At 59.5% G+C, this 47,230-nt stretch carries 43 protein-coding genes; 29 read left to right on the plus strand and 14 right to left on the minus strand.

Going from position 1 to position 47,230, the window contains the following annotated elements; genetic code table 11:
- The first annotated feature begins 146 nt into the window (after positions 1-146).
- On the plus strand, positions 147-800 hold the full coding sequence (locus A7D21_RS26865) for a hypothetical protein (protein WP_069553108.1): 654 nt from the start codon (positions 147-149) through the stop codon (positions 798-800).
- A gap of 291 nt (positions 801-1,091) precedes the next feature.
- Here the strand turns inward: A7D21_RS26865 and A7D21_RS26870 are convergent, their stop codons facing one another.
- On the minus strand, positions 1,092-2,024 hold the full coding sequence (locus tag A7D21_RS26870; protein WP_069553109.1) for a hypothetical protein: 933 nt from the start codon (positions 2,022-2,024) through the stop codon (positions 1,092-1,094).
- 222 nt (positions 2,025-2,246) lie between these two features.
- Between A7D21_RS26870 and A7D21_RS26875 the strand changes: the two genes are divergently transcribed.
- Positions 2,247-3,293: a hypothetical protein gene (locus A7D21_RS26875; RefSeq protein WP_069553110.1), complete on the plus strand. Its 1,047-nt coding sequence runs from the start codon at positions 2,247-2,249 to the stop codon at positions 3,291-3,293.
- 65 nt (positions 3,294-3,358) lie between these two features.
- Here the strand turns inward: A7D21_RS26875 and A7D21_RS26880 are convergent, their stop codons facing one another.
- Positions 3,359-4,147, minus strand: a complete 789-nt coding sequence (locus A7D21_RS26880) for a hypothetical protein (RefSeq protein WP_256556464.1) — start codon at positions 4,145-4,147, stop codon at positions 3,359-3,361.
- Between the two features lie 762 nt (positions 4,148-4,909).
- Between A7D21_RS26880 and A7D21_RS26885 the strand changes: the two genes are divergently transcribed.
- On the plus strand, positions 4,910-6,109 hold the full coding sequence (locus A7D21_RS26885; RefSeq protein WP_004883034.1) for a site-specific integrase: 1,200 nt from the start codon (positions 4,910-4,912) through the stop codon (positions 6,107-6,109).
- Positions 6,106-7,173 carry a YhcG family protein gene (locus tag A7D21_RS26890; RefSeq protein ID WP_004883035.1) on the plus strand — a complete coding sequence of 356 codons (1,068 nt, stop codon included), beginning with the start codon at positions 6,106-6,108 and terminating at the stop codon, positions 7,171-7,173. Before A7D21_RS26885 ends, A7D21_RS26890 begins: the two co-directional genes overlap by 4 nt.
- 239 nt (positions 7,174-7,412) lie before the next feature.
- Here A7D21_RS26890 and A7D21_RS26895 read toward each other — a convergent pair whose 3' ends face one another.
- From A7D21_RS26895 to A7D21_RS26915, 5 genes are all read right to left on the minus strand, one after another.
- A complete protein-coding gene (locus A7D21_RS26895) occupies positions 7,413-8,660 on the minus strand; it encodes a hypothetical protein (protein WP_023326010.1) in 1,248 nt (415 codons plus the stop codon).
- Between the two features lie 288 nt (positions 8,661-8,948).
- Entirely contained in the window at positions 8,949-10,748 is a 1,800-nt protein-coding gene (locus A7D21_RS26900; protein WP_004883039.1) for a UvrD-helicase domain-containing protein, read from the minus strand.
- A 2-nt stretch (positions 10,749-10,750) separates the two neighbouring features.
- Positions 10,751-12,889 (minus strand): AAA family ATPase, encoded by a 2,139-nt coding sequence (locus A7D21_RS26905; RefSeq protein WP_004883041.1) that lies wholly within the window; start codon positions 12,887-12,889, stop codon positions 10,751-10,753.
- 105 nt (positions 12,890-12,994) lie between these two features.
- Complete coding sequence (locus A7D21_RS26910; RefSeq protein ID WP_004883043.1) at positions 12,995-14,404, minus strand: Shedu immune nuclease family protein; 1,410 nt, start codon at positions 14,402-14,404, stop codon at positions 12,995-12,997.
- Positions 14,405-14,465: 61 nt separating this feature from the next.
- Complete coding sequence (locus A7D21_RS26915) at positions 14,466-14,657, minus strand: type II toxin-antitoxin system RelB/DinJ family antitoxin (RefSeq protein WP_004883046.1); 192 nt, start codon at positions 14,655-14,657, stop codon at positions 14,466-14,468.
- A gap of 679 nt (positions 14,658-15,336) precedes the next feature.
- Between A7D21_RS26915 and A7D21_RS26925 the strand changes: the two genes are divergently transcribed.
- The 4 genes from A7D21_RS26925 (at position 15,337) to A7D21_RS26940 (ending at position 19,745) form a co-directional block, all read left to right on the plus strand.
- Positions 15,337-16,167 (plus strand): DUF932 domain-containing protein, encoded by an 831-nt coding sequence (locus A7D21_RS26925; RefSeq protein ID WP_004883049.1) that lies wholly within the window; start codon positions 15,337-15,339, stop codon positions 16,165-16,167.
- Between the two features lie 80 nt (positions 16,168-16,247).
- Positions 16,248-18,314 (plus strand): ParB/RepB/Spo0J family partition protein, encoded by a 2,067-nt coding sequence (locus tag A7D21_RS26930; protein WP_004883050.1) that lies wholly within the window; start codon positions 16,248-16,250, stop codon positions 18,312-18,314.
- 810 nt (positions 18,315-19,124) lie between these two features.
- Positions 19,125-19,439, plus strand: coding sequence for a DUF736 domain-containing protein (locus tag A7D21_RS26935; RefSeq protein ID WP_004883051.1), 315 nt, complete (start codon positions 19,125-19,127; stop codon positions 19,437-19,439).
- Between the two features lie 87 nt (positions 19,440-19,526).
- Entirely contained in the window at positions 19,527-19,745 is a 219-nt protein-coding gene (locus tag A7D21_RS26940) for a hypothetical protein (protein WP_103790875.1), read from the plus strand.
- Here A7D21_RS26940 and A7D21_RS26945 read toward each other — a convergent pair.
- Positions 19,742-20,035 carry a helix-turn-helix domain-containing protein gene (locus A7D21_RS26945; protein WP_064717570.1) on the minus strand — a complete coding sequence of 98 codons (294 nt, stop codon included), beginning with the start codon at positions 20,033-20,035 and terminating at the stop codon, positions 19,742-19,744. The genes A7D21_RS26940 and A7D21_RS26945 overlap by 4 nt on opposite strands.
- A 319-nt stretch (positions 20,036-20,354) precedes the next feature.
- On the opposite strand from A7D21_RS26945, the gene A7D21_RS26950 reads away from it, so the two are divergent.
- The 9 genes from A7D21_RS26950 to A7D21_RS26990 all read left to right on the plus strand — a co-directional run bounded on the left by A7D21_RS26950 (position 20,355) and on the right by A7D21_RS26990 (position 27,815).
- Positions 20,355-20,705, plus strand: a complete 351-nt coding sequence (locus tag A7D21_RS26950; protein WP_028699139.1) for a DUF2958 domain-containing protein — start codon at positions 20,355-20,357, stop codon at positions 20,703-20,705.
- 343 nt (positions 20,706-21,048) lie between these two features.
- Entirely contained in the window at positions 21,049-21,816 is a 768-nt protein-coding gene (locus A7D21_RS26955; protein WP_004883055.1) for a DUF2285 domain-containing protein, read from the plus strand.
- 112 nt (positions 21,817-21,928) lie between these two features.
- Positions 21,929-22,213 carry an AlpA family transcriptional regulator gene (locus A7D21_RS26960; protein ID WP_004883058.1) on the plus strand — a complete coding sequence of 95 codons (285 nt, stop codon included), beginning with the start codon at positions 21,929-21,931 and terminating at the stop codon, positions 22,211-22,213.
- A gap of 26 nt (positions 22,214-22,239) precedes the next feature.
- Positions 22,240-23,082 (plus strand): replication initiator protein A, encoded by an 843-nt coding sequence (locus A7D21_RS26965; RefSeq protein ID WP_004883059.1) that lies wholly within the window; start codon positions 22,240-22,242, stop codon positions 23,080-23,082.
- A gap of 265 nt (positions 23,083-23,347) precedes the next feature.
- Positions 23,348-23,986: a ParA family partition ATPase gene (gene parA, locus A7D21_RS26970; RefSeq protein ID WP_004883061.1), complete on the plus strand. Its 639-nt coding sequence runs from the start codon at positions 23,348-23,350 to the stop codon at positions 23,984-23,986.
- On the plus strand, positions 23,983-24,258 hold the full coding sequence (locus tag A7D21_RS26975; RefSeq protein ID WP_004883063.1) for a hypothetical protein: 276 nt from the start codon (positions 23,983-23,985) through the stop codon (positions 24,256-24,258). The genes parA and A7D21_RS26975 overlap by 4 nt, the downstream gene beginning before the upstream one ends.
- Entirely contained in the window at positions 24,255-24,800 is a 546-nt protein-coding gene (locus tag A7D21_RS26980; protein WP_004883064.1) for a DUF2840 domain-containing protein, read from the plus strand. Before A7D21_RS26975 ends, A7D21_RS26980 begins: the two co-directional genes overlap by 4 nt.
- Positions 24,797-25,396, plus strand: coding sequence for a S26 family signal peptidase (locus A7D21_RS26985; protein ID WP_004883067.1), 600 nt, complete (start codon positions 24,797-24,799; stop codon positions 25,394-25,396). Before A7D21_RS26980 ends, A7D21_RS26985 begins: the two co-directional genes overlap by 4 nt.
- Before the next feature lie 436 nt (positions 25,397-25,832).
- Positions 25,833-27,815, plus strand: coding sequence for a relaxase/mobilization nuclease and DUF3363 domain-containing protein (locus A7D21_RS26990; protein WP_004883068.1), 1,983 nt, complete (start codon positions 25,833-25,835; stop codon positions 27,813-27,815).
- Here the strand turns inward: A7D21_RS26990 and A7D21_RS26995 are convergent.
- The 6 genes from A7D21_RS26995 to A7D21_RS27015 form a co-directional block, all read right to left on the minus strand.
- Positions 27,808-29,301 (minus strand): patatin-like phospholipase family protein, encoded by a 1,494-nt coding sequence (locus A7D21_RS26995; RefSeq protein ID WP_197069153.1) that lies wholly within the window; start codon positions 29,299-29,301, stop codon positions 27,808-27,810. The two genes, A7D21_RS26990 and A7D21_RS26995, sit on opposite strands and share 8 nt — an antisense overlap.
- A gap of 116 nt (positions 29,302-29,417) precedes the next feature.
- Positions 29,418-30,035: a DUF3313 family protein gene (locus A7D21_RS34750; RefSeq protein WP_004883071.1), complete on the minus strand. Its 618-nt coding sequence runs from the start codon at positions 30,033-30,035 to the stop codon at positions 29,418-29,420.
- A 12-nt stretch (positions 30,036-30,047) separates the two neighbouring features.
- Positions 30,048-30,383, minus strand: a complete 336-nt coding sequence (locus A7D21_RS27000) for a multidrug efflux SMR transporter (RefSeq protein ID WP_004883073.1) — start codon at positions 30,381-30,383, stop codon at positions 30,048-30,050.
- 190 nt (positions 30,384-30,573) lie between these two features.
- On the minus strand, positions 30,574-33,690 hold the full coding sequence (locus A7D21_RS27005) for an efflux RND transporter permease subunit (protein ID WP_004883075.1): 3,117 nt from the start codon (positions 33,688-33,690) through the stop codon (positions 30,574-30,576).
- 22 nt (positions 33,691-33,712) lie between these two features.
- Positions 33,713-34,879: an efflux RND transporter periplasmic adaptor subunit gene (locus A7D21_RS27010; RefSeq protein WP_023123862.1), complete on the minus strand. Its 1,167-nt coding sequence runs from the start codon at positions 34,877-34,879 to the stop codon at positions 33,713-33,715.
- The gene (locus tag A7D21_RS27015) at positions 34,879-35,514 is read right to left on the minus strand and encodes a TetR/AcrR family transcriptional regulator (RefSeq protein WP_034139498.1); all 636 of its coding nucleotides are present in this window, start codon (positions 35,512-35,514) and stop codon (positions 34,879-34,881) included. Before A7D21_RS27015 ends, A7D21_RS27010 begins: the two co-directional genes overlap by 1 nt.
- Before the next feature lie 109 nt (positions 35,515-35,623).
- Between A7D21_RS27015 and A7D21_RS27020 the strand changes: the two genes are divergently transcribed.
- From A7D21_RS27020 to trbL, 12 genes are all read left to right on the plus strand, one after another.
- Complete coding sequence (locus tag A7D21_RS27020; RefSeq protein ID WP_028699135.1) at positions 35,624-37,048, plus strand: efflux transporter outer membrane subunit; 1,425 nt, start codon at positions 35,624-35,626, stop codon at positions 37,046-37,048.
- Between the two features lie 74 nt (positions 37,049-37,122).
- The gene (locus A7D21_RS27025) at positions 37,123-38,067 is read left to right on the plus strand and encodes a LysR family transcriptional regulator (RefSeq protein ID WP_004883081.1); all 945 of its coding nucleotides are present in this window, start codon (positions 37,123-37,125) and stop codon (positions 38,065-38,067) included.
- The gene (locus A7D21_RS27030) at positions 38,064-38,339 is read left to right on the plus strand and encodes an EexN family lipoprotein (RefSeq protein WP_004883082.1); all 276 of its coding nucleotides are present in this window, start codon (positions 38,064-38,066) and stop codon (positions 38,337-38,339) included. The genes A7D21_RS27025 and A7D21_RS27030 overlap by 4 nt, the downstream gene beginning before the upstream one ends.
- Before the next feature lie 258 nt (positions 38,340-38,597).
- Entirely contained in the window at positions 38,598-40,613 is a 2,016-nt protein-coding gene (locus tag A7D21_RS27035) for a conjugal transfer protein TraG (protein WP_004883083.1), read from the plus strand.
- On the plus strand, positions 40,610-41,074 hold the full coding sequence (locus A7D21_RS27040; protein ID WP_004883086.1) for a ribbon-helix-helix protein, CopG family: 465 nt from the start codon (positions 40,610-40,612) through the stop codon (positions 41,072-41,074). The genes A7D21_RS27035 and A7D21_RS27040 overlap by 4 nt, the downstream gene beginning before the upstream one ends.
- Positions 41,071-42,138, plus strand: coding sequence for a P-type conjugative transfer ATPase TrbB (gene trbB, locus A7D21_RS27045; protein WP_004883088.1), 1,068 nt, complete (start codon positions 41,071-41,073; stop codon positions 42,136-42,138). Before A7D21_RS27040 ends, trbB begins: the two co-directional genes overlap by 4 nt.
- A complete protein-coding gene (locus A7D21_RS27050) occupies positions 42,135-42,518 on the plus strand; it encodes a TrbC/VirB2 family protein (RefSeq protein WP_004883090.1) in 384 nt (127 codons plus the stop codon). The genes trbB and A7D21_RS27050 overlap by 4 nt, the downstream gene beginning before the upstream one ends.
- A complete protein-coding gene (locus A7D21_RS27055) occupies positions 42,515-42,787 on the plus strand; it encodes a VirB3 family type IV secretion system protein (protein ID WP_004883097.1) in 273 nt (90 codons plus the stop codon). Before A7D21_RS27050 ends, A7D21_RS27055 begins: the two co-directional genes overlap by 4 nt.
- Before the next feature lie 11 nt (positions 42,788-42,798).
- Positions 42,799-45,249: a conjugal transfer protein TrbE gene (gene trbE / locus A7D21_RS27060; RefSeq protein ID WP_004883099.1), complete on the plus strand. Its 2,451-nt coding sequence runs from the start codon at positions 42,799-42,801 to the stop codon at positions 45,247-45,249.
- Positions 45,246-45,983 (plus strand): P-type conjugative transfer protein TrbJ, encoded by a 738-nt coding sequence (trbJ, locus tag A7D21_RS27065; RefSeq protein ID WP_004883101.1) that lies wholly within the window; start codon positions 45,246-45,248, stop codon positions 45,981-45,983. Before trbE ends, trbJ begins: the two co-directional genes overlap by 4 nt.
- A gap of 12 nt (positions 45,984-45,995) precedes the next feature.
- Entirely contained in the window at positions 45,996-46,322 is a 327-nt protein-coding gene (locus tag A7D21_RS27070; RefSeq protein WP_004883103.1) for a hypothetical protein, read from the plus strand.
- Positions 46,319-47,230 (plus strand): P-type conjugative transfer protein TrbL (trbL, locus tag A7D21_RS27075; protein ID WP_049276523.1); only part of this gene is annotated, 912 nt, incomplete at its 3' end. The genes A7D21_RS27070 and trbL, both read left to right, overlap by 4 nt.

Genomic DNA, 47,230 nt, shown 5'->3' on the forward strand with positions numbered 1-47,230 from the left:
AGCGGGGGTAGTCCAAATCTTTCACTGCGTACGGATAAATTTCTGCGAAGATGAATCACTAAGCCAGGTGCTTGTAAGTGGATAATAATGAATGCTCTTGGTAGGGTGTATCGTACAGCGACTTAACTACAATCAATGGAGTAACAATGAGCGTTCAGCAAGAGCAAGCCGTAGAAATGGATAGTGAGAAAGCCGCTGAGCTGGTAGCTGGGATTATTCGATCTGGTGTGGTCATTGCCAATGAGCGATGGTTGGTTGGCAAGTTAGGGGAGAGCGGTGAGCCAGCCCGTAATCTTCGTTTTGCGATCTTCTCCGCCGGGGAACATGGGGTGACCTTTGATACGTCTACTCATGGAATTGACTTCAAAGCATTAGTGCGAGTATTTACTTCTGTCATTTCTGAAGAAGAGTCAGAGGAAGCGGCGCACCTCCTAATGGCGAACCTTCAGAGTCGCCATGTTTGTCGCGGGAGTAAGGTCACGACCGAGAAGGTTGAGCACAGCGATAACCTCGAGGGATGGCGGAAGCTGGTAAGGCACTATTATGGACTGATCGTTATCCTTTGCTTGGCAATCTTAACGATCATTGGTGTATATGCTAAATTTAACCAATTCACTGTTGTGGCACTTGCAATGTATCCCCCTTTGACATCGGCTTGGTATTACTCAACACCTGAGGTGGTGCATGGTCCAAGTTTTAGAAAGATGAACCGGGCGGCACAGATCAATACCATGCTCAGAATTGCGGGGTTGTTTATGTCGGCTGCTGCATTCATTAACATAACTCCTAAATTGTTTTGATATAGGTCTAAGGGCTTGCTTTCAGTCCCACTAAACCGGTCTAGCACTAGGTTGCTGAGCACCAAACGCTAAACATCCTTCACATAGGTCGCCGGTTGGCACGCCGCGGGCGACCTTATATCGGTTTTCCTACTTTATTGCGAAGCGGCGATTGAAACGGTGAGTTTTATACCGGCGTCTACCATGGGGGCGTATACGATCATAAAAGCTGTTTGGATCGCTTTGCACCATTCTCCAAAATACCCTCATGATTGAAGGATCGAACCTTGAATAAAGAGAAGCGGCCTCGACCTACTTCGGTTGGTGTTTCAGTAGAAATTGGTACGGCTTATTCCTGGAACTGGATCCGTCAAAAGAATTGGATGACCAGTAGGAATAACCGACCACACGTTGATCATTGGCCATGATTGACTCGGTAGCGGACAAAGCCTTCCCCATCGCAGCGTCCCAAGTGTATCCATTCCATTGCTGCCCATAGGCCGCAAGACCAAGCACAATCGGCCCTTTGATGTCCTCCATCTTACCTACGACGTAGCGCTGTCTATTACCTGGACCTGTCCTTTTGTCATCGAAGGCTTTGCAATCATCTTCGCACTTGCTGTAGGCCTGCATTGAGACAAAGTCGGCCGCACCTAGCGGGATTTCCTTGGCACCAATATGGCTCCCATGGGTAGTAATACCAACCGGTACACCAGGCCTCATTGATTTCACTCTATCCTTGAAGTCTTGAAACGCCTCGGCATGAGTCTTGTAACCGCAAACAGCGTTCCGCTTCCAAGTGCCCTCAAGATCCAGTTCAACCGCATCGATACCCCCTGCTAGTAAGGCTGGCACGAGGTCCGAGCGTGAATCGAGCAGGTCATCTATTGCTACCTTGGTCGGTGGCAAGTAAACAGTCGCTATGACATACATGTCTTTAGCTCGAAGGGCCTTCACCAGCTTATCAACCTGGTTCAAGCTGGCGAGGGGTATTGGCTTCTTCGCTTGGTGTTTTTTACTCAGGGACGCAGGCTCCTCAGGCGCACATTTGGTTGCCTCGATGGGCTCCTCAGTAAGCATGATGTGGACTCGGCGAACACCAATGTCATCGAGCCTTTGGACCAAGGCATCTGAATAATTCACGGGGTTCTTCCACCAAACGCCGCGGCCTTTCAACACTTCTTCCAGATCAGCAGCTGACACTCCCAGAGAGAGTCCCATCAGCAAGAGCGGCGCCTTAGACATGTTTGATTCTCCGACCGTAAGGTCGACTCAGCTTAGTTCAGCCATTGAACGGTATCCAATTGGATATTAGGTCAAATCGCGATAGGTTCAATGAGGTAAATACCGTTTAGCAGCCTTGACGTAAAGCTGTAATGCGTCTCCACTAGAGAAAACTAATCCCTCATCGAGCTTTTGACAGGTAGTCCCAATTTGGTCGGATTTAACTTCCATAGGTGAAGCCGTATGAGAGCTTTCTCAAAGCTTGGTGGTGCGTTGTTACTATTGAGTTCTTCGTTTCCAATTTTTGCAGACGATTGTGGGGTGGACGGTAAAATTACGGGCAAATTTCAAGAGGAATTTATTAATCTAAAGGCCCGGTTTTTCCCCGATGGCTCAATTGCAGTTAGGGCACGACTAGCCGTAAACCCAGATGGTGGGGCGGGCTCGTACACTGTCGGTGATCACGGTTTCACATATATAGCAAACGGTCTATCACTTTGGCGAAATGGTAAGCGGCATAAGTGCAATTTAAAGTGCTCCAAAGAGTTCCTCAAGGCTGAGGCTAAAGGCTTCGTCGCAGGTACTACTGAGTTCTGCGTATATGCGATGGAAGTCGAACCTCTGACGCCAAGCCGTGATTTGGTCTCGTGCGAGGACGGAAGAATTGTAGTCGGCAACGGGAAAGGCCGGCTGAAATTGGGCGGCATGCTCGAGACTGTAGCGGGTAAGCATGTCCAGTCCTACGTATCTACAACCTCCAGGAAACACATAGTTAATGGCACCGCTCAGCATTTAGACTCCGAGTCACTCCCTATCGCTGTTACGCCGAGGACTGACCTGCTTGGCAAGGTCGTCTGGGTGAGTGGTACTGGGTTCACGGGTACTTATGCCTTAATCGGCGACAAGGGTCCGGCATTTGGTGAAGGCTCAATTGCACTTCATCAGCTACTGCGAACTGGTGCAATTGCTCCGCAAAAGTCAGGACCGATTTCTTTAGAGGATCGGTGTAAATCAGGGGAGCGCGATTTACTTCCGCCGTTCCAGTCCCGGCCTGACCTCAAGGACGACAAGTGCAGGGCCGGTTATACGGCAAAATCTCCAAGCGACATCCGAGCCTATACAGGAATAGTAGAGCAGTTGGATTATGTGATCCTTGGGACTGCCCAGTTTCCGACACTTGGTAGAGTGATTCAGGAGACAGTTACAGTTGACTCCATAAAGACTAGAGCGGATACGGCTGGTTACACGCAGGAGAAAATTAATAAAATGCTCGCATGCCTTGCCAAGTGACGGTTCAGGTGCTTGTGATTAAGAGCCCTGGGGGGCTTAGTCACAAGCTTCATTGCAGTGGTGGACTAGAACGACTTAGCGCACTCATCAACCCTGGCCAGCACCAAGTCCTCTTCTTCCTGCGGGAGACTAGCGCCTACGGCGAGGGGCACCAGCCCTTTGGCGACGAATGCACGGTGTTTAGTATCGGCTAGTTCTTCTACTATCAACGCGTTTTTTAGCTGCTTCAAGTCCGGATCTTTCAGAACTACTGCCGACTGAGCTTGGTAGAGTTTTCGACGAACCTCCTCGATGCTATCAGAAGCACTTGTTATGCCTGCTTTTGATAGGGGGTTAGCATCTTTGAGTGGCGCTACGACACCCAGCATACAGTCCATCGCTATGCTGGCCTTCCGGTAATTCAAAGCTTGGATCGTGAACTCATACCGCTGCCCGTAGATCGAGGAGCCGGCCGCAATGGCGCCCCCGGTGTAAACGGTAGAGGTGGATTTCGCCAGTCCGCCGATAACTCCGATGATCCCGCCAGCCACCGTGGTGTCCTTTGTCACGTTATTCGCGGTGATTAGATCGCTATGGATCTTAAAGTAGTGATCGCGGTAGATGAGCAGGTTCAGTTTCAAGTCGTGTTGAGTTTCTGGTTTCGTCAACGCCGCGCCTAACGCTCCAGGCCGCTTGCTGTTGGCTTCACGTTGCGCCCGAGCCTCCCTTGCCTTTCCGTCAGGCCCCACGTCAGTTTGAGGCTGCAGAACGGAGTCTTCTTCCGTCGGTTCATTGAGGGGGAGGGGATAAGGGTTAACACAACCGGTGAGCAAGCCAATCGTTAGCGCAGAAGCTGAGCCAAAACCTAAACGCATACACATCTCCAATGTCGAAAATGAAATGAATTTATGAATGATAGCTTAGAGCCATATTTTTGCTGATTTTGAAAAACCCAGTAATGAGCAGCCCTCCGCCGGATGGCTAGCGGGGTCGCGAGGTAGGCGTCCTCTTCATTTTCAAGTTTTTTGTTGACGATCCTGCGTTCTCTGCTAAAAATACGGTCGCTTGCTAGTTGATCTTGAGATCGGCTGACATGGTAGAACGCTGGTCTACTCAAATAAACAGCCACCCAACCTTCGCGTCATCGCATCGCGAAACTACCCCATAGGGATCCGTCCTATGGGGACGGTTCTCCTTTTTCAAGGAGTGTCGACTCAGTATGAATCCAAACTACTCTCATGACCGCCACGTCTCAAAGACCAGACGAGGTGTAAACAAACAAGTGTGAATTATCCGATTTATTGACAAAAAACCGAGCAGACTTGCTTCTTATGCGGCATATCGCTCTGTTTTTTATGGATTAATCGTCATGCTTTTCGTTCTTAGGTAGGCATAACCGTTCTAAGGTCTCAGACCCGGAACGCGCGAAACCCCCGATGGCCAAGCCTCGGGGGTTTTTTATTTCACCATGACTCCAGCACCGAAATTCGCTGGACTACGCTACAGCCCGATACAGCAGGTTTATCAATGACTTAAGCGAGTTCAACATATGCCGGTGCTTTCCGAAACCTGACCTGACTTCCGACCGCCTGACTCCTATCCGGCCCTTGGAATCCAGGTCTTTCCAAGGAGTCATCATGGCTAAGATCAAACTCACTAAGTCCGCTGTCGATGCGGCGCAACCCCAGGCAGAGGCCGTCGAACTCCGGGACACGCTGGTCCCCGGCTTCCTGTGCAAGATTACCCCGGCGGGTCGCAAGGTGTTCATGCTCCAGTACCGGACGAACGCTGGCGAGCGCCGCAAGCCCTCGCTAGGACTGTACGGGGAGCTGACCGTCGAACAGGCGCGGTCGCTGGCGCAGGAATGGCTGGCCCAAGTCCGCCGAGGCGGAGATCCCGCCGCAGAGAAGGCGGAGGCGCGCCAGGCACCTACGGTCAAGGAGCTATGCACGAAGTTCATGGAGGACTACTCCAAGAAGCGCAACAAGCTCAGCACCCAAGCCGGCTATCAGGCTGTCATCAATCGCAACATTATTCCGCTGCTGGGACGCAAGAAAGTTCAGGACGTGAAGCGTCCTGAAATCGCCGGACTGATGGAAAAGCTTTCGTACAAGCAGACCGAGGCGAACAAGGTATTCAGCGTCTTGCGCAAGATGTTCAACATGGCCGAGGTATGGGGCTATCGGCCCGACGGTACCAACCCTTGCCGTCACGTCCCGATGTTCCCTGCCGGCAAATCGACTCACCTCATCAGCGACGAAGAAATGGGCAACCTGTTCCGACAGCTCGACAAGATCGAGTCGGAGGGGCTGGAGAACTACGTCATCCCTTTGGGAATCCGCCTGCAGTTCGAGTTCGCCGGCCGCCGCTCGGAAATCATCGCGCTGGAATGGAACTGGGTTGACTTGCAGAACCGGCGCGTCGTCTGGCCTGACAGCAAGACAGGCGGCATGTCTAAGCCCATGAGCGAGGAAGCCTATCGGCTACTCTCGACGGCACCCCGGCAGGAGGGTAGCCGCTATGTGCTGCCTTCTCCTAGCCACGCTGGCAAGCATCTAACCACGGGCGAGTATTACGGTGGCTGGAGCCGTGCGCTCAAGGCGGCTGGCGCTACGCACGTGGGCACGCACGGCATCCGCCACCGTTCGGCGACCGACATTGCCAATTCGGGCATCCCGGTCAAGGTCGGCATGGCGCTAACGGCGCACAAGACCGTCGTCATGTTCATGCGCTACGTCCACACCGAGGATAAGCCGGTGCGAGAGGCGGCCGAACTGGTGGCGAATCGGCGTAAGACGATCACCGGGATGCAGGGAGCCAAGGAGGTGGCCGCATGACCCGGCGCAAGGCATCCGTCTCAGCGCCAGCAGCGCCGCCCGCGCTGCTGGGCGACATCCGGGCACTGATCGAAGCGTCGCGCCAGCGCGTCGCCTCGGCGGTCAATGCCGAGCTGACATTGCTGTTCTGGCGCATTGGCCAGCGCATCCATACGGAAGTGCTTGCCGGGCAGCGGGCCGGGTACGGCGACGAAATCCTGCCGACCCTGGCGGCGCAGCTTGTCCGCGACTACGGACGTAGCTTCGCGGACAAGAACCTGCGCCGGATGGTGCAGTTCGCCGCCACCTTCTCGGACGAGCCAATTGTCGTGACGCTGTCACGACAATTGAGCTGGTCGCATTTCGTGGCGCTGCTGCCGCTAAAAGACCCGCTCCAGCGGGACTACTACGTGCAAATGGCCAGCGCCGAACGCTGGAGCGTGCGGACGCTACGCGAGCGCATCGACTCGATGCTATACGAGCGCACGGCGCTGTCCAAGAAGCCGGACGAGACGATCACGCAAGAGCTGGCGGCGATGCGCGATGCGCAGCGCATGTCGCCGGCGCTGGTCATGCGCGACCCGTACATCCTCGACTTCCTGGGCCTGCGCGATACCTGGCAGGAAGGCGACCTGGAAGCCGCGATCATCCGCGAAATGGAGTCTTTTTTGCTGGAGTTGGGCGCGGGCTTCTCTTTCCTAGCCCGGCAGAAACGCATCCAGATCGACGACGAGGATTTCCACCTGGACCTGCTGTTCTATAACCGCAAGCTGCGGCGGCTGGTGGCGGTGGAGTTGAAGATCGGCGAGTTCAAGGCAGCATACAAGGGGCAGATGGAGCTTTATTTGCGTTGGCTCGACAAGCACGAACGCGAACCGGAGGAAGCCTCGCCGCTGGGCATCATTCTTTGTACCGGCAAGAAGTCAGAGCAGATCGAGTTGCTGGAGCTGGACAAGTCGGGCATCCACGTAGCCGAATACCTGACGACCCTGCCGCCGCGTGCGGTGCTGGGGGAGCGGTTGCAGCAGGCGACCGAACGGGCGCGGTTGCAGATCGAGCAGCGGCAGCCTGGCGAGAAGTCCTGACAGCAGCATCTGTCCAACCGTACACCCAAACCACAGCACGAGCATGTGGCAACGGATCTCTTGCTCTATCGAGGCTCCATGCTAGTGTGGAATCGCCATAGGCCGATAAGGAACTGGCCTGCGGCTCAAGGATGCGCTGGGGCTAGTGGGCGCGAGCGCCCAATCACATGATTATCGCGGGCAGCAGCGCCATGTTCTATGCCGATCGCTGTTTTAATTAAATATCTCAAACTATAAAGTCAGTTAATTTTTTCAAAATATTCACGAATCAAGTCATCATTTTTTAAATACGAATCGAGAATCTGAAACAGAAAAAGATCCCCGCTAATATTTATATCAAACGGGATCATTGAGTTATCTATTTTGAATGTCTTTATTTTTCTATGCCCCTTGATGTTGGCATTGCTCAATCTTTCTTGATAGCTATCCAACGTATATACGATAAATTCGTGATCCAAGTGAGTTATAAAAAAATCATCGCCTTTTGAACTGTATTCAAGATGGATGACTTGCGTTACGACGTCGTCGCCTGCCACCTCAAAGTCCTCCATCAATTCTTCAAAAGTCAAACTTAGCTTCTCTGCGTCATGGTGAATCCATAGATTGTTCTCATATTTATCGGTGGAGTAGAACTTTGACAATCTAGGAAGGGAAGATATTTTCAATCGCAACGGAGCGCCAAACTCCATCTCCTCCATTGCAGGGACATAATCGGAGACGTAATCAATCCTGAATGCTATTTCGGACAGCATTCCTTTTTCAATGAGTTCCTCGATAGAGGTAAGCAGCTTCCTCGGAACTTTTATCCAGAAGTGTCGCCCTATGCGTTCATCGCGTATTGTCTGACTATCCTTGTCGTTGAATATCTGAATATTCTCGTTCAGGCTGACAAGACTATATTTAGAGAACTGAGCATCTTCCTTTCTTATGTCAATTCCAATTTTCTCGTACTCACGTTCAACTACCTTGGAATATTTTAGCTCCAGCATCTCAGCCCTCCCCATGATTGATTGGTGCTTGGAATAAAAAATGCAGCCAATGCGATAATTTGCGTAATTTTCTTTTATGTACGAAACACCATCTTCGTCATGGATATGCTTGTAGGAATTGTTGAGAATTTCTAGCGATCCCGGATACTCGTTGAGATAATTATTTAAGTAGTCCATTAAATGCTGGATTGTCTTTATAGCCAATCGCTTGTCCACTAGATCAAGCTGTGGCCCATAAAACTTGGCTGCGTTTGGATGGTCGCGTTTGGCTTCAAATTCTTTCAGAATGGCCGCCTTTTCATTCATGCAGCCCTCCGTATAAGCACGCATTACGTCTGCCTGAAAGCTCTCATTTGCCAGAGAGGTTTGGATGAGGGGAAGCAATTTCTTGACAAAGATCGGGTCTTTATTAAGAAAGACGTAGCAAAATTTCCCAAAGCTGAATAACGCGATTTTTTCCGAAGAAAATTCATTGATTTCTTCAAAGATATTTTTCATATTTTTTACTCAACTCGCCGTAGTCCAAATAGTAAGCGACGGAACCTTGAGCGTCTCCACTTTGTGGATCGCGCTGCTCCACGTTCGCTATTCGCTCATCCCTGACGGGACTGGCATTCGCCAGCCCTCCACGGCCCGACACTGTGATCCGGGCCTGCGCGCTCCGCTTGCATGTTGAGCTGGCGACAGCAGGGCATGCAGAGCGAGCCGCGCGCAGATGATTCAGCCAAACGCTAAACAAAGCTGTAGGGCATCCCATAGAGAGCGCGGTTGCGCTACTCGTGATTTCTATGGAATTTGATCGTATCCAAAACTGCATGAGGCAAGCTTGCGAGTTACTTGATACTCTTCGCCAGAATACTGGCGAACTCGACCTCGTTCCGAAACAAGGTGCAGGTTCTTCCTTGCCCGCGAACCAATGACATACAGCAATTTCATCGCGCTTTCTTGACCGTTCGGATCATTGAAATGCGGCACCATATCTTCTAATAATGCATAAGCGATCACTGCATCGAACTCGGCTCCCTTGACGCCGTGTATCGTCGAGATGGTGATTCCAGTCCTATGCTGAAATACCTTCCTGAATGTCTCAATATCGCCTATAAATTCGCTACCTTCACTCTTCAATCGATTTACCCGGGCTTGCGAACTATCGAAGAAGGCAACGTGATGCTCTTGAAGCAGCGTGAAAAGGCGAAAGTCGATTGCTAAGTTTGCAAACAGACGCTCGAAAAATGCGCTCAAGTAGGTAAGACCATCTGTTTCATCGATCTTAATTGCATTGCACTCCCTCAACAAGGACCTCCGCGTGAGCTTCGACACGCTAGCCCCGGCCGCCTCTAGGTCATTCAGAATCTCCCCGGCCCACCGCAGTCTGCGCACATACATTCCCGGCGATGCCTGAGTAAGTGCAATCTTAGAAAGCCTGTACCAGAAATTCTCTGTGTCCCGTGCAAAGGGAACCATACCGGGGCCATCGAATGAGTACTCCGGCATGCTGGCGACCAAACGACGTGTCATGCTTGCAAGATGCGTCCACTGTGGCGCGAGAATGCACACCTCGTGAGGTGAGATGCCCATAGTCTCAATGTTGAAACGGATGAGCCGGATGAGCTCAGCGTCCAGATCATTTTTGCTCACTGTGTCGTCGAATGAAATAAGGCTTGGGTACGCCTTGTCCTCGGATGCGGCTTCGATGCGTGTGTTGTGAACGTTGTAGTTTCCGAAGTACTCAATGATGCGCTCAGAAGAACGGTAGTTCCGCGACAGTTCGAGTTCGTCCAAATCGATATTGGCCATCGCCTTGAAATCCTCGAAGGCAATCGGATATCCGCCAAGCGATTGATAAATCGCCTGGTTAGGATCTCCGACAATAAAGGCCTTGGTCGCACCTTGACCAGCTTTCAGAATGGCGGTGATGATCGAATACTGAATTCGTTTGGTGTCCTGATACTCGTCGATCAGCACGAAAGAGAACAACTGTGCCAGAAGAGTGCTGATCGCAGGATGACGTGCGATCAGTTGGTACGCATAGTAAAGAATGAGCTCAAAGTCTAGCTGCCGACTTTCGTGCAGAATCTCAAAATACTTGCCCAATATGACGTGAAGACCCGAATGCTTCCAATCTTGTGGGCAGGAGAGCACATATCCAGTTTCGGTGTAATAAAACTCACAATCCCAGAATGTTATTTTTGGCTTCTGGTAAGGCTTGCACAATGCCTCCAGGATTTTCTCGCGCTCATGCTGATCGATCACACGGAAGCCTCGATCCAACGCTTCGTGATAGATGCCGTACGGTTTCAATATCCATTCAAGACAGAACGAATGTATCGTTCCTATCCATAATCGGGATGTATCCACCCCAAGGCTCTCAATGCGCTCGTGGATTTCGTCGGCGGCACGGTGCGTATAAGTGATGGCAACGACAAACTGCTTGTTCGATTTCAGCCTGGACAACTCATAGGCGATTTTGTAGGTGAGCGTGCGCGTTTTCCCGCTGCCCGGGCAAGCGATGAGAAAGACGCTCCCTGGCTTCAGAATGGCTGCTTCCTGCTCGGGATTCAGATCATCTTTGTTCCACATGAACATGATCAGAACACCGCGAGTACATCGTTGATGCGATCATCTGGGAACGTGGCAAGCATCTCGTTTCGGATGCCGACGAAGTCGATGTCTCCATTTCGGAAGGCCAGCAGCTTGGCCCTAAAGTCGTCGAATACGGCAGACGCAGTGAAGATATCTTCTGCATCGATGTAGTTCACGCGGTAGCTCAGCACGTTAAACCAGACTTCCTTAGTGACCACCGGATGCGCAAAAGCGATGGCGTCCAAGATGTACTTCGGAATGGCGGTCTGCGGATCGATCTTCTTTCCCAGCAAGATGGCAAACCATCCCTTGCCGTAGTTGTCCGCCATGGTCAATGCGCGCTGACCGAACAACGCGATGTCCGCTGATTCGAGCTCCGCCTTGGCCGTCGCGATGGTTGGTGCATCCTTGTAGACATCAGGAAGGATGCCGACCACCTTACGCGCATTGCCGGCGGCAATGAAGTCGACCTCGAAGGTATGGGGGGCAAAGAATGGAGAAACCCACCCGTTATCTTTGAAGGTGTCTTCCAATAACGCTTTCCTGGCGACCCCTTTTTCCTGGGATGCCTGATACTTGCCCTTGCGCCGGAGCAGCCCTTCGGAGTCTCCCGCCGCCGGCGTTGTGTCAATGATGGACTTGTCAAGGTCGGTGACGATGCTGCACCGCTTCCGGATTCGGGCATCATCGAAAAGAACCGCGACGTTCTGAAATCCAGTGCTGCGGATATTAATTAAACTGATGCCGAGTTCATCAAGGCTGACGCCTAGCACGTTCTTGATCAGGATCGGAACGAGAATTTCTTCTGCATCGCCCTCCACTAAGAGGACGCTCTTGGCAAACAACAAGTTGCTACGGACAGCATCCAGGTAGCGTTGAATGTTGCCGATCTCTTCTGGGTTTAGGCCAATTGCAGGCTGGTATGCCTCGCAACGATCACCTTCTCTGCCGAGGATGTTCACGTTCTGAACATTGCTGACCTCAGAGATGTGCGTCGAATGGGTCGAATAAATGATCTGTGTGTCGTCGTATTTGAGCTTGTCGAACAGTGTTTTCTGGATATGTGTGTGAATGTGAGCTTCCGGCTCTTCGATAAGCAGAAAGTTGGCGATCGACTGTTTAGCCTTTTGATACTTGAATTCAAGCAGTTTCAACGTGAGGAATATCAGGTTTGCTCCACCAAGGCTCAGCTCGTGGATCGGTCCTTCGTGGCTCTCCCCCGATTCGCCAACGAACAGCTTGAGCGACTGGAACAACTTGTCAGCTTCGTCTGGCAGATCCGACTTGATAGAAAGAGAAGACGGCGAATACGCCTCACCCGCCGCATCCTTGATGGTGTCTCTGATATCCGTCCGGACGACCTGCACGTCTGGCAACGCTTCGATGGAGTCATTCAATGCCTTTACCCCGTCGGTGATAGCCTGGAACGCCACGGGGTCGATATCGCCGCTCTTGCCCTTCAGAAGCGAAAAGAGCGGATTTGTCCGGTTGTTGTGAAATTCGGAGACGACGTCCCGTAGCGCCTGGACGAAAGTGAACGAAATTTCTTTGGAGACGGACAGCACGTTCGGAATCTTCGCGCCGATAACACGAAATTCAACCTCTTCATTGAATCGAACATTCGCGAAGTCGCCGACCACATCCTTATAGAAGGCCTCGTCGTTGAAGTCGGCTTCACTCCGACCTGTGAAAATCGTTTCATAGTCGTCGATGGTGACCGGGTTCAGGATGGCGTCGAGGCCTGCCTGATCACCATCGTTCAATTGAGAAAGTCGCAGCCTGATTTCCTTCTTCGGACGAAAGATCAGGTTGTAAGTGGCCTTGCCGTTCGCCTCTTCCTCAATTACGCCCGTCCCATGTCGGAAGAGCGCCTGCACTGATTCATCCGCAGAGATTTCCTCAAACTCAAGACTGATGATGATCCAATGTCCCTGCCAGCGCCCTAGGCCGCGATGAAAGTCGGTATGCTCCAGCCGGTAGGCAGAGCGAATCATGTTGTCATCAAGCAGCAATCTGATTGCGCGAAAGAGATTGGTTTTGCCAGATCCATTTTCGCCGATGACAGTGTTGATACCCTTCTGGAACAGCAGCTTCGTGTTGGGAAAGTTCCGGTAGTTGACCAGGCTGAGCTTGGATATATGCATTTGATTCAATCTTGTTGTTGAAATCCACATGCCGATCGGCCGATGGATTGGTTGAACACTGCAGCCATTGATCCCAACTACGGAATGGCCAACTGTCAGTTGGTTTTAGAACGGCACCGTGTCTAAGGTAGGAATCGGTTGGAGCGCATTTTTAATCTCGGTTAGCCTTGCAAGTAGTTCATCGAAAGTCACGATCACGATCTCTGCGAACGCATTTCGAACGAGCTCGAATGACTTTCTTTGCTGATGCTCTTGTGGCGTCATGCCAGCGACAACTATGCAGCGAACCGCATAGCTGTGGAGGTCGTATCGGTTCATGTTATTTTTTATGACGGGTAGTTCACTCTGCAATTTGAAACGCTGATCTAGAATTTGAGCAATCGCTCCACCCAATTCTGTCGATGGGCCAAAAACATCATCTCCACGATAGGGAGATTTTCCTAGCAGTTCGGTTTGCGGCTTTTTTATCTCAATGAGGCCAAGATTGCCCGTGGAAGCGGATGCGTATAGAAAATCTGAAAATTTTCCGCCGGACCCGTTAAGTCGCTTGCCACCTGCATAAGCTTGCCCCTGAACCAGCATGGCTGGAACGGCAAATGCAAGACTAAGTATGAAAGGATTTTCCAGAAAGAAGCTTTGCCACTTGCTTTCCGTCAGTCCTTTTCCAAGCATTTCCTGGTATCGCTCAATCAGTTGATTCAGTGTGATGAGCTCAATATCATTCTTTAATGCCAGCAGCGAGCGCGGCTCAGATTCCGCCAGTGCTTCTATATTGTCTTGAACCATGCGAACAGCGGCGCGCCGATCACGCTTGGAAAGCGTCACATGCTGCCGCCCACCATCGGTCATTTCCGTTAGTGCATCAGGTCTTACGCTCTTCTTTAGAGCGGGAAATTGTGCTGAATCGGCAGCATGTAATAAGGTCTGGTAGACATGAAATTGCTTGTCCTTGCGCGCGTCTCTCTGGTGGCGAGAGGCTATGCGATTTAATTCTTTTCTTAATTCATGAAATCTTCTTATTCCGAGAATAAAGAATGGCGAATCAATTTTCGCGTCATTTCCTTTGTGGACAATGAGTATGCTTACGTTTTCTAAGCTGGCGGCTGTTTCGCAAATTTGCCGATATTCCCACAGAAGCCCCAAACCGAATCGAAAATCTTTGGCAAACCCATCCGGCAACTGCTCAAGAAGCCCAACGACATCGTCAGTAGTCTCTGGCAGTATGTAGGGCTCGATAACAGGCCGAGCGACGACGATGCGTTCAAGGGTGCCGTATTTAGGTTGCAGGTAATCGTCGCGATCTTCTCGAATATTAAGAGGCCAAATGGTCAATCTGTCTGGACACACATTGAGCAGTCTCGCTATTGGCGAATCCGGCTTGCGCTCCGCTGCGGGAATATCAGTGAAGAAAACGTTAATGCCTTCCTCTTCCGGTTCGGCTGCTTCAATGACAAGGAAGGGGCCGCCGTCCAAACGCTCACGTTGATTGAATGCTGAAGGTCTGATAGATGCCATGAACTATTCTTGATCCCTACTGTTCAGAGAAACGATTTGCGGGCCTTGCCTCAGCGCAACCTTATGGTGCCTTCCGATCAGAATCGGACGACACACGATTGATGTCAAAGGGGAGTGCCTTATCTGCCGCGATTCGGGTCAGCAGCATCCGAATCGCATCCGAAATTGATAACCCCATTTCAGCCAGAACAACAGTTGCGGCTTCTTTAATCTGCCCGTCAATCCGGGCACGAACGACGTCGTTACTTGCCATTGTTGCGCTCACAATAGATGTAGCTACATTGTGGCTCATAAGTACTATTGCGTCACTTACATTTTGTTGTGAACAGTAGAGCATCCCGGCGTGCCGCCGTCGGGCTCGCGGGCGTTGCCCCGCGCCTCGTGCCGAGTCGCGGCCATGCGGCTTTGATCCCTGATGCCTCCGGCCGTCTCTTCGCTCCTGGCCTGCGCGCGGCGCTTGCCCTCCAGGGGATCGGCTGGACAGCCCATCCCCGCCGCGCCTTGCTTGGCGCCCCTCGCATGCACCGAACAGGTTGCACCTGATCGACCAACAGCCATCCAGCTAGGCGTGCCGCTGGCACGCAGGGGCGCTCGCCGCGCGGCGTTGGTTTCAGCGCACCCCCTGGCCCATTGGCCGCTGTTCGTCTTTCCCCAAGTTCATCGCTTTTTCCCGCGACCGTAGCCCGCGGTGCCTGGCCGTCAAGGCGCGCAGGGCCGAGTCCTCGCTGCGCTGCGGGCCGCACCAACCCTGCGCTTCTCCCTTGACGGCCAGTCCCTCGCTGGCCCGGTTTTTCGCGGGCGATGAACTCAGGAAAGACGGCGGCAAACAGGACCGGCCCAGGTCTCTGCGCCGAACCAACCGAAGCCACAACGGGCTCCGAATCTTGGAATCCGGTCAGCTTTGAAACCACAGCAACTCATTGGAGAAAACCATGCAACTCGCATCTCGATTCGCTTCCCATTCCCCGACGCTGCGCAGTGACTACCCGCTGTCCGACGACCAAATCCGCCGCGTAGCCCCGTCCATCTTCGCGGAGGCCCCGCACGATAGCCGCTCCGAACGGTACGCCTACATTCCCACCGCCGCCGTGCTGGCGGAACTGCGCAAGGAAGGGTTTGAACCCTTCATGGCAGCGCAAACCCGCGTGCGGCACGACGACCGCCGCGACTACACCAAACACATGATTCGCCTGCGCCATGCCAGTCAGATCAACGGCGCGGAAGCCAATGAAATCGTGCTGCTGAACTCGCACGACGGCACCAGCAGCTATCAGATGCTGGCCGGAATGTTCCGGTTCGTTTGCAGCAATGGCCTTGTGTGCGGCGATACCGTGGCCGATGTGCGCGTGCCGCACAAGGGCGACGTGGCCGGTTCTGTCATCGAAGGCGCTTTCGAGGTGTTGAGCGGCTTCGAACGCGTGAAGGAATCCCGCGACCTGATGCGCGCTATCACGCTGGACGAAGGCGAAGCCGAAGTGTTCGCCCGTTCCGCGCTGGCCCTCAAGTACGACCCCACCGATAACAAGCCCGCGCCCATCACGGAAAGCCAAATCCTGATGCCGCGCCGGTTCGACGACCGCCGCCCGGACTTGTGGAGCGTGTTCAACCGCACCCAAGAAAACCTGACCAAAGGCGGATTGCATGGCCGCAGCGCCAACGGACGCCGCCAGCAGACCCGCCCCGTGCAGGGCATTGATTCCGATGTGCGCCTCAATCGCGCCCTCTGGATGTTGGCCGATGGCCTGCGCCAGTTGAAGGCCTGATTCCCCACGCGGCAGGGGCAGGCAGCAGCCCTTGCCGCTTTCTTCGCTGCTGCATCCCTGAACCGATAGGAGTTATCACCATGAACGCCATTACCCAAACCGAAGCCCGCGCCCTCAACACCGCCGCCGCTATCCCGCTGGAAGCCGCCGACCCGACCAAGAACCTGATTTTGGTTCCGCTGTCGCGGCTGGTGTCGCGTCCTGCTGGCCGCAACGTGCGCAAGACCCCGCGCATGTCCATTCCCGAACTCGCCGCGAGCATTCAGCGTGTCGGCCTGCTGCAAAACCTCATCGTCATTGCCGCCGCCGATGGCGAGCATTACGAAGTCGTGGCCGGTGGCCGCAGGCTGGCCGCGTTGAAGCTGCTGGCGAAGAAGCGCCGCATCAGCAAGGAATGGGAAGTGCCTTGCCTGTTGGTGGCCGATGGCACCGCCCGCACGGCCAGCCTCACCGAGAACGTGCAGCGCGAAGCCATGCACCCCGCCGACCAGTTCGAGGCATTCGCCGCGCTGGTGGCCGAAGGCCGACCCATCGAGGACATAGCCGCCGATTTCAGCGTCACGCCGCTGGTGGTGCAGCGCCGCTTGAAGCTGGCGAACGTCTCGCCCCGGCTGCTGGCCGACTACCGCGCCGAAGCCGTGACGCTCGATCAGTTGATGGCCCTTGCCATCACCGACGACCACGCCGCGCAGGAAACCGCGTTCTACGACGCGCCGACGTGGCAGCGCAACCCTTCCCAATTGCGCGACCGCCTCACCGAGCGCGAGATTGACGCATACCGGCATCCGCTGGTGCGTTTCGTGGGGCTGGATACCTACGGAGCCGCAGGCGGTGGTGTGCGCCGTGACCTGTTCGCGGAAGGTGACGCGGGCGTGTATCTGACCGATGCCGCGCTGCTGGAACGGCTGGCGCAAGACAAGCTGGCAGGTATCGCCGCCGAGGTGAAGGACGAAGGCTGGGCGTGGGTGGATGCCACCCCCGCCGTGACCCATGCCGACCTGCACGCCTTCCAGCGTGCGCCGAGGGAGCGCCGCGAACCGAACAAGCGCGAAGCGCAGCGCATCGAGAAGCTGCAAACCAAGATGCACGAACTGGCCGCCGCCGTGGATGACGCGCTTGATACCGAGGACGAGGAAAAGGCCGATGCCTTGCAGGAAGAAGGCGAAGCCGTGGGCGAGCAGTTGCAGGCGCTGGAAGATGGCTTGCAGGACTACGGCACGACCGTGAAGGCCGCAGCCGGTGCCATCGTCACCATCGACCGCAACGGGCAGGCAGTGATTCATCGCGGGTTGATGCGCGAGGCCGAGGCCAAGGCGCTGCGCACACTGGAACGCCTGCGCCAAGGTTTCGGCAGCGAAAGCGAAGCCGGGAACGACGACGAAGGCGAGGACGACGAGCAGCCCAAGACCGCCGCCATGTCCGACAAGCTGGCGCAGCGGTTGAGCGCCCACCGCACCGCCGCGCTGCAAATCGAAGTCGCCCGGCATCCGCAAGTGGCGCTGGCCGCGCTGGTGCATGGCATGGTGCAGACCGTCTTGCAGGGCAGCCACTACGGCCACGACTTGCCGCTGGGCGTGAGCCTGAAAGCGCAAGACCGGCTGGAAGGCATCGCCCCGGATATACCGGATTCGCCCGCCGCCGTGGCGCTGCGCGAGTTGCAGCAGGTAGCAGGCGAAGGCTTGCCGGAGGACAGCGCCGAACTGTTCGCCGTGCTGCTAGCGAAGTCGCAAGATGAACTGGTGCGGCTGCTGGCGATATCCGTGGCCGTCACGGTGGACGTGGTGACACCCCGCGCCACGCCGCAGCAACCGGGCGCGGAACTGGCGCAGGCTGTCGGCTTGGACATGGCCGCATGGTGGAAGCCCACCAATGAGGGTTATTTCCGGCATGTGCCGAAGGCCGCGATTCTGGAAGCCGTGGAGCAGTACGCCCCGGCGCACGTCACCCGGCTGGCGAAGTTGAAGAAGGCCGACATTGCCAGCGAAGCCGAGCGGCTGGCCGATGGCACCGGCTGGATGCCTGCCATCTTCAAGGCCGAAGGCACCGACGACACCACGGCGCAGGATGCGCCGCAGGCGGTGACGAACGACGAGCCGGAAGCCATCGACAACGACGACGAGCAGCAGGCCCACGCACTCGCCGCCTGACCTTCACCACCACCGAGCGCCCCGGTTTCGGCCGGGGCGCTTCGCTGTTCCATCAGCATCGGCCCCAGGCCGTTCCGCCCTGGTGCCGATGGTCAAAAATCCGGGCGCGGCGGTGGCCGCGCCCGGTTTCCAAGCCCAAAGCCAGAACGCCCCTTCGCCGCCTTCGGGCGGACGGCGAAGGGGCGGCGCACAAGTGACCTTGTGCGCGGGAAACCCTCGAAGCCCATAAGTGCGTCGGCGCACAGCGCCGACGACATTCCGAACGCGCCCCACCGCAATGGACGGGCGTGTGGGGCTACGCCCCGGCTTGCTGCCGCAGGTTGCACGAAAGCGTGCCGTCCTCGACGCTGGCGGTTCGTCGCCTGTACGTCACGAAGGACGGTTCACCGACACGCCGCCCGGCCTTGCAATGGAGCTTCCACGCCACGCCTCACGCAAAGGGCCGCAAGCAGCAGTAGGGACGCTTTCACCTTGTCGCTGGGCATTGTCCTTGCCCGTGTCAGGGCGCAGGCCGGTGAAGCCGTCGCGCGGGGATGCCGAGTCGGCCATGCCTCCATTCGGGAGCGGGCGGCCAGTACGTCCTTGTGTTGTTGTGAATCCTGGCGGTGGCTGGGCTTCATGGCCGCAACCTTCCAGCGAAAACAATTCCCCCTGCGCTGCGCGCATTCCTCGCGGGACAAATTCTTTTCGCTTCCAGGTTCTCCACGGTGTTGCGACCGCTGCGCGGTGCGGCCAGCCCATCCCCCGCCGGACGGATCACAACAAGGACGCACTGGCGCGACCTTGTTCAACCCGAAAGGAGAAATCATCATGGCTAACATCGGCACCTTCACCGCAGAGAAAGACGGCTTCACCGGCCAGCTCCGCACCCTGACCCTCAACTTCAAGGTCAAGCTGGTTCCCAACGACAAGGGCGAGAACGAAAGCGCCCCGGACTTCCGCCTGCAAGCGGCCGGCCACGACTTCGGCGCGGCGTGGAAGAAAACCAGCGAGGCCGGGCGGGATTACCTGTCGGTGGCCATCGACGATCCTTCATTCCCGGCGACGGTCTATGCCCGCCTGATCGAAGGCGAGAATGACACGCACGACCTCATCTGGTCGCGCAGCAAGCCCAAGGCGGCCTGACGGCCGCCCACCGCGCCCCGCCCATTGCGGCGGGGCGCGGTGCTGCTGATCGCAGCATCGCACGCACAGGGTTTCGGCAGTTGCCCCATGTCCCGCATGTCCAAGGCCAGCATTGCATTGGTGATGGTCGAATGGCTCGAAGCCCGTGGCAGTAGGAACAGCATGGCGTGTCGGCGCATTGCGCCGCCGGGCTTTCGGGCTGCGCCCCATGCCGCCAATGGCGTCATGTCCATTCGGCTTCAATCCCTCACGCCTTCGCGCCTGGCGGCGCTGCGCGCTCCGCTTGCGGGCATTCAGACGCGCTAGGGCGCGTCGCGCTCTTTCAGCACGGCCTCGAACTCCTGGCGCACCCGCGCCAGCAGTTCGTCGGCCTTGTGCGTGTCGTCGCCGGCGTAGGCCAGCGTCAACAGCGTCAGCGGATGCACTTCCATGACCTCGCACAGCTCGGTCAGCTTGTGCAGGGTCGGACTTTTCAAGTCGCGCTCCAGCGTACTCATATAGGTGCGGCTGGACACGTCGGAGAACGCTTCCTGGCTCAAGCCTCGCGCCTTCCTGACTGTCCGTATTGCCGTTGCCAATGAGTGTTTCGCTGTCACTAACTTGGTTTCCCCATAAAAACCAAGATGACAGCCCATTGCGCCCTATAGGGCTACAATCTATAGTGTTCATTCATGGCTGAAAGGCCCGCTTTCGTGCTTTTACGGAAATCCGCAGATGCGGATTCCGACAGAACCGGGGAATCGCATCCGTGTCTTTCCGGCTTCCGACAATTCCGCTTCGGCGCTTCTGTTCTTCTACGGATGCGATGGCTTGCACATCGGTGCTTCCACACGAATGCACGGATGCGTTTCGGCAGTTCTGCGCTTCGGCACCAAAGCGCATTCGCGCATCGTCGGTTTCGTGGAGAAGCTGCCCATGACCCTGCCGCTTGTCACCGCTGATGAACGCGCCCGGCTGCTGGCCCACGGCGCGGCGCTCGCCGCTGGTCAGCGGCTCGACCCGCTGCCCGTGGTGCGCTTGTTCACCCCGGACGCGCATGTGACCTGGCTGCTGGTGTCGCTCGACCCGGCGGATGGCGACACGGCCTACGGCCTGATCGACCTCGGTATCGGTATGCCTGAGCTCGGGATGGTCAAGCTGTCCGACCTGGCGGGCATCGTCGGGCCGCGCAAGCTGCCGGTGCGGCGGGATCGGTATTTCCAGGCGGTGCGCCCGTTATCGGAGTACGTCCGGCTGGCGCAGGAGAACGGCGCGATCACGGACTGATGAAAACCAGCGCGGCCTAGCCAGCCGGGGCGCATCGTGACTATTTCAATCTTGATCAAGACCGTGCAGGTCTGAATCCGCATTCTTGCACCGAAGTGGTGCGATCCTGTTGAAAACAGTCCTGATCTTGGGCGCGGGCTGCGGCACGGTGTTCGGTGCTGCGCGTCATTTTCCTGAAGGCGTAGCCGTCGCATTCAGACGATTTCCGCAACACGCAGAGCCAAATGGTCTTGACACCGACAGTTACAGCCTAACCAATTTTGATGACGACCTGATGGCATTTCGATAGTTCCCGCATCGCGGAAATCGTGGCGACGCATCCCAAACAGAGGGAGGTTTCGCCATGACTGATCGCAGCGCCGAACACTGGTATCCGACAGCGGCCTATCTCTACGTTCTGCACCTTGACGGCCCTGCGCTGGCGTGGGAATACCTGCGCCGAAATCCCGACTACCGCCGCGACTGGCTGCGCCGCCGCCGCCGGCCGGACACGGCGCAGGCGTGGGGCCTGCGCCTGCTGGAAGACCCAGCCCTGGATGCGCGCGACGCGCATCCGGCCTGGTTTCCCGATCACGATGCCGTCGTGCAGGTTTACCCGGACGATGACCCGCCACCCGAAGCCCATGCCTTCGAGTTCTGGCGCGTCCCTGGCCGCAAGCAACTGATCCACGACGGCAAGCGCCTGGTGCTGGTGTCGCATTGGCCCGGCTGCTGCCTGCGGCTCGCGCTCGCGCCGGGCCTGGAAGACGGCATGGCCTACCTCTACGCCACCCGCGCCTGCGCCACGCCCTGCGCGCGCTATCGCACGCTCGCGTCCGAGCTGGACGCATTGGCCGTGGCCACGGTTGCCACGCCTGCGGCGGCGGCCCGTTCCAGGCCCACGACGGCCGCGGTGCTGGAACTGCACACCTTGCAGACGCTCGACGCGACCCTGGCGGGCGCGTCATTGCGCGAAGTGGCCGAAGGGCTGTTCGGCGCCGATGCCGTCGCCGCCGACTGGCACAAGGACAGCGCCTTACGTGCCCGCGTGCGGCGGCTGGTACGTCGTGGCGATGCGCTGATGCGTGGCGGCTATCGCCGCCTGGCACAGCTTCCGCCGCCGTTGCAGTAGGGGGGGACGTTTCGCGTCCCCCGTAGATCGTCCCTTAGCAAGCAGCCTCGCTTTCTTGAAAGTGCCTCTAACCGGCCGCGTGGTGTGGCCGGGCTTGATGGAGGTACATCCCATGCGACCCGCTCCCTTGCGGCCTGCCGCCGCTGCTGTCGCTGCGCCTGCGCAGCCCCAACGCTACCTGACCAACGACGAAGCCGCCGAGTACCTGCGCCTGTCGCCACGCACGCTGGAGAAACAGCGCGTGATCGGCGGCGGCCCGAAGTTCCGCAAGTTCGGCCGCCGCGTCATGTACGCGGTGTCCGACCTCGATGCCTGGGCCGACCAGCGCAGCTACGAGGCGACTTCCGACCCGGAATATGCCGAACGCCACGCGGGCGATTACCGTGATGGCCGCTGATCGCTGGCGCGTGGGTGGCCGTCGCCATGTCCAGCCCGCCAGGGCAAGCCTTGCAGCGCGAACAGCTCGACCTGTTCCGCGCGCTGCCGGGCGACATGGCACCCCGCGACAGCCAGGACTTGATGGCCTTTCCGTTCTTCTCGCTGGCGAAGTCGCGGCGTACCGCGCCGATCGACTTCCGCGCCGGCGGCATCACCATCCGCGTGGAGGGTACGCAGGAGCACGGCATCGCAACGATATGGGATGCCGACCTGCTGATTTGGGCCGCCTCGCAGATCGTGGAGGCGCGCGACGCGGGCTTGCGCCCGTCGCGCTGGATACGCGCCACTCCCTACGAGATCCTGCGCTTCATCGGGCGCGGCACGTCTCTCAACGACTACCTGCGCCTGAAAGCCGCGCTCGACCGGCTGCAATCGACCACGGTGGCCACGTCCATCCGCGAAACCACGGGAAGGCGATTGCATCGCTTCTCGTGGATCAACGAGTGGAAGGAACTGGCCGATGCCAGCGGCGTGCCGCTGGGCATCGAACTGATCCTGCCGGACTGGTTCTATGCGGGCGTGCTCGATGCCGCCTTGGTGCTGACCATCGACCCAGCCTATTTCCGCTTGAAGGGCGGGATCGAGCGCTGGCTGTACCGCCTGGTGCGCAAGCACGGCGGCAAGCAGCCGGGCGGCTGGCAATTCGACTTCCGGCACCTGCACCGCAAGTCGGGCAGCGCTGCGCGCTTCTCCGACTTCGCTTACGACCTGCGCGTCCTGGTGGCGCGGCAGTCGCTGCCCGGCTACGTCCTGGGCATCGAGCGAATGCCGGACGACGGACAAGAACTGCTGACCTTCCGGCCCGTGCTGCACACGGCACGGGGATAACTCGTGGAAAAGGTGTGGACGGCCTCGTGCTATCAGGAGTACCGGGTATCGTGCTATCGGGAGTACGCCTATCGTGCTATCAGGAGTACGAAAACGCCGGAAAGCCAATAACGGCGCGGGTTTGCGGCCCCTCTAACTTCCCTAACAAGAAATACATAACTTTTAGTAGAAGCGCGCCGTTTCGGTGGACAACCGAGAAACGGCACGGCGAACAGCGTTTTGCACGGCAGGTAAAGCCCGGCTTTCCAGCAGGGAGGGCCGCGCCATGATCCTCGCTCTGCTCAACCAGAAAGGCGGTGTCGGCAAGACCACGCTCGCCACGCACATCGCGGGCGAACTGGCGATGCGCGGCCAGCATGTCGTCCTGCTCGATGCCGACCCGCAGGGTTCATCCCTGGACTGGACGCAGCGCAGAAGCCAGCAAGGCTTGCCACGGCTGTTCAGCGCCGTGGGCCTCGCACGCGAAACGCTGCATCAGGAAGCGCCAGAACTCGCCAGGCGGGCCGATCACGTCATCATCGACGGGCCGCCGCGCATCGCCGCCTTGGCGCGCTCCGCGCTGCTGGCGGCCGAGCGCGTGCTGATCCCGGTGCAGCCCAGCCCCTACGACCTCTGGGCCAGCTCGGAAATGGTTTCGCTGATCCGCGAGGCGCAGGTGTTCCGGCCGCTGCTCCGCGCGGCCTTCGTCATCAACCGGCGCGTCAGCACCACCATCATCGGGCGCGAGGCGCGGCAATCGCTCGCCGAACAGCCGCTGCCCGCGCTGCGCTCGGAGGTGCATCAGCGCATCGTCTTCGCCGACAGCGTGGCCGCTGGCCGGCTCGCACGCGAGACAGCGCCCGACAGTGCCGCCGCCCGCGAAATCACCGCCCTGGTGGACGAACTGCTGCGGTGGCCGACATGACAGCGCAGCAGCCACCCAACAGCAAACGCACGGGCAAGCGCGTCGGCATCGGCGCACGTCCGCCCGCGAATCCGCACGCCGAGGCGTGGATTCGTCAGGGCGATGCCGACGCGCTGGGCAAAGGCGACCTCTACACGGCCCGCCTCACGCTCGACATCACGCCCGCCATGCGGGCGCGCATCAAGGTGTCGGCCTTCACGCAAGGCGTGACCGTGGCCGACCTGCTGCGCGGCCTGCTGGAGCGGGAGTTTCCGCCGGAGAACACACCATGAACGCATTCGCTTGGCCTGCCGCGAACGCGGCACCGGCTGCGCCGCTGCCTGCGCTTTCGGCACTCGCCGGACAGGCCGGCAATGTGCCGCTGACGCGCGTTTCGCTGGCCTACCTCGAACATCGCTTCAAGCTCTACCTGCGCTTCGGCGAACCGGCGCGCACGCTTCAGCTCGACCGCTGGCGGCGCTGCGCGGTGTTCCTGCCGGGCGCGATGCTCTGCCGCATCCGCTGGCAGGCCAACGACTACGGCACGATCCGCTGGCAACTCATGGTGATGCAGGCTTGCACACCGCTGGACGCGGCGCAGCGCATCCCCGGTGTTCAGCCGGGCGCGCGCTTGCTCCTACACACCGAAGGCGATGCCAACGTGCGCGCCGTGCTGGAGCGCATCGACGGCATCGAGGCGCTGGGCATCGCTGCCATCGACGTGTCGCCGGCGTACTGGCGCACGCTGGGCAACCGTCTTGCGGCTCGCCTTGCGCTGCCCGAATACACCACCGAGCGGCATACCGCCTGGCTGGCCGGGAAGGTGCTGCCATGACCGCCCCGACCACCACACCCAACGCGCCCGACGTGGCGCCGCGTCCTCGCTCACGCCTGCGCGCTCGCATCGTGCTGGCGACACTGGCCGCCATCGGCTTCGCTGCGCTGGCCTGGGCGGCTTTCGTGTCGCCGCTGCCGCGTCTGACCTACAACCCGTCCGACAGCGTGGCGGTCGGCTGGTATCGCATTGACCCGTTCGACCCGCGCACCGCCTCGCTGCCACGTCCGTTGTCCGTGGACAGCATCGTGCTGGTGCCGCTTCCGGCCACGGCTGCCGCGCTCGCTGCGCAGCGCGGCTACCTGCCGACGCGCGTTCCGCTGCTCAAACGTGTGGGCGCGGTCGCGCCGCAACACGTCTGCATCGTCGCCGGTCAGGTACGCATCGACGGCGTGCCTTCGGCCGCCGTACTGCCCGCCGACCGGCTGGGCCGGGCGCTGCCGTCCTTGCAGCTTTGCCGCCGCCTTGAACCGGGCGAACTGCTCCTGTTGAGCGTGACGAATCCAGCATCGTTCGACAGCCGCTATTTCGGCCCGGTCAGCGCATCCGCCGTGATCGGCGTTGCGCATCCGGTGTGGCCGGAGATACGCCCATGATGGCCGCCGATTCGCTGCGCTCTGACGTGCCATCGGGCATGTCGTTCTGCTGGCTGCTTCAGTGTCGCTGCGCCTGTCGTGCCGGTGCATTCGCACCGCACGTCGCGCAGCATCCGGCGCAGCCGTCCAACGTTCAGGCGTCTTGCCTCGAACGCGCCCGGCCTGCGGCCATTGGCGCTTTCGCCGGCGCGCTGTCTGTTCACGCAGCAGCGCCGCCGGGCCGCCGTTGCCTGGAGCGACAGCGAAGGGCAAAGGCGGAAGGCAAGACAAAAGGACGCGGCACCTGGCCGCGTCGAAAGCCAGTCAGCACATGGGGGGAACGCGGCACGGAGCGGCTTCGCCACCGTGCCGCGTTTGGCGCGAGGGTCGCGCCAATGCTGGCATGTCCGCGTGCTTCGCACGACAGGACACGCCCAAGCTTGCGGGGAGCGCAGCCATGACCGACAGCCGCGACGACGACTTTCGCGTGCGCCCCAGCGCCCCGAAGAACCGGGGCAAGGGCCAGGGGCAGAGCTTCGTTTCCAAGGTGCTCAAGCAGGCCGGCAAAGCCAGCAGCGGCAAGTCGGCAGTACGCCGTCCTGGCGCGGCTGGCACCGGCCAGCGGCCCGGCTCTCGGCTCGGACGTGGCCACACGGCGGCGCGCTTCGCCGGGGCGAAGCTAATGCCCATGTCGCGGCGCGTGACCATCAAGACCTTGCTGGTCAATCACCAGCGGGCCAGCCCGCAATCGCTCGCCAAGCACCTGCGCTACATCGAGCGCGACGGCGCGGGTCGCGATGGCGAACCGGGCCGGGGCTACGGGCCACAGGCCGACGAAGCCGATCTGGACGCCTTCAAGGAACGCTGCGCCGACGACCGGCACCATTTCCGCTTCATCGTCTCGCCCGAGGACGGGGCCGAGCTGGACGACCTGCGCACCTACACCCGGCATCTGGTGAGCCGCATGGAAGCCGACCTGGGCACGCGGCTGGATTGGGTGGCGGTGGATCACTGGAACACCGACAACCCGCACACCCACCTGATCGTGCGCGGGCGCGACGACACCGGCAAAGACCTCATCATCGCGGGTGACTACATCGCCCACGGCTTCCGCCATCGCGCCGCCGAGCTGGCGACCGAGTGGCTGGGGCCGCGCACCGAACTGGAGATTCAGCAGACCTTGAGGCGCGAGGTGGAACAGGAGCGGTGGACGAGCCTGGATCGCACCTTGCAGCGCGAGACCGGCGAGGATGGCCGGGTGCATGTCGAACGGCTCAACGAGCCGAGGTTGCAACGCCAGCGCCTGCTGCTGATCGGCCGCCTGCAACGCTTGCAGCGCCTGGGCCTAGCCGACGAGGTGCAGCCCGGCACCTGGGCCATTCATGCCGATGCCGAGAAGACCTTGCGTGCCCTGGGTGAGCGTGGCGACATCATCCGAACGATGCAGCGGGCCATGAGCGGCCAGCCGCGTGAGCTGGCGGTGTTCGAGCCGGGCGACGATGGTCGCAGCCTCATCGGCCGCGTGGCCGCGAAGGGGCTTGCCGATGAGTTGCACGACCGAGGCTATCTGATCATCGACGGCACGGACGGTAAGGCCCACTACGTTGCACTGAACGCCCGCGACGAACTGGCGAACTATCCCACGGGCGCTGTGGTAGAGGTGAAGGGTTCGACTGAGGTGCGCACGGCCGACAAGAACATCGCCTCGCTGGCGAGCGATGGCCTGTACCGCACCGATCATCACCTGGTAATCGAGCAGGGCCGGGCTACGCCCGGACGCGACCCGCAGGAAGTCGTCGCCGCTCATGTCCGGCGGCTGGAAGCCCTGCGCCGGGCTTGCATCGTGGAGCGCGTGGCCGAAGGGCTATGGAAGGTACCGGACGACCTGGCCGAGCGTGGCCGCCAATACGACGCGCAACGGCTGGGCGATGTAGCCGTAGAGCTGAAATCACACCTTCCTATTGAACGGCAGGCCCGCGTCATCGGCGCGACTTGGCTTGACCAGCAACTGATCGGCGGTGGCCGTGGGCTGGGCAACTTGGGCTTTGGCGGTGATACCAAGCAGGCCATACAGCAGCGAGCCGATTTCCTCGAAGAACAGGGGCTGGCACAGCGCCGCGGGCAGCGCGTCATCCTCGCGCGCAACCTGCTGGGCACGCTACGCAATCGGGAACTAGTGCAGGCCGCGAAAGACATTGCGGCGGAAACCGGCCTAGAGCATCGCCCGGTGGCCGACGGGCAGCGCGTAGCCGGTATCTACCGGCGTTCCATTATGCTCGCCAGCGGGCGCTACGCGATGCTCGATGACGGCATGGGGTTCAGCCTTGTGCCGTGGCGGCCGGTAATTGAGCCGCGACTGGGACAACAGCTTGCCGCAAAGGTTATCGGCGGAAGTGCCTCTTGGGAACTTGGACGAAAGCCCAGTATCGGTATCAGTTAGATATCAAGGGAAGCTGAGTACCAGGCGCAGTCTGCTTGGCTGCTGTGATTCTTCTTAGAGATTCAATCAATGCCATAAACTCCTTGGATTGCCTCAGTGCTTCGCCTCCCGCAGTTTGCAGGTCCAAGACATCCGTAGCCTCGATCGTGAAGGCTGTGGGCACGCGCAGCAGCGAATGCCGGATCTTGTCGTCCGGCACGTCGTTCAGACTTACGCTTACTACGTAGATTTCTGCGTCGGCCGCAAAGGGGCTGTCCGCTTGGCCACGGGTGCGGACAATCTCGGAACGCCAGTGTTGCAGGTCGTCGTTAAGCATGGCCAGCGTCACCTGGGTCTCGCGAGCGCCGGCACCGAAGATCAGCGACTCAAGTACTTGCGTCGTGCTGGGAACTCGGTCGCTACTGTCCACTCTCTCGCTCAGTCCTCGTTCGGAGTTCACCGTCACCAACACGAGTCGGCGCAAGCTTCCGGGCTTGACCTCCGAGAAATTGGCGCTCATTGAGCCCGAAGCTACTAGCCGGTCTAGCATCAGACGTACGCCGAGGTTGTCGGAGACACCACCGTCCACGAGGTGGATATAGGGCCGATCGTGCGCATTGAGGTAGCTGTCTATGCCGCTTTGCAGGATGCGTGATCTGTAATTTTGCCCTCTGACAGGCAAAGATCGGAGAGGCGGCGGACAGGTATTGGCGTTGTTTCGCACCGTTACGGGCGACAGCACCAGCGGTACTGCCGACGAGGCCGCCACCGCGAAAGACAGCGGCGTTGCATCGAGGTCGGAACAGATTAGCCGGAATTGCTCGGTGGTGAAATCGAAAGGGGCACCGGTCGTGAGGTCGGTTGCCGTGATCATCAGTTCGGGCGCGCCCGGTCGTCGGCGCACGTCACCAAAGGTGCGGCCTTCAAAAAGTTCGTCCAAGCGTTGAGCCAGGATCTGGCTGCGCCCAAACCAAGGTGAAGTTAGTCTATAAAGACGCTCAGGCCACAGAGCTTCACGTATGAGTCGCCCCTCAAAAGGCACAAGCAGAAAATCCGGCTCGAAACGAGTCAGCGTGGCATCGCCGAAGGCCGCGAAGTGCGCGGCAAGGATGCTGCCCCCCGACACTCCGCTGACCAGGAACACCTGATCCAACAGAGTGGTCTCCTGGCCCTCTAGCGCGAAGCGTGTGGCCTTGAGTTCGCGCAGCACGCCCAGGCCGAAGGCCGCCGCCCGAGCGCCCCCGCCTGACAGTGTCACCGCTACAACCACCGGTTGGTTGACCTCCGACGGCCTGATGCGTTGGTCGTTCTCGGCGAGAGACATTAAGGCGGCGTCGGAAAGTGTCGGGTTGATCCAAGGACGGTAAGTGGAACACCCTGTCAGAACTACCGTTGCCAGCACACCGGCCAAACTCCATCGTGTGAATTTACACACCTCCAGGCGCTTTACCTCTGCAAGCAGCACCACGCAGCGTTTCGAATAGACAAGAACGAGAAACGCCGGCAATTTTGCGACGAAGCAGAGCCACTCCAGAATGCTGCAGACGTTACAAGAACGGCACCCTACGAATCCCCTTGATGAGGCTCCTCGCGATCCGCGCGAAGTTATGGAATAGCAGCTATTCACGAGCCAGCACTTCTCCAAGCGCTATTGATCCGTTCAAGGCAGGTGGTGATTGCAGACTTTGCATGCCCGAGCAGTGTGTAGGAGCCTTTGAAATCCGCGAGAGCGTTGCCGTGCTCGAAGCAGCTAGCAGCAGCCACCCGACGATCTGTTTGTTCATCTACTGCCTCAAACTCCAAACTAGCTCCCCCAGTTGTCACTGGTCCAACAAGCAACGTCGTTAGGGTGTTGACTGCTCTATTGGGCGTCTCAATGGTCGTAATTGCCACACGCACACGTATGCGGCCTGACGATGCGGGAGCTTCGGACTTAGTTTGGAGATGTCGCAGTTCACTGTTGACGTGATCGAGAAGCTCTCGCACTTGCTCAGCTTCAAGCCCACCTATGCGTCCAGTTGCCGTCACTACCTGAGCATCCTCGACTAATATTTCCCGGTAACGACTGGGTTCAAAGCCTGGCGCCTTGAAGAGCAGAACATTTTCGTACTTCGTTTTTCCCAATACATCGTAATCACCAAGAAACCCTGATCGAGTCATTCCGTTTGAAGCACAGCCAGATAAGGTTGCCGTGAGGCCTGCCAGCAGCACAAAATGGATTAATGAAATAGGGCGTTTCATATATATTTTCATTTATCCCATTTTCAGACAGACGATGCCAGCAACAACCAGCGCAATTCCAACCCAACGTATCAAGGAGGCGGTATCGCCGAACACATACACGCCCACGAAAAACGCGCCCAGCGAACCGATGCCGGTCCAGACCGCATAAGCTGTTCCTATGGGGATCTGTTTAAGAGATAACCATAGGAAAAAGCCGCTGGCTGCCATACAGGCAACTGCAATCGCCGGCCCCACGTAGCGCATCGCTGCATTGGCCGCACCCATCTTGAGGCCTAGTGGCCAACCGATTTCGAACAGGCCGGCAATCAGTAGAACCAACCATGGATTCCATGACAACGGGTTCATATATTTCTCCAAATCTATTCAGTGAAAATTGATTATCAAAGCATCAAAGCATCAAAGAATAGGCAGTAGGCGGTCAATTCGCTCTGCTTCTGATTTCTTCTTAAACTCTCTGATGGCGAGAATCTGTCTCCCCGATCTCTCCGGCCACGAGAGAGATCGGGGGAAGCGTGTGGACAGTTACGCTGAGGGATCAGACCGGTTGCACTGGTTGTTGTACCGCCTCGTGACTCCGTTTGCTGCCCGGCCACTTCATTCCGAACAGCACCTCGTAGAGCAACGGAATCAGGCCAAGCGTCACGAGCGTGCCAAGTGCGAGACCACCGATCATGCCGATGGCCATGCCCTTCCACAGCGGCCCCGCAAACAACATCAGGGGCACGAGACCCGCGATACAGGTCACCTTGGTCATCACGATTGGACGCAGCCGCTGCATCGCAGCTCCCACCAGGGCTTCATGTCGGGCGAGACCTTCCGAGAGGCCGTGTTCAATTTGTTCGAGCAGAAGAACGGCGTTGTTGACGATGATTCCGAACAGCGCAAGCACCCCGAATGTCGCCATGAAGCTGAAAGGAGTGCCTGTTGCCTTCAGTGCAATCACGACCCCAATCAACGTGAAGGGAATCGTTGCGAGAATCACGATCAGCTTGCGGAAGGAGTTGAACTGCCAGATGAATAGCAGCAACATCGCCAGAAGAGCGAACGGCATGTAGTGCGTGAGCGATGCATTCGATTCAGCCGATTCCTCAATTTCTCCACCAAGCTCTATGGCATAGCCTGCAGGTAGTTCAATTGCGGCGATCCGAGGTGCGAGGTGATCCACGATCTCTTGCGCGGTGTATGCGGTGTTCTGCCCCTGAACTGTGACTGTACGAATGAGATTGCGGCGCTGGATCACAGACGGCTCGCTAGCGAGCGTGACATCGGCCACTTGCGCCAGGGAAACCGGCTGGCCACCCGACGCTGGATAGATGGTCGTCGAACCAACGTCCGCAGTGCTGCGCCGATCATTGGACGTCCCGCGCATCACGATTGGCACGCTGGTATCGCCATCTCGGATCACAGAGATCGACTGGCCGATGTAGCGGGTGCCAAGCCAGGCAGCTATGTCGTCGGTGGTGACGCCAGCACGTCGCGCACGATCTTGATCGACCCGAACATCGAGACGGCCGACACGGGTATCCCAGTTGTTCTTGATGTTGGCCGTACCTGGCAGCTCCCGTAGCGCGGACTCAATTTTCGCCGCCGCATTCATCAGCACCTCATGATCCGGCCCACTGACCCGGTAGACGGCTGTGCCGGCTTCGGTAGTGCCTAGCGAGAACCGCTGAGGCTCTGCGCGTACATCTCCATGATGCTGCGCGAAGTAAGCCCGAGTTCGGGCAATCACGACGTCAATGTTGGTGCCTGCCTTGACCGTCACGACAAAGTACGCGATGTTCGATGCTGGCAATGGGGGATTGAGCCCAAGGATGAAGCGCGGCCCACCGTCAGCGACGTAGCCAATGTGATCCGTGATTTCGGGGTTGATTTCTTGATCACCGAGCCAGCCGCTCACTTCCTTCACTTTGGCAAGAGTGAGCCGTGAATCCGTTCCAGGGGCGAGCTGCACCGGTATTTGGAATTGAACTCGGTCGGACTTCGGCAAGAAGTCGTATGGCAGTGTCGTGAATCCGTACAGAGCTACGGCCAATGCACCCGTCATCACACCAACGTAGATCGCCTTGTGGTCAAGCACCCACTCAAGCAACTTGCGATAGCCGCGATAGAAGCGTGTGTTGTAGGTTTGCGCGTCATTCGCCGGTTGATGATGCACTTTGGTGAAGTGGTAGCACAGCAGTGGAGTGACGGTCAGACACAACAGCCAAGATCCGAGTAACGTGAGCGCGAGGACAATGACGAGAGAGCGCAGATACTCACTCGTCGCACTCTGGCCGAAGAAGAACGGGGAGAAGGCGATGACGATAACCAATGAGGACGTCAGCAGCGGCAGTGCGAGGGTACGACCCGCTTCGAGACAAGCCTGTTTGCGGTCTTCACCGGCTGCCAAGCGCCGTTCAATGTCTTCGGCAATCACGATGCCGTTGTCTACCAAGAGCCCCAAAGCGATGATGATGGCTGCCATCGAAACACTTTGCAGCTCGATGTTCAGCGCGCGCATCACGATCAGTGCCCCCAGAATGGTAAGCGGCACGATCATCCCGACGATGAATCCTGTGCGCCATCCCAGGAAAAGGACGACGACGCCGAGCACGATGACAATCGTTTCGATCATCACCTGGTTCATCTTGCCCATTTCACGTTTGACGACGTCTGCCTGGAATGTCACATAGGAGAGCTCGAAACCTGCGGGCAGAAGTTTCTCAAGCTCGGCCACACGGGATTTGAGGGCTACGCCGAATTGCTCCACGTTCTGGCCCGAGGTCATGGACACTGCCATCACTACGGCAGGCTGGCCCTTATAGACTGCAGCAGACTCGGGAGGATCTGCAGGTTGTACCTGCACGCGCGCAAGCTCTCCCAGTGAGATTGAAGGAGCAGGCGAAGCACCGCGCGCACCCTGAGCTTGCGCCATCATGATCGGCAACGCGCGCAGCGAAGCGGCGTCGCGAACCTCTCCACTAACAGCCAGCGAAGCGTTGATGCCACCGATGGCGATTTGCCCGCCTGAAAGCACGACGTTTTGTTTAACGAGTTGATCGATCACCCCTTGTGGGGTCAATCCAAGCTGGGCTAGTTTTGGTCGATCAAATTCGAGATAGACGCGCTCTTCCTGCAAGCCGTAGAAGCTGATGCGATCAACGCCGGGAAGCGCGTATAGGCGATCGCGCATCTCTTTCAACGACACACGCATTTCGCCCATGGAGTAGCCCGGCGCGGTCACCGCAATGGAGGCCACGGCAACACGGCCGAAGTCGTCGTTGACAAATGGCCCCAACGTACCCTGTGGAAGCAGAGGCTGAGCATCGGCAACCTTCGCGCGAACGCGCTGCCATATGGGGGCTAGGTCGGTGTACCGCTCCCAGATCGTGACCTGTATGACGGCCCCGCCCGCGCGAACGGTTGTGGTTACACGCTTGACCTCGGCCAGCTCCCGCAAACGCTCCTCGATCGGACGCGCGATCAACTGCTCAACACGTTCGGCTGGCATGCCAGGGTTCAGAACGGCAACAACCGCATCTCGAATCGTGACCGATGGCTCTTCCTGCGAAGGGAAATTGAGAAACGTGGCAATGCCGGCAACAAGAATGATGACCGCGGCAAGGTAGGTGAGTCTGCTGGCGCGCAGCGCCATTTCTGTGATCTTCATAGCGAAGTCTTCCTGTAGCGGGTCAGCGTCCGGCCAATTGGGTCGTGGCCTTGAGTGGGGTGACTTGTTGCTCGTTCGTCAGCCAACTCGCGCCAGCCGCGACTACCATCTCGCCGCGCTTCAGGCCGCCCACAACGCGAACGTTGTCGCCGCCTGGCTCGCTCTGGAATTGCACTTCCCGGCGGTGCACCTTCTTTCCGGTCACGTCATATACAAACACTGCGGCTTGTCCTGCTTTCTCACTGAGCACCAGTGCCGAATAGGGAAGCATCAGACGATCTGGTGAGGCATCCTTCGCTTCCGGTGCCTTCAGCAATACTTGAACGGCAGACCCGGGTCGAAGACTGCGCGCAAGAGTAGCATCTTGAGGAACGAGCACGACAGGTAAAAGTGAGCCATTTTCAGCACGCAAGCCGATGCGTTGTACCGAAGCACGAACGGGACTTGCTGACTCGCTCAGGCGCAGTTCGGCGACCTGCCCAATTTTGATATTTGCCGCCTGGGTCGTCGATGCAGTCGCAAGGACTTCTACGCCGCTGCGTAGTCCATCCACTTGAAGCACCGGCGCTCCGGCTGCAATATCTGTGAACGGCAGAGCGAGTTTCTCCGCGACGACGCCGTCGAATGGCGCATGAATGGCGGCCCCCCTTCGCGCACGCTCGGCAAGGCCGAATGCGGCCTTTGCATTGCGCACCTGGCCTTCAGCTGCAACCAACTGTGCTTTCACACTCTCGAATGCAGCCGGGGAGATTACGTTGCCCTCAAGCAGCCCCCTTTGCTGCGTTGTCTGCACGATTCTGTCTGCCAATGCGGCTTCCGCAGCAGCGAGTGTCGCCCGAGCCTGTTCTAGGCGGAGTTGCTCGGGCTGAACATCCAACTCAGCCAGAAGCTGTCCGCGAGAGAAGCGATCTCCCACGTCCACATGAAGCTTGCTGATACGCCCGCCAGTCTCGAACCCCAAGGTACTCCGCTCACTGGAGCGAGCTAGACCACTCAATTCAATGCGATTGGCCACAGAACCTACATCCCCCACCGTGAGCAGCTTGACCGCTCGCGGTGGATCGGAAGCAGGCTCCTTCTGACTACCACAGCCGGCAAGCGATGCGAGCAGAACAAACGCGAGGCCGACTTTCTGCATTTGCCAGGACTGGGATTTAAAGGGAGTGCAAGACACGGGAAGGCCTTTCATCAGCGTTTATCAATAGGGGTGAGTTCCAGTTCGCCGCGGGCGAGCGCCTGGAGGGTGTGCATGAGTCGAGAAAGGTCTTCGGCAGCAAACGTCGGAAAACCCATCATTTCGGCGAGGAAGACTCCGTCCAAGGCAAATAGAACGATTCCGGCGATATCGGTGCCGCGTGGAGATTTGCTCGCGTTCTCGTACTGCCTGCGGTACCAGCCGCGCACAGGCTCAAGCAGCGTGGGGTCTTCAGCCACGGCCGCCAGCAATGCAGCGCTCATCTTTTGCATCCCGCCGTCAGGCATAGCCGAGACCTGGCTGGATAGCCAAGGGTCTGGATCGCCGACGAATGGCAGCTCTCGCTCTTCCTGCCCGCCATCAAACGCCGAGACCTGGTCATCAATCATCGTGAGGAGCAGATCGCGCTTGGTCTTGAAGTGGTACAGGAACGCACCTTTGCTCATTCCTGCTCGTGCAACGACCGCGTCAAGCGTTAGGTGCCCGGCACCTCCCTCCATGACTACGTCACGCGCAGCTTGAAGGATGCGCTCCCGTGTTTGTTGCGCGTTCTTAGAGATGGAGGGGGCTTCAGCGCCGTTGTCCGCCGAATGCGACTCCTCTGGGCTTGATTTCATACGAGTTGCCATGGTGAAACTCCAAAGATGCTTGATTTTTGAACCGTCTGGACGGTATAGTACACGCCATGAACTATGCCCGTCAAGACGGCCTCCTCAATTCACAACCTAGTGGCTCAACATGTCCGATCCCTACGCCCGCCGCGGCCTTACTGCTGTTGCATTCCTATCGATCACGCTTCTCGCCGCGTGCAGCCACTCGCCTCACAGGGTGGAGACATCACGCGTTGAGGTTCCGGCCAAATTCATGAACGAAGCGGGTCTGGCTGTGCAGCAGGTGCCAGCACAAGCACTCCCGGCCGAGTGGTGGACGGCGTACGGTGATCCGCTGATTGACGCGCTGGTGCGCAACGCGCTGGAGCACAACACCGATCTCGCTATTGCAAGAGCGCGGATTGATGAAGCTGTGGCGATCACCCGACGTACACGCGCTTCAATGTTCCCTAGCTTGGCGCTCACGCCCCAAGCAACGCGCGCGCGCGACTTTTCTTTGGCACCGACCATCAGCAGCGATGCCAGGCTTCCGCTGTCGGCTTCATGGGAAGTTGATCTAGCGGGCCGCCTCTCGCATGCCGCTGATGGCGCACGGATGGACGCAGTTGCTGTCGAACAGAACTGGTTCGCGACACGTTGGCAGATCGCCTTTGAGACAGTGTCCGCTGCACTGCAGCAGCGGCAGGCGGCAGAGCTGGAAGATCTGGCAAAAGAGCGACTTCAAGTCGCCGAGCGCCTTGAGCGTCTGACAGAGCAGAAGTTCAAGGCAGGTCAAGCTACGGGCTTTGACATTGAACGCACGCGTTCCGAGGTCATCGCCCTCCGGGTGGAGCAAGAGCAGTTGCGACGCGTACGCGGCGAAGCAACGCATGCCTTGGATGTGCTCGTTGGCCGGATTCCGGGGGCGCTTGGCAGCGGTCCTGCGCTTGCCTCTCTCACCATGCCCGATTGGACTCCCAGAAGCGTGCCAGGCGAATTGCTGCAGCAGCGCCCCGACGTCAGAGCCGCGCAGGCGCGTCTTGCAGCGGCGACGGCGCGATGGAACGCAGCAGAAGGCGAGCGGTTCCCCAAACTTGTGCTCGATTTGAGTGGTGGGCGCCAACGCTTCGAGAACAACGGAACACGTGTGGCAGGGAACATTTTCTCTCTGGGCTTGGGTGTGACGCTTCCGATCTTTGACGGTGGAGCAATACAAGCGGGAATCGACGAGGGCTCAGCACGCAGTCGCGGCGCACAGGCTGACCTGGAACGCACGGTTTTGCTTGCGCTTCAGGATGTGGAGAACGCTTATCTGGGCTGGCAGACCCAGCGGACTTCTCTGCAGCATCAGGTCGATGGTCTTGTCGTCGCTGATCGACTCCTTGACCGCAGTCGACGCCTCTTTGAGGCGGGACAGGTGGATGCGACCGTTGTTGCAGAAGCGGAGCGTGGCACCTTGTCCCAGCGAGCGGCTCTGGTCCGTGCTCGCGCCGACGCAGCCGTGCAATGGGGTGTTCTCGCTAAAGCGCTTTCTGGTTCGCCAGAGCATGTGAATCTGCAATCTTCACCCTGAGTCCTTGAGTTGGAAGAACGCAGCATGGCAGCGAGTTTTAAATACTGAATAGATCGACGATTAGTAGGGGACGCATGGAAATTCGACATCTACGTTGTTTTATGGCGCTCGCCGAGGAACTTCACTTCGCTCGCGCCGCTGCGAAACTGCATATTGAGCAGTCCCCACTGTCTCGCACGATCAAAGAACTCGAAGAGGAGTTAGGAGCACAGCTCTTTATTCGGAACACGAGAAGCACGCGTTTGACACGAGCTGGGTTGATGCTCATGGAGCACGCACCTCGGGTGTTCGCATCCTTGCAACAGGCGCGGGACTGCGTGAAGGCAGCAAAAAATGGCTTTCATGGACAACTCCGCGTCGCCTTGTCAGACGGCGCAACACTACTGTGCTTACCAGCCCTATTGGCGTTGTGTCGCGAGGAGGAGCCCGAGGTTGAGATTCGCTTTTTTGAGGTGCCACTATCCCAACAAATCAAAGGATTGCACGACGACCTGTATGACGTCGGCTTTGCACAGTCCGACGACGTAGGTGATGGAATCGTCGCACTTCCCGCGTGGACTGACACGCTTATGGTGGCGCTGCCAGCTCGGCATCCGTTGCTGGCTCTTAAGCGAATTCCATTGGATGAACTGCTGCGCTACCCGCTAGTGCTATCTGATCCTCAAGTGTGCGAGGGCCACGCCAAGCACATTGAGCGAGTACTTAGCCGGGCTGAAATGCAGCCTCTAGTTGCCGAGCGGGTTACCACTTTCGACCTGATGATGGCGTTGGTATCTGCCGGTTTTGCACTCGGACTTACAGGGGCTGCACACATTGCAGCCTCCCGAGAGCCAGGAGTCGTGGCGAGGCCGCTTTCGACACGCGTACCACCTTTGACGACCTATCTACTCAGACTTGAAGGCGATCCGTTTGACGAGCTTGCGCGCTTCATTCAGCGAGTACAGGCCATCGAATTGCCAGAGTTTCTCAGGTCAACAAAAAGCCGAAATCCCGATCTTCCGGAGGAATTGATGCCATGAGACTCGCCATCACGCTCGTCGCTGCAATGCTAGTCGCATGCGGTCAATCTGATAAACCGCACAAAGCCACTAGTGCAGAAAAGAAAACCCCGACAGTAGAAGAGCTGGTGGCAGACCCGGAACAGCTCAAGAAGTTGCGCCAGCAATGCAAGACGGATCGGCCTACTTTGGGCGAACTGCTTTGCAACCGGGTAGCGGAGGCAACACGTAAGCGGTTCTACGGTGACGGAAAAACGCCATACACACCGCCCAAAGAATCCCCCAAATTCTGAAATTCAGCAATTCAGCAATTCAGCAATTCAGCAATTCGCTAGTCTGCCTGAATCTTCTGTTCGGCACGCTGATATTCGCCGGCGCTTACGGAGTCACTCCCTGGCTAGACACAGCGCGAATTCATTCTTTCTTATCGACCTTTCTGCCCCAAACGGTCTTTGACCGGCACTAAGCCAGCACCGATCCTGACGCCTGCGGCACATTTCTAAGCCGCGTTTCCCAAGGGAATCAGCGTAGGAGAGATTGGAGGCGGGGCTATGCAAGGTACGAATGTGCTGTTCGGTCAGATAGCCGTGGTATTCGGCATCGTGATCGCGGGTGTGTGGGGCGCCACACAATGGACGGCAGCAGCCCTTGGCTATCAGGTACGCCTTGGCTCCCCCTGGTTTGATTTCCTCGGCACACCGATCTACCTCCCGTGGAAGCTGTTTGAGTGGTGGTTCTTCTTCGATGCCTACGCGCCACGCGTTTTCGACACGGGCGGTGCCATAGCGGGTGGCAGTGGCTTGCTGGCGGTGGTGGTCGCAGTCTGCATGTCGATCTGGCGCTCTCGTCAATCACGCCTAGTCACGACCTATGGCTCGGCACGCTGGGCAAGTACGGAGGACATTCGCAAAGCCGGCCTTACGCAGCCGATCGGCGTGTTCCTCGGTCAGCACGATGGCAAGTACCTTCGGCATGAAGGCCCGGAACACATCCTCACTTTCGCGCCCACGCGCTCAGGCAAAGGCGTCGGCCTTGTGGTGCCGACGCTGCTTTCTTGGCCTGCATCCGCCGTAGTCCACGACATCAAGGGCGAGAATTGGCAGATCACCGCAGGTTGGCGCTCACGCTACTCACACTGCCTGCTGTTCAATCCGACCGATGCGAAGTCGGCGGCCTACAACCCGCTGCTAGAAGTTCGGCGCGGCGCACATGAAGTGCGTGACGTACAGAACATAGCCGACATTCTGGTCGATCCAGAAGGCGCGCTTGAGAAGCGCAACCATTGGGAGAAGACTTCGCACGCGCTGCTGGTCGGGGCCATCCTGCATGTGCTCTACGCGGGCGAGGACAAGACGCTGCGCGGCGTCGCCAATTTCCTCTCCGATCCGGCCAGCCCCTTCGAGCTGACCTTGCACCGGATGATGACCACACAGCACCTCGTGAACGTGGAAGGTGGTGGCCCGCATCCAGTCGTCGCTTCGGCGGCGCGCGAAGTGCTCAACAAGTCGGACAACGAGCGTTCCGGCGTGTTGAGCACCGCCATGTCGTTCCTGGGCCTCTACCGCGACCCCACGGTGGCCGAAGTCACCTCGCGCTGCGACTGGCGTATCGCCGACCTGATCGCGTCCGAGCATCCGGTGTCGCTTTATCTGGTAGTGCCACCTTCGGATATTTCGCGGACGAAACCGCTCATTCGCCTGATCCTCAACCAGATCGGCCGACGGCTCACCGAATCGCTCGACGGCAGCGACGGCATCGAACGCCGCCACAAGCTGCTGCTGATGCTCGATGAGTTCCCGGCGCTGGGCCGCCTGGACTTCTTCGAGACGGCGCTTGCCTTCATGGCGGGCTACGGAATCCGCAGTTTTCTTATCGCCCAATCGCTCAACCAGATCGACAAAGCCTACGGCCAGAACCATTCGATTCTGGATAACTGCCATGTCCGCGTGACGTTCGCCACCAACGATGAACGCACTGCGAAACGGATCTCCGAAACGCTTGGCACCGCTACCGAACTGCGCGCGCAGCGCAACTATGCCGGGCACAGATTGGCACCGTGGCTGGGGCACCTCATGGTGTCGCGGCAGGAGACGGCCCGCCCGCTACTGACGCCCGGTGAAGTGATGCAGCTTCCGACTGAGGAAGCTGTGGTGATGGTGTCCAGCGTGGCACCGATCAAGGCCAAGAAGCTGCGCTACTACGCCGACGCGAATTTCAAGAACCGCGTTTTACCGCCGCCTGTGCTCGCGGCCGGGCAATACGCGGACGCGCCACCGGCCCGGCCCGACGACTGGAGCGGCCTATCGATCCCAGCCGTGTCAACGGTCCGGGCTGCGGGCCTGTCCGGCGATGGCACAGGCACCGCCGATGACGGCGGCCCACGCCGACAGCCGGAGCTATCCGAAGTCAGCGAATACAGCCCCGAACCGCTGCTCGCCGGCCATGACCTGACTCTGCTCGATGACGACGACGACCTGCCGCTGCCGCTTCCCGGCCAGCTCGACCCGGCCATGCAGCGCACGGCCCGGCTGGCTTCCCTCGACCCCAACGACGGAATCGACTTATGAGCCAATACCGCCTCAATCTGTTCATTCAGCCCGAGCACGCCAAGCGTCTCGAAGAACTGGCCGCCAAGAAAGGCGTGTCCAAGTCGTCCATTGTCGCGGCGGCGCTCGCGTCGTGGCTATCGCCCGATGCTGGCGACCAGCGCGAGGCGGCCATCGCCAAGCGGCTCGATCGCCTGTCGCGGCAGGCCGAGCGCATGGAGCGCGACCAGAACATCCAGATCGAAACACTGGCGCTGTTCATCCGCTACTTCCTGACCGTCAGCACCCCGATTCCCGAAGCCCATCAGGACGCAGCTCGCGCCCAAGGCAAAGCGCGTTTCGAGCAATTCGTGGAGCGGCTCGGCCGCCACCTGCTGCGTGGCCGCAGCCTGGTGCGCGACGTTGTGGAAGAACTGCACCCAGACCCGGCGCGAATGGATGACGCGGAGGCACTGGCTGAAGCGCAGGAGCGTGCCTCATGAGCGCCATTCCGCAAACCCCGCCCGAACTCTCATCCGCCGCAACCTCTCTGGATCGCCGTATCCAGATGCTGCGCACGGCAATGGGGCCAGTCATCGCCGCTGCGCTGGCCGACCCCGACGTGGTGGAAATCATGCTCAACCCCGACCGCACCCTATGGGTGGATCGGTTGTCATCGGGCCGCATGCCGCTGGGCGTGGAGCTGTCCCAAGACGATGGCGAACGCATCATCCGGCTGGTGGCTGCGCACGTCGGCGCAGAGGTGCATCGCGGGCGGCCGCTGCTGACCGCCGAGCTGCCCGAAACCGGCGAGCGGTTCGAGGGCATCTTGCCGCCCGCAGCGCCCGGCCCAGCCTTCGCGCTGCGCAAGCGCGCCGTGAGCATCATCGGGCTGGATCGCTATGTGGCCGACGGCATCTTGACCACAGGCCAGGCCGAGTTCCTGCGCCGCGCCGTGCGTGAGCGCCAGAACATCCTGATCGCCGGGGCGACGAGCAGCGGCAAAACCACACTCGCCAATGCCTTGCTTGCGGAGATCGCCGCCACGGGCGACCGCGTGCTTGTGCTCGAAGACACCATCGAGCTGCAATGCGCAGCCCGCGACCATGTGCCGCTGCGCACCCGCGCTGGCGTCGTGTCTATGACCGAGCTGGTGCGGGCCACGATGCGCCTGCGCCCCGACCGCGTGATCGTCGGCGAGGTACGCGGCGGCGAAGCCCTGGACTTGGTTAAGGTGTGGGGCACCGGCCACCCCGGCGGCATCGCCACCATCCACGCCGGTTCCGCGCTGGGCGCGCTGCTGCGCCTCGAACAGTTGATTCTTGAAGTGGCGGTGAACCCACCGCGTGCGCTGATCGCCGAGGCGGTCAACGTCGTGATCCACATCGCCGGGCGTGGCCGCAAGCGCCGCGTCGAAAGCATCGCCCGTGTCGTCGGTTTCGACGGCACCGGCTATCGCCTGGCGGACGCGCTGGAAACACCGTTTCCCGAGCTGATGCCGGTTCCTCTCGCAGCCGATGCCGCTGCGCCTTCCTCGTCCCTTGACCTACCTGGAGAACTGCCATGACGCAGATGCACGTTCACGCTTTCCGTAATTCCGTAAATCCGGTTTCAACCATCGCACGCCTGCGGCGGCTGGCCGGCCCCGCGCACCACGGCCTGCTGCTGGCCGCAGTCATGCTGATGACGGCGGGCACGGCGAAGGCATCCGGCTCCTCGATGCCGTGGGAAGGCCCGCTGCAATCCATTCTGGAGTCGATTCAGGGGCCGGTGGCACGCATCGTCGCGGTCATCATCATCATCGCCACGGGCCTCGCGCTCGCCTTCGGCGACACGTCGGGCGGCTTTCGCAAGCTGATCCAGATCGTGTTCGGTTTGAGCATCGCGTTCGCCGCGTCCTCGTTCTTCCTGTCGTTCTTCAGCTTCTCCGGCGGGGCTGTCGTATGAGTGGCCCGGATAGCTTCGCGGCCGGCTTCGAGGTGCCGCTACATCGCTCGCTGACCGAGCCGCTCTTGATGGGCGGCGCACCGCGCACGGTGGCGATTGCCAACGGCACGCTAGCCGCTGCCGTCGGGCTGGGCCTGCAACTCTGGATTCCTGGCGTAGTGCTCTGGATCGTCGGTCACTCGCTGGCCGTGTGGGGCGCGAGGGTCGATCCGCAGTTCATGCAGGTCTTCGCCCGGCACATCAAGCACAAGCCGCTGCTGGACGTGTAGGAGACGCCGCCATGCTTAACCTTGCCGAATACCGCCAGCGGCCCGCCTTGCTGGCCGACTGGCTTCCCTGGGCTGGGCTGATCGCGCCGGGCGTGGTGCTGAACAAGGATGGCTCGTTTCAGCGCACGGCGCGCTTTCGCGGGCCTGATCTGGACAGCGCCACGCAGGGCGAATTGATCGCCACGACGGCACGGCTAAACAACGCGTTGCGCCGGCTGGGTTCGGGCTGGGCGCTGTTCGTGGAAGCCGAGCGCCAGTCGGCCGCGGACTATCCGCATTCCGACTTTCCCGAACCGCTGTCCTGGCTGGTGGACGAAGAACGCCGCGCTGCCTTTGAGGAATCGGGGAACCACTACGAAAGCAGCTATCACCTGACGCTAGCCTATCTGCCGCCGGAGGAATCCCGCGCTCGTGCAGCCAAGCTGCTCTACGAGCACGCGCCGGGCGATGGTGTGGACTGGCGCGGTCGGCTTGACGCCTTCCTGGCAGAAACGGATCGGGTTTTCGACCTGCTCGATGGCGTGATGCCAGAAATCGTCTGGTTGGACGATGCCGCGACGCTGACTTATCTTCACGCCACGGTGTCCACGCGGCGCTACCGGCTGGCCGTGCCCGAGGTGCCTTTCCACCTCGACGCACTGCTGGCCGATTCCGCCCTAGTCGGCGGCCTTGCGCCCATGCTGGGTGACCAGCATCTGCGCGTGGTGTCGGTGCGGGGCTTTCCGACCTCGACCTGGCCGGGCCTGCTGGACGACCTCAATCGCCTGGGCTTTGCCTATCGCTGGAGTACCCGGTTTCTCTGCCTCGATAAAGCCGAGGCGGAAAAGGAGCTGGGCCGCCTGCGTCGCCAGTGGTTTGCGAAACGGAAGAATGTCATTGCGCTACTGCGCGAAACCATCTTCCAGCAGGAATCGCCGCTGGTGGACACGGATGCCAGCAACAAGGCGGCCGACGCGGATGCCGCCTTGCAAGAGCTTGGCAGCGATCAAGTCGCCTTCGGCTACCTCACCGCCACGGTGACGGTGTTCGATGACGACCCTGCCGTAGCCGACGAAAAGCTGCGCATGGTGGAACGTGTCATCCAAGGACGTGGCTTCGTCACCATCCCCGAAACCTTAAATGCAGTCGATGCGTGGCTGTCGTCCATACCAGGCAATGCCTATGCCAACGTGCGCCAGCCCATCGTCTCGACGCTGAATCTGGCGCACATGATGCCGGTGTCCGCCGTGTGGGCTGGGCCGGAGAAAAACGCCCATCTCGACGGCCCGCCGCTGATCGTCACGCGCACGGATGGCGCGACGCCGTTCCGGCTGGTGACGCACATCGGCGACGTGGGGCATACGCTGGTCGCGGGGCCGACGGGCATGGGAAAATCTGTCCTGCTGGCGATGCTCGCCTTGCAGTTCCGCCGCTATGGCGGCTCGCGCATCTTCGCCTTCGACATGGGGCGATCCATGCGGGCGACGGTGCTGGGCCTGGGCGGCGAACACTACGACCTCGGCGCGGACGGCGCCATTGCCTTTCAGCCCTTGGCCCGTATCGACAGCGAAGGCTATCGCACCTGGGCCGCCGAGTGGATCGAAGGCCGCCTGCTGCATGAAGGCGTGACCGTCGGCCCCGACGAGAAAGCCGCCATTTGGTCGGCGCTCGGCAGCCTCGCTGGTGCGCCGGTGGAGCAGCGCACGATGACCGGGCTTTCGGTGCTGCTGCAATCGAACGCGCTGCGGCAGGCATTGTCGCCGTATGTGCTGGGCGGCGCGCACGGCAAGCTACTGGATGCCGACCGCGACCGGCTCGGCAGCGGCGACGTGCAGGGCTTTGAGATGGAAGAGCTAATGCACAGCCCCGCCGCCGTGCAAGCGGTGCTGCGCTACTTGTTCGCCCGCTTCGATGCACGTTTCGACGGTGCTCCCACGCTGCTGATTCTCGATGAAGCCTGGCTATTCCTTGATGAACCGTCCTTCGCGGCACGCATCCGGCAATGGTTGAAAACTCTGCGCAAGAAAAACGTGTCGGTGATCTTCGCCACGCAGTCGCTTGCCGACATCAAGGATTCGACCATCGCGCCCGCGATCATCGAAAGCTGCGCGAGCCGGATTTTCTTGCCCAACCCGCAGGCGACCGAGCCGCAGATTCGCACGGTCTACGAGGGCTTTGGCCTCAACAGTCGGCAAATCGAAATCGTCGCCACCGCGCAGCCCAAGCGCGACTACTACTACCAATCGCGCCTGGGCAATCGTCTGTTCGACCTCGACCTGGGGCCAGCCGCGCTCGCCTTCTCGGGCGCATCCACACCGCAAGACCAACGCGACATTGACCGAGTGCTGACGCAGGCCGGCGCTCCCGGCTTCGCCGGTGCGTGGCTACGCCATCGCGGCCTCGATTGGGCCGCCGACCTGCTGCCGTCCTCGCCGTCGGCGGCTTCTTTCCTCGCTACTCAACCCCTGGAGATTTCGCCATGAAGACCCGTGTACTTTCCGTTTCGCTCGCCGCCGCGCTGGCCGGCTCGCTGATGCTCGCTCAGCCAGCGGCGGCGCTCACTTTCGTTGATCCCGTCAACTTGGTGCAGAACACGCTGACTGCCATCCGCACGCTGGAGCAGATCAACAACCAGATCAACCAGCTCCAGAACGAAGCGCAGATGTTGATGAACCAGGCGCGCAACCTGGCGAATCTCGACTTCAACATCGTCAACCGGCTGCGCTCGACGCTCGCCACGACTGAACGCCTGATTGCCGAGGCGCAAGGGCTGGCCTACGACGTGCAGAGCATGGATGCCACGTTCTCGCGCCTGTACCCGGAGCAGTACGCCGCCACCATCAGCGGCGACCGCATGGCACAGGACGCACGCGAACGCTGGAAGAACACGCTCGACGGCCTGCACACCGCGATGCGGATGCAGGCGCAGGTGTCGCAGAACCTGACGCAAGACGAAAGCGCGCTGGCCGACCTCGTGAGCCAAAGCCAATCGGCCACGGGTGCGCTGCAAGCGATGCAGGCAACGAACCAGCTTCTCGCCTTGCAGGCCAAGCAGTCCATCCAGGCCCAGCAGCTCCAGATCACACAAGACAGGGCGGCCTCGCTGGAGCTGGCGCGGCAGGCAGCGGCCACCGAGCGCGCCCGCGAAGTGCGGCGGCGCTTCCTGGGCACCGGCACGCCGTACACACCGCAGTCCGTCAACTTCTACAACAACTGACGGGAGGCGGCCATGCGATGCGTTCCTGTCCTGCTGGCCGTGCTGCTGACCGCATGCGGCCAGCAGCCGGCTGAAGACCTGACCGCCACCTTGGCCGCCGATCCCGTGCGGCTCAAGGCGCTGCGCGCCCAATGCGCAGCCGACCGGCAAACCGCAGGCGAAGACACCTGTCGCGCCGCTGCCGAAGCCTTCCGGCGGCGCTTCTTCACCGGCCAGACTGGGCCGGACGAATACCGGACGCTGGCAGAACTGCCGCCGATTCCGGCGAGTTTCGACACGCCAACCGACGACGCGCCGGAAGGTGATGCGTCGCTCGCCGCTGCGGAGGACACGCCATGAACGACGTAACGATCATCGACAGATTCCTCGATACCTTCTCGCGCTACATCGACTCCGGTTTCGGTCTGCTGCAAGGCGAAGTCGCGTTCCTGACGGCCACTCTCATTGTCATCGACATGACCATTGCCGGTCTGTATTGGGCCATGAGCCATGCGACCGGCCAGGGCGAGGACGTGATCGCCAAGCTGCTGCGCAAGGTGCTTTACGTCGGTGCCTTCGCCTACATCATCGGTAACTTCAATTGGCTGTCGAGCATCGTGTTCCGCTCGTTCGCCGGGCTAGGCATCACCGCCACTGGCTCGGCCATAACGATGGAGAACTTCTTGCAGCCGGGTCGGCTTGCCAAGACCGGCATCGACGCCGCTGCGCCGATCCTCGACCAGATCGGTGACATGGCCGGCTTCCCCGAAGTGTTCGTGAACCTCGACCCCATCGTGGTGCTGTTCATCGCTTGGCTGGTGGTGATCCTCTGTTTCTTCGTGCTCGCGGTTCAGCTTTTCATCACGTTGATCGAGTTCAAGCTGACCACGCTTGCCGGCTTCGTCTTGATCCCGTTTGCGCTCTGGAACAAAACCTCGTTCCTCGCGGAAAAGGTGCTCGGCAATGTGGTTTCGTCAGGCATCAAGGTCTTGGTGCTGGCGGTAATCGTCGGCATCGGCTCGGGCCTGTTCGCGGAGTTCCAGGTTCATCCCGACGAGCCTTCCATCGACCATGCGCTTGTCGTGATGCTGGCTTCGCTTGCCTTGCTGGCGCTGGGCATCTTCGGCCCCGGCATCGCCACGGGCCTTGTGTCCGGTGCGCCGCAGCTCGGCGCGGGTGCGATGGCGGGCGCTGCCGTCGGCGCGGTAGGCACGGGTGTTGCCATCGGTGCCGCCGCGACCGGCGTGGGCGGTGCCGTCATGGCGGGC

The organism is Pseudomonas sp. AP19, assembly GCF_001728855.1.
GTDB lineage: Bacteria > Pseudomonadota > Gammaproteobacteria > Pseudomonadales > Pseudomonadaceae > Aquipseudomonas > Aquipseudomonas fluorescens.

What these genes read in the sequence shown, in the direction of transcription:
- A7D21_RS26865 (WP_069553108.1), top strand. Translation starts at nt 147, where the DNA reads ATGAGCGTTCAGCAAGAGCAAGCCGTAGAAATGGATAGTGAGAAAGCC.
- A7D21_RS26870 (WP_069553109.1), bottom strand. Translation starts at nt 2,024, where the DNA reads ATGTCTAAGGCGCCGCTCTTGCTGATGGGACTCTCTCTGGGAGTGTCA.
- A7D21_RS26875 (WP_069553110.1), top strand. Translation starts at nt 2,247, where the DNA reads ATGAGAGCTTTCTCAAAGCTTGGTGGTGCGTTGTTACTATTGAGTTCT.
- A7D21_RS26880 (WP_256556464.1), bottom strand. Translation starts at nt 4,147, where the DNA reads ATGCGTTTAGGTTTTGGCTCAGCTTCTGCGCTAACGATTGGCTTGCTC.
- A7D21_RS26885 (WP_004883034.1), top strand. Translation starts at nt 4,910, where the DNA reads ATGGCTAAGATCAAACTCACTAAGTCCGCTGTCGATGCGGCGCAACCC.
- A7D21_RS26890 (WP_004883035.1), top strand. Translation starts at nt 6,106, where the DNA reads ATGACCCGGCGCAAGGCATCCGTCTCAGCGCCAGCAGCGCCGCCCGCG.
- A7D21_RS26895 (WP_023326010.1), bottom strand. Translation starts at nt 8,660, where the DNA reads ATGAAAAATATCTTTGAAGAAATCAATGAATTTTCTTCGGAAAAAATC.
- A7D21_RS26900 (WP_004883039.1), bottom strand. Translation starts at nt 10,748, where the DNA reads ATGTTCATGTGGAACAAAGATGATCTGAATCCCGAGCAGGAAGCAGCC.
- A7D21_RS26905 (WP_004883041.1), bottom strand. Translation starts at nt 12,889, where the DNA reads ATGCATATATCCAAGCTCAGCCTGGTCAACTACCGGAACTTTCCCAAC.
- A7D21_RS26910 (WP_004883043.1), bottom strand. Translation starts at nt 14,404, where the DNA reads ATGGCATCTATCAGACCTTCAGCATTCAATCAACGTGAGCGTTTGGAC.
- A7D21_RS26915 (WP_004883046.1), bottom strand. Translation starts at nt 14,657, where the DNA reads ATGGCAAGTAACGACGTCGTTCGTGCCCGGATTGACGGGCAGATTAAA.
- A7D21_RS26925 (WP_004883049.1), top strand. Translation starts at nt 15,337, where the DNA reads ATGCAACTCGCATCTCGATTCGCTTCCCATTCCCCGACGCTGCGCAGT.
- A7D21_RS26930 (WP_004883050.1), top strand. Translation starts at nt 16,248, where the DNA reads ATGAACGCCATTACCCAAACCGAAGCCCGCGCCCTCAACACCGCCGCC.
- A7D21_RS26935 (WP_004883051.1), top strand. Translation starts at nt 19,125, where the DNA reads ATGGCTAACATCGGCACCTTCACCGCAGAGAAAGACGGCTTCACCGGC.
- A7D21_RS26940 (WP_103790875.1), top strand. Translation starts at nt 19,527, where the DNA reads ATGTCCCGCATGTCCAAGGCCAGCATTGCATTGGTGATGGTCGAATGG.
- A7D21_RS26950 (WP_028699139.1), top strand. Translation starts at nt 20,355, where the DNA reads ATGACCCTGCCGCTTGTCACCGCTGATGAACGCGCCCGGCTGCTGGCC.
- A7D21_RS26955 (WP_004883055.1), top strand. Translation starts at nt 21,049, where the DNA reads ATGACTGATCGCAGCGCCGAACACTGGTATCCGACAGCGGCCTATCTC.
- A7D21_RS26960 (WP_004883058.1), top strand. Translation starts at nt 21,929, where the DNA reads ATGCGACCCGCTCCCTTGCGGCCTGCCGCCGCTGCTGTCGCTGCGCCT.
- A7D21_RS26965 (WP_004883059.1), top strand. Translation starts at nt 22,240, where the DNA reads ATGTCCAGCCCGCCAGGGCAAGCCTTGCAGCGCGAACAGCTCGACCTG.
- parA (WP_004883061.1), top strand. Translation starts at nt 23,348, where the DNA reads ATGATCCTCGCTCTGCTCAACCAGAAAGGCGGTGTCGGCAAGACCACG.
- A7D21_RS26975 (WP_004883063.1), top strand. Translation starts at nt 23,983, where the DNA reads ATGACAGCGCAGCAGCCACCCAACAGCAAACGCACGGGCAAGCGCGTC.
- A7D21_RS26980 (WP_004883064.1), top strand. Translation starts at nt 24,255, where the DNA reads ATGAACGCATTCGCTTGGCCTGCCGCGAACGCGGCACCGGCTGCGCCG.
- A7D21_RS26985 (WP_004883067.1), top strand. Translation starts at nt 24,797, where the DNA reads ATGACCGCCCCGACCACCACACCCAACGCGCCCGACGTGGCGCCGCGT.
- A7D21_RS26990 (WP_004883068.1), top strand. Translation starts at nt 25,833, where the DNA reads ATGACCGACAGCCGCGACGACGACTTTCGCGTGCGCCCCAGCGCCCCG.
- A7D21_RS34750 (WP_004883071.1), bottom strand. Translation starts at nt 30,035, where the DNA reads ATGAAACGCCCTATTTCATTAATCCATTTTGTGCTGCTGGCAGGCCTC.
- A7D21_RS27000 (WP_004883073.1), bottom strand. Translation starts at nt 30,383, where the DNA reads ATGAACCCGTTGTCATGGAATCCATGGTTGGTTCTACTGATTGCCGGC.
- A7D21_RS27005 (WP_004883075.1), bottom strand. Translation starts at nt 33,690, where the DNA reads ATGAAGATCACAGAAATGGCGCTGCGCGCCAGCAGACTCACCTACCTT.
- A7D21_RS27010 (WP_023123862.1), bottom strand. Translation starts at nt 34,879, where the DNA reads ATGAAAGGCCTTCCCGTGTCTTGCACTCCCTTTAAATCCCAGTCCTGG.
- A7D21_RS27015 (WP_034139498.1), bottom strand. Translation starts at nt 35,514, where the DNA reads ATGGCAACTCGTATGAAATCAAGCCCAGAGGAGTCGCATTCGGCGGAC.
- A7D21_RS27020 (WP_028699135.1), top strand. Translation starts at nt 35,624, where the DNA reads ATGTCCGATCCCTACGCCCGCCGCGGCCTTACTGCTGTTGCATTCCTA.
- A7D21_RS27025 (WP_004883081.1), top strand. Translation starts at nt 37,123, where the DNA reads ATGGAAATTCGACATCTACGTTGTTTTATGGCGCTCGCCGAGGAACTT.
- A7D21_RS27030 (WP_004883082.1), top strand. Translation starts at nt 38,064, where the DNA reads ATGAGACTCGCCATCACGCTCGTCGCTGCAATGCTAGTCGCATGCGGT.
- A7D21_RS27035 (WP_004883083.1), top strand. Translation starts at nt 38,598, where the DNA reads ATGCAAGGTACGAATGTGCTGTTCGGTCAGATAGCCGTGGTATTCGGC.
- A7D21_RS27040 (WP_004883086.1), top strand. Translation starts at nt 40,610, where the DNA reads ATGAGCCAATACCGCCTCAATCTGTTCATTCAGCCCGAGCACGCCAAG.
- trbB (WP_004883088.1), top strand. Translation starts at nt 41,071, where the DNA reads ATGAGCGCCATTCCGCAAACCCCGCCCGAACTCTCATCCGCCGCAACC.
- A7D21_RS27050 (WP_004883090.1), top strand. Translation starts at nt 42,135, where the DNA reads ATGACGCAGATGCACGTTCACGCTTTCCGTAATTCCGTAAATCCGGTT.
- A7D21_RS27055 (WP_004883097.1), top strand. Translation starts at nt 42,515, where the DNA reads ATGAGTGGCCCGGATAGCTTCGCGGCCGGCTTCGAGGTGCCGCTACAT.
- trbE (WP_004883099.1), top strand. Translation starts at nt 42,799, where the DNA reads ATGCTTAACCTTGCCGAATACCGCCAGCGGCCCGCCTTGCTGGCCGAC.
- trbJ (WP_004883101.1), top strand. Translation starts at nt 45,246, where the DNA reads ATGAAGACCCGTGTACTTTCCGTTTCGCTCGCCGCCGCGCTGGCCGGC.
- A7D21_RS27070 (WP_004883103.1), top strand. Translation starts at nt 45,996, where the DNA reads ATGCGATGCGTTCCTGTCCTGCTGGCCGTGCTGCTGACCGCATGCGGC.